54 protein-coding genes, 1 tRNA gene, 3 pseudogenes and 1 riboswitch are annotated in these 55,395 nt (G+C 59.6%); of the genes and pseudogenes, 24 read left to right on the top strand and 34 right to left on the bottom strand.

The window, feature by feature from the left end; translation table 11 throughout:
* Positions 1 to 322 precede the first annotated feature (322 nt).
* The 9 genes and pseudogenes from ACVOMF_RS02485 (at position 323) to ACVOMF_RS02445 (ending at position 9,370) form a co-directional block, all read left to right on the top strand.
* A complete protein-coding gene (locus tag ACVOMF_RS02485; protein WP_481507855.1) occupies positions 323 to 1,450 on the top strand; it encodes a hypothetical protein in 1,128 nt (375 codons plus the stop codon).
* A gap of 419 nt (positions 1,451 to 1,869) precedes the next feature.
* Positions 1,870 to 3,279, top strand: a complete 1,410-nt coding sequence (locus ACVOMF_RS02480) for a J domain-containing protein (protein WP_481507854.1) — start codon at positions 1,870 to 1,872, stop codon at positions 3,277 to 3,279.
* Positions 3,280 to 3,316: 37 nt separating this feature from the next.
* Positions 3,317 to 3,526: a hypothetical protein gene (locus ACVOMF_RS02475; protein WP_481507853.1), complete on the top strand. Its 210-nt coding sequence runs from the start codon at positions 3,317 to 3,319 to the stop codon at positions 3,524 to 3,526.
* Positions 3,527 to 3,531: 5 nt separating this feature from the next.
* On the top strand, positions 3,532 to 4,407 hold the full coding sequence (locus ACVOMF_RS02470; RefSeq protein WP_481507852.1) for a hypothetical protein: 876 nt from the start codon (positions 3,532 to 3,534) through the stop codon (positions 4,405 to 4,407).
* A 189-nt stretch (positions 4,408 to 4,596) separates the two neighbouring features.
* Positions 4,597 to 5,685, top strand: a pseudogene (locus tag ACVOMF_RS02465) (IS3 family transposase).
* A gap of 102 nt (positions 5,686 to 5,787) precedes the next feature.
* A complete protein-coding gene (locus ACVOMF_RS02460) occupies positions 5,788 to 6,765 on the top strand; it encodes a hypothetical protein (protein ID WP_481507851.1) in 978 nt (325 codons plus the stop codon).
* 318 nt (positions 6,766 to 7,083) lie between these two features.
* Complete coding sequence (locus ACVOMF_RS02455) at positions 7,084 to 7,470, top strand: helix-turn-helix transcriptional regulator (RefSeq protein WP_481507850.1); 387 nt, start codon at positions 7,084 to 7,086, stop codon at positions 7,468 to 7,470.
* Complete coding sequence (locus tag ACVOMF_RS02450; protein WP_481507849.1) at positions 7,467 to 7,832, top strand: hypothetical protein; 366 nt, start codon at positions 7,467 to 7,469, stop codon at positions 7,830 to 7,832. The genes ACVOMF_RS02455 and ACVOMF_RS02450 overlap by 4 nt, the downstream gene beginning before the upstream one ends.
* Positions 7,833 to 7,897: 65 nt before the next feature.
* Positions 7,898 to 9,370 carry a YfjI family protein gene (locus ACVOMF_RS02445; protein ID WP_481507848.1) on the top strand — a complete coding sequence of 491 codons (1,473 nt, stop codon included), beginning with the start codon at positions 7,898 to 7,900 and terminating at the stop codon, positions 9,368 to 9,370.
* Between the two features lie 51 nt (positions 9,371 to 9,421).
* Here the strand turns inward: ACVOMF_RS02445 and ACVOMF_RS02440 are convergent, their stop codons facing one another.
* From ACVOMF_RS02440 to ACVOMF_RS02415, 6 genes are all read right to left on the bottom strand, one after another.
* A complete protein-coding gene (locus ACVOMF_RS02440; protein WP_481507847.1) occupies positions 9,422 to 10,183 on the bottom strand; it encodes a MobA/MobL family protein in 762 nt (253 codons plus the stop codon).
* Positions 10,184 to 10,436: 253 nt separating this feature from the next.
* Entirely contained in the window at positions 10,437 to 11,060 is a 624-nt protein-coding gene (locus tag ACVOMF_RS02435) for a hypothetical protein (RefSeq protein WP_481507846.1), read from the bottom strand.
* 91 nt (positions 11,061 to 11,151) lie between these two features.
* Complete coding sequence (locus tag ACVOMF_RS02430) at positions 11,152 to 12,105, bottom strand: toxin-antitoxin system YwqK family antitoxin (RefSeq protein WP_481507845.1); 954 nt, start codon at positions 12,103 to 12,105, stop codon at positions 11,152 to 11,154.
* Positions 12,106 to 12,206: 101 nt separating this feature from the next.
* Positions 12,207 to 12,455, bottom strand: coding sequence for a hypothetical protein (locus ACVOMF_RS02425; RefSeq protein ID WP_481507844.1), 249 nt, complete (start codon positions 12,453 to 12,455; stop codon positions 12,207 to 12,209).
* Positions 12,456 to 12,478: 23 nt separating this feature from the next.
* Entirely contained in the window at positions 12,479 to 12,694 is a 216-nt protein-coding gene (locus tag ACVOMF_RS02420) for a hypothetical protein (protein ID WP_481507843.1), read from the bottom strand.
* Between the two features lie 22 nt (positions 12,695 to 12,716).
* Positions 12,717 to 13,403 (bottom strand): J domain-containing protein, encoded by a 687-nt coding sequence (locus ACVOMF_RS02415; RefSeq protein ID WP_481507842.1) that lies wholly within the window; start codon positions 13,401 to 13,403, stop codon positions 12,717 to 12,719.
* A gap of 243 nt (positions 13,404 to 13,646) precedes the next feature.
* Between ACVOMF_RS02415 and ACVOMF_RS02410 the strand changes: the two genes are divergently transcribed.
* On the top strand, positions 13,647 to 14,030 hold the full coding sequence (locus ACVOMF_RS02410) for a helix-turn-helix domain-containing protein (RefSeq protein WP_481507841.1): 384 nt from the start codon (positions 13,647 to 13,649) through the stop codon (positions 14,028 to 14,030).
* A 231-nt stretch (positions 14,031 to 14,261) separates the two neighbouring features.
* Here the strand turns inward: ACVOMF_RS02410 and ACVOMF_RS02405 are convergent, their stop codons facing one another.
* The 3 genes from ACVOMF_RS02405 to ACVOMF_RS02395 all read right to left on the bottom strand — a co-directional run bounded on the left by ACVOMF_RS02405 (position 14,262) and on the right by ACVOMF_RS02395 (position 17,112).
* Positions 14,262 to 14,756: a JAB domain-containing protein gene (locus tag ACVOMF_RS02405; RefSeq protein ID WP_481507840.1), complete on the bottom strand. Its 495-nt coding sequence runs from the start codon at positions 14,754 to 14,756 to the stop codon at positions 14,262 to 14,264.
* Positions 14,753 to 15,709: a DUF932 domain-containing protein gene (locus ACVOMF_RS02400; protein WP_481507839.1), complete on the bottom strand. Its 957-nt coding sequence runs from the start codon at positions 15,707 to 15,709 to the stop codon at positions 14,753 to 14,755. Before ACVOMF_RS02400 ends, ACVOMF_RS02405 begins: the two co-directional genes overlap by 4 nt.
* Before the next feature lie 620 nt (positions 15,710 to 16,329).
* On the bottom strand, positions 16,330 to 17,112 hold the full coding sequence (locus tag ACVOMF_RS02395) for a hypothetical protein (RefSeq protein ID WP_481507838.1): 783 nt from the start codon (positions 17,110 to 17,112) through the stop codon (positions 16,330 to 16,332).
* A 1,629-nt stretch (positions 17,113 to 18,741) separates the two neighbouring features.
* Here ACVOMF_RS02395 and ACVOMF_RS02390 point away from each other — a divergent pair.
* Genes ACVOMF_RS02390 through ACVOMF_RS02375 form a run of 4 tightly spaced genes read left to right on the top strand, consistent with a single transcriptional unit; the run spans position 18,742 to position 24,249 of the window.
* A complete protein-coding gene (locus tag ACVOMF_RS02390; protein WP_481507837.1) occupies positions 18,742 to 20,181 on the top strand; it encodes a class I SAM-dependent DNA methyltransferase in 1,440 nt (479 codons plus the stop codon).
* The gene (locus ACVOMF_RS02385; RefSeq protein ID WP_481507836.1) at positions 20,178 to 21,710 is read left to right on the top strand and encodes a restriction endonuclease subunit S; all 1,533 of its coding nucleotides are present in this window, start codon (positions 20,178 to 20,180) and stop codon (positions 21,708 to 21,710) included. Before ACVOMF_RS02390 ends, ACVOMF_RS02385 begins: the two co-directional genes overlap by 4 nt.
* A gap of 6 nt (positions 21,711 to 21,716) precedes the next feature.
* The gene (locus ACVOMF_RS02380; protein ID WP_481507835.1) at positions 21,717 to 23,414 is read left to right on the top strand and encodes an AAA family ATPase; all 1,698 of its coding nucleotides are present in this window, start codon (positions 21,717 to 21,719) and stop codon (positions 23,412 to 23,414) included.
* Positions 23,395 to 24,249 (top strand): hypothetical protein, encoded by an 855-nt coding sequence (locus tag ACVOMF_RS02375; RefSeq protein ID WP_481507834.1) that lies wholly within the window; start codon positions 23,395 to 23,397, stop codon positions 24,247 to 24,249. Before ACVOMF_RS02380 ends, ACVOMF_RS02375 begins: the two co-directional genes overlap by 20 nt.
* Positions 24,250 to 24,402: 153 nt before the next feature.
* Here the strand turns inward: ACVOMF_RS02375 and ACVOMF_RS02370 are convergent.
* From ACVOMF_RS02370 to birA, 6 genes and pseudogenes are all read right to left on the bottom strand, one after another.
* Positions 24,403 to 25,508: pseudogene (locus ACVOMF_RS02370) on the bottom strand (IS3 family transposase).
* Between the two features lie 157 nt (positions 25,509 to 25,665).
* A complete protein-coding gene (locus ACVOMF_RS02365) occupies positions 25,666 to 26,883 on the bottom strand; it encodes a tyrosine-type recombinase/integrase (protein ID WP_481507833.1) in 1,218 nt (405 codons plus the stop codon).
* Between the two features lie 172 nt (positions 26,884 to 27,055).
* Positions 27,056 to 27,131, bottom strand: a tRNA-Thr gene (locus ACVOMF_RS02360).
* A gap of 105 nt (positions 27,132 to 27,236) precedes the next feature.
* Positions 27,237 to 28,091: an SPOR domain-containing protein gene (locus ACVOMF_RS02355; protein WP_481507832.1), complete on the bottom strand. Its 855-nt coding sequence runs from the start codon at positions 28,089 to 28,091 to the stop codon at positions 27,237 to 27,239.
* A gap of 9 nt (positions 28,092 to 28,100) precedes the next feature.
* Positions 28,101 to 28,838, bottom strand: a complete 738-nt coding sequence (locus ACVOMF_RS02350) for a type III pantothenate kinase (RefSeq protein WP_481507831.1) — start codon at positions 28,836 to 28,838, stop codon at positions 28,101 to 28,103.
* Complete coding sequence (gene birA, locus ACVOMF_RS02345) at positions 28,835 to 29,800, bottom strand: bifunctional biotin--[acetyl-CoA-carboxylase] ligase/biotin operon repressor BirA (RefSeq protein WP_481507830.1); 966 nt, start codon at positions 29,798 to 29,800, stop codon at positions 28,835 to 28,837. Before birA ends, ACVOMF_RS02350 begins: the two co-directional genes overlap by 4 nt.
* Positions 29,801 to 29,925: 125 nt before the next feature.
* Here birA and ACVOMF_RS02340 point away from each other — a divergent pair, with 125 nt between their 5' ends.
* Together ACVOMF_RS02340 and ACVOMF_RS02335 are read left to right on the top strand one after the other, a co-directional pair.
* Positions 29,926 to 30,210 (top strand): hypothetical protein, encoded by a 285-nt coding sequence (locus ACVOMF_RS02340; RefSeq protein WP_481507829.1) that lies wholly within the window; start codon positions 29,926 to 29,928, stop codon positions 30,208 to 30,210.
* Positions 30,177 to 30,965, top strand: a complete 789-nt coding sequence (locus ACVOMF_RS02335; RefSeq protein WP_481507878.1) for a M90 family metallopeptidase — start codon at positions 30,177 to 30,179, stop codon at positions 30,963 to 30,965. Before ACVOMF_RS02340 ends, ACVOMF_RS02335 begins: the two co-directional genes overlap by 34 nt.
* 223 nt (positions 30,966 to 31,188) lie before the next feature.
* On the opposite strand, the gene ACVOMF_RS02330 is transcribed toward ACVOMF_RS02335, so the two are convergent.
* The 4 genes from ACVOMF_RS02330 to dusA all read right to left on the bottom strand — a co-directional run bounded on the left by ACVOMF_RS02330 (position 31,189) and on the right by dusA (position 34,990).
* Positions 31,189 to 32,616: an ATP-binding protein gene (locus ACVOMF_RS02330; RefSeq protein ID WP_481507828.1), complete on the bottom strand. Its 1,428-nt coding sequence runs from the start codon at positions 32,614 to 32,616 to the stop codon at positions 31,189 to 31,191.
* Positions 32,617 to 32,637: 21 nt separating this feature from the next.
* A complete protein-coding gene (locus ACVOMF_RS02325; protein WP_057627010.1) occupies positions 32,638 to 33,321 on the bottom strand; it encodes a response regulator transcription factor in 684 nt (227 codons plus the stop codon).
* Positions 33,322 to 33,394: 73 nt separating this feature from the next.
* Entirely contained in the window at positions 33,395 to 33,784 is a 390-nt protein-coding gene (locus ACVOMF_RS02320) for a PepSY domain-containing protein (protein ID WP_481507827.1), read from the bottom strand.
* A 198-nt stretch (positions 33,785 to 33,982) separates the two neighbouring features.
* Positions 33,983 to 34,990, bottom strand: a complete 1,008-nt coding sequence (gene dusA, locus ACVOMF_RS02315; RefSeq protein WP_481507826.1) for a tRNA dihydrouridine(20/20a) synthase DusA — start codon at positions 34,988 to 34,990, stop codon at positions 33,983 to 33,985.
* Between the two features lie 26 nt (positions 34,991 to 35,016).
* Between dusA and ACVOMF_RS02310 the strand changes: the two genes are divergently transcribed.
* A complete protein-coding gene (locus tag ACVOMF_RS02310) occupies positions 35,017 to 35,193 on the top strand; it encodes a hypothetical protein (RefSeq protein ID WP_481507825.1) in 177 nt (58 codons plus the stop codon).
* A 443-nt stretch (positions 35,194 to 35,636) separates the two neighbouring features.
* Positions 35,637 to 35,897, top strand: a complete 261-nt coding sequence (locus ACVOMF_RS02305; RefSeq protein WP_481507824.1) for a pyocin activator PrtN family protein — start codon at positions 35,637 to 35,639, stop codon at positions 35,895 to 35,897.
* 70 nt (positions 35,898 to 35,967) lie between these two features.
* On the opposite strand, the gene ACVOMF_RS02300 is transcribed toward ACVOMF_RS02305, so the two are convergent.
* The gene (locus ACVOMF_RS02300) at positions 35,968 to 36,864 is read right to left on the bottom strand and encodes a hypothetical protein (protein WP_481507823.1); all 897 of its coding nucleotides are present in this window, start codon (positions 36,862 to 36,864) and stop codon (positions 35,968 to 35,970) included.
* 41 nt (positions 36,865 to 36,905) lie between these two features.
* Between ACVOMF_RS02300 and ACVOMF_RS02295 the strand changes: the two genes are divergently transcribed.
* Positions 36,906 to 37,262, top strand: coding sequence for a pyocin activator PrtN family protein (locus ACVOMF_RS02295; RefSeq protein ID WP_481507822.1), 357 nt, complete (start codon positions 36,906 to 36,908; stop codon positions 37,260 to 37,262).
* Positions 37,263 to 37,279: 17 nt separating this feature from the next.
* Here the strand turns inward: ACVOMF_RS02295 and ACVOMF_RS02290 are convergent, their stop codons facing one another.
* Positions 37,280 to 37,498 carry a hypothetical protein gene (locus ACVOMF_RS02290; protein ID WP_481507821.1) on the bottom strand — a complete coding sequence of 73 codons (219 nt, stop codon included), beginning with the start codon at positions 37,496 to 37,498 and terminating at the stop codon, positions 37,280 to 37,282.
* Between the two features lie 185 nt (positions 37,499 to 37,683).
* Positions 37,684 to 38,136 (bottom strand): hypothetical protein, encoded by a 453-nt coding sequence (locus tag ACVOMF_RS02285; RefSeq protein ID WP_481507820.1) that lies wholly within the window; start codon positions 38,134 to 38,136, stop codon positions 37,684 to 37,686.
* Positions 38,137 to 38,351: 215 nt separating this feature from the next.
* On the opposite strand from ACVOMF_RS02285, the gene ACVOMF_RS02280 reads away from it, so the two are divergent.
* On the top strand, positions 38,352 to 38,600 hold the full coding sequence (locus tag ACVOMF_RS02280; RefSeq protein ID WP_481507819.1) for a pyocin activator PrtN family protein: 249 nt from the start codon (positions 38,352 to 38,354) through the stop codon (positions 38,598 to 38,600).
* A gap of 23 nt (positions 38,601 to 38,623) precedes the next feature.
* Here the strand turns inward: ACVOMF_RS02280 and ACVOMF_RS02275 are convergent, their stop codons facing one another.
* From ACVOMF_RS02275 to ACVOMF_RS02260, 4 genes and pseudogenes are all read right to left on the bottom strand, one after another.
* The gene (locus ACVOMF_RS02275; protein ID WP_481507879.1) at positions 38,624 to 39,649 is read right to left on the bottom strand and encodes a hypothetical protein; all 1,026 of its coding nucleotides are present in this window, start codon (positions 39,647 to 39,649) and stop codon (positions 38,624 to 38,626) included.
* Positions 39,650 to 39,785: 136 nt separating this feature from the next.
* Positions 39,786 to 40,157 (bottom strand): annotated as a pseudogene (locus ACVOMF_RS02270) (helix-turn-helix domain-containing protein); the annotation flags it as partial.
* 38 nt (positions 40,158 to 40,195) lie between these two features.
* Positions 40,196 to 41,041: a TIGR04255 family protein gene (locus ACVOMF_RS02265; protein ID WP_481507818.1), complete on the bottom strand. Its 846-nt coding sequence runs from the start codon at positions 41,039 to 41,041 to the stop codon at positions 40,196 to 40,198.
* A 495-nt stretch (positions 41,042 to 41,536) separates the two neighbouring features.
* Positions 41,537 to 41,884, bottom strand: a complete 348-nt coding sequence (locus ACVOMF_RS02260) for a DUF3307 domain-containing protein (RefSeq protein WP_481507817.1) — start codon at positions 41,882 to 41,884, stop codon at positions 41,537 to 41,539.
* A 295-nt stretch (positions 41,885 to 42,179) separates the two neighbouring features.
* Between ACVOMF_RS02260 and ACVOMF_RS02255 the strand changes: the two genes are divergently transcribed.
* Both ACVOMF_RS02255 and pncA read left to right on the top strand, forming a co-directional pair.
* Positions 42,180 to 42,512: an SMR family transporter gene (locus ACVOMF_RS02255; RefSeq protein WP_343229761.1), complete on the top strand. Its 333-nt coding sequence runs from the start codon at positions 42,180 to 42,182 to the stop codon at positions 42,510 to 42,512.
* A 250-nt stretch (positions 42,513 to 42,762) separates the two neighbouring features.
* Positions 42,763 to 43,383, top strand: a complete 621-nt coding sequence (gene pncA, locus ACVOMF_RS02250; protein ID WP_481507816.1) for a bifunctional nicotinamidase/pyrazinamidase — start codon at positions 42,763 to 42,765, stop codon at positions 43,381 to 43,383.
* 28 nt (positions 43,384 to 43,411) lie between these two features.
* Here pncA and purU read toward each other — a convergent pair whose 3' ends face one another.
* Positions 43,412 to 44,263, bottom strand: coding sequence for a formyltetrahydrofolate deformylase (gene purU / locus ACVOMF_RS02245; RefSeq protein ID WP_481507815.1), 852 nt, complete (start codon positions 44,261 to 44,263; stop codon positions 43,412 to 43,414).
* Between the two features lie 98 nt (positions 44,264 to 44,361).
* Positions 44,362 to 44,625 (bottom strand): DUF2798 domain-containing protein, encoded by a 264-nt coding sequence (locus ACVOMF_RS02240; protein WP_481507814.1) that lies wholly within the window; start codon positions 44,623 to 44,625, stop codon positions 44,362 to 44,364.
* A 139-nt stretch (positions 44,626 to 44,764) separates the two neighbouring features.
* Between ACVOMF_RS02240 and ACVOMF_RS02235 the strand changes: the two genes are divergently transcribed.
* Positions 44,765 to 45,703, top strand: a complete 939-nt coding sequence (locus ACVOMF_RS02235; RefSeq protein ID WP_481507813.1) for a LysR family transcriptional regulator — start codon at positions 44,765 to 44,767, stop codon at positions 45,701 to 45,703.
* Positions 45,704 to 45,742: 39 nt separating this feature from the next.
* On the opposite strand, the gene ACVOMF_RS02230 is transcribed toward ACVOMF_RS02235, so the two are convergent.
* The 5 genes from ACVOMF_RS02230 to ACVOMF_RS02210 form a co-directional block, all read right to left on the bottom strand.
* Positions 45,743 to 46,852, bottom strand: a complete 1,110-nt coding sequence (locus ACVOMF_RS02230) for an NADH:flavin oxidoreductase/NADH oxidase (RefSeq protein ID WP_481507812.1) — start codon at positions 46,850 to 46,852, stop codon at positions 45,743 to 45,745.
* Positions 46,853 to 46,926: 74 nt separating this feature from the next.
* Positions 46,927 to 47,787: an NAD-dependent protein deacetylase gene (locus tag ACVOMF_RS02225; protein WP_481507811.1), complete on the bottom strand. Its 861-nt coding sequence runs from the start codon at positions 47,785 to 47,787 to the stop codon at positions 46,927 to 46,929.
* Positions 47,788 to 47,798: 11 nt separating this feature from the next.
* Positions 47,799 to 48,203 (bottom strand): acyl-CoA thioesterase, encoded by a 405-nt coding sequence (locus ACVOMF_RS02220; protein WP_481507810.1) that lies wholly within the window; start codon positions 48,201 to 48,203, stop codon positions 47,799 to 47,801.
* Between the two features lie 218 nt (positions 48,204 to 48,421).
* Complete coding sequence (locus ACVOMF_RS02215; protein ID WP_303748362.1) at positions 48,422 to 49,441, bottom strand: ribonucleotide-diphosphate reductase subunit beta; 1,020 nt, start codon at positions 49,439 to 49,441, stop codon at positions 48,422 to 48,424.
* A 147-nt stretch (positions 49,442 to 49,588) separates the two neighbouring features.
* Positions 49,589 to 51,898, bottom strand: coding sequence for a ribonucleoside-diphosphate reductase subunit alpha (locus tag ACVOMF_RS02210; RefSeq protein ID WP_481507877.1), 2,310 nt, complete (start codon positions 51,896 to 51,898; stop codon positions 49,589 to 49,591).
* 271 nt (positions 51,899 to 52,169) lie between these two features.
* Positions 52,170 to 52,386, bottom strand: a riboswitch (cobalamin riboswitch).
* Positions 52,387 to 52,655: 269 nt separating this feature from the next.
* Here ACVOMF_RS02210 and ACVOMF_RS02205 point away from each other — a divergent pair.
* Positions 52,656 to 53,465: a DUF2884 family protein gene (locus tag ACVOMF_RS02205; protein WP_481507809.1), complete on the top strand. Its 810-nt coding sequence runs from the start codon at positions 52,656 to 52,658 to the stop codon at positions 53,463 to 53,465.
* Positions 53,466 to 53,642: 177 nt separating this feature from the next.
* On the opposite strand, the gene ACVOMF_RS02200 is transcribed toward ACVOMF_RS02205, so the two are convergent.
* A complete protein-coding gene (locus tag ACVOMF_RS02200; RefSeq protein ID WP_481507808.1) occupies positions 53,643 to 55,148 on the bottom strand; it encodes a VWA domain-containing protein in 1,506 nt (501 codons plus the stop codon).
* Positions 55,149 to 55,395: the final 247 nt, after the last annotated feature.

The following is a 55,395-nucleotide window of genomic DNA, read 5'->3' as shown; positions in this document are numbered from 1 at the left end:
CTCATGCCAGAGCAGAATGGCATGAGATACCATCTCCCCTGGTAGAACTTCTCGCTCTCCATCGTACTCGTAAAAAAGTGGGGGCTCGGAAAATCTGGATCGTAAACGGTACCTAGGTTTTCCAGGGAGAGTTTTTTCTCGGACGTCTTCGTATTTTTTTTCGTTCATTTTCCCGGAGTGGGTACGTTGAGGAGAATATGACGCGAAGTCTCCCCAAGAAAGTCGAAGCCGCCTGTCACCGCACTGATCCGCTGGAGCAGCGACGCCCCATGATGCAAGCATCGGCTGATTTCGCCCTTCCACTGGTAGCATGAGATAGGCAATGCTCTTCGCTCTCCATATCGAGGTTGCTCACAAGCTTGTGGGCATGGCCCCCGCTGCGTTCTTTGAGTACGCCACGGGCCTGAACCACATGAACTATCGTCGAGGACGTGGCTACGCAGCCTTCATGGCCAAGCGCGAGCAAGTCGAAGCACATTCGGACTCGCTACTGCTGCGCATGCTCCAGAAACGCGGCGTCCCAGACGCCGAATTTCGAGGATTCAAAGAGGAAATCCCCCAGGGACACTCGGCGATCATGCTCTACGGGCTAGGTTTGCTCAACGAGCATACGTCACCACCAACCCGAGAACTGGTCGCCATGTTCGATGCGTCCGACAAACGGCTATGTCAATTGTCGGACACAGACGTGTCCGGCTTTTTCGACGAGATAGGCCCGCAGTCCGAGCTTGGGCCTGCCTACTGCGCAACGTTGGCGGTGGCGGGTATCCGAGGTCCCACGCTGGAGCTGACCGCACCTGAGCGGGCCGCCTTCAATCTGGCCCTGAACCGGCGCGCCAACATGGCGCTGTCATTCCTGGCTGCAGTGGACCACGAAATCGGGCATTGGATTGGACGGACCGGGGTGCCAGACGCCTTGGCGGGTCTCCCCAGATTTGCAGTGCTGTTGGCACCGCCTGGACCAACTCATCGGCGTCGCCATACCCCAGCTGACCCTACCGCGCGCCTCGTAGATTTCATTGGCGCCGTCGGCTACTACTTGCGCGAGGGCCGCTGGCCTGAGCGCCCGCTCCCTATCGCGGACATGGGCATCCAGGCAGATCTATCAGGGACACGACTTGGCGAGGGCGATCGGTTCGTTCGCGGCTTCAGAAGTGGCAAGGCCCAGCTAACTCGAAAGTCATTCAGAACACTGGTCCACACCCAACTCTGGACCCCCAAGGCGAAGGCGTCTGATCTCGATGACCAAGCGGACCTGCTTGAAACCTACCTGGTGGCCGCACTCTTGTTGAGCCTACTCCTGCCAGACCACCCAACCACCGCGGGCCACATGGACCGCACGGGTTGGCGGGAGGCCTATCTGGGATGGTGGGAGCGGCATAGACACCGCTACCCACCCCCGGCCCCGTCGACAGGCCCACCGTCCCCAGCTCGGCTGATCGATCCGTAGTCAGCGCTTCGCAGGGGCGTTGCTGCGGTTGCCGCCAGACGGCATCCCAGGCTTGGTCGACGGCCACCCAGCGGGGCCTCGAGCGCCGCCGGCAGTCGAGCCGCCCTTCGAGCCACCACCGGCCTTCCCAGCCGATCCACCATTACCCTTTGCCATATTCGTCTCCTTGTTAGCCCCACACGGGGCAAGGAAAGCTTGAACGTTGGCGCACTCCGATTAAGCCCTGAAAGTTCACAGGGGGACGTTGCGCTGGTGAGGCTGGCGTAGGCCCCACCATGGGGCTTAACTGAAGTATCCGTGTTAGCAGAGGGGGGAACCCTCTCGAAAAAAAGAATACCCCCCCATTCATCATCGATGCTATTCTCTCAAATGCTTTTGACGAAGCGCCAAAAGTGAGAAAGGAAGCATCAGGGGGATGCATGTTGGAAAAGGATTATTATGAAGTGCTGGGAATCCGTCCCAGTGCGTCAATCGATGAAATCGACCTCGCGTACAAGGGGCGGCGGAGCCAGTATCACCCGGATCGTTACGCCAGTTCCGATTCCGAAACCCTCGCCTGGGCCACGGAAAAAATGAAGGAACTGAACGCGGCATACTCCATCCTGAAGGATAAGAGTGAGCGAGCACGGTTTGATCAACAGCGTGGGAAGCAATCTGCCAAGCCGGCAGCTTCACCACCGCCCATTCCCGAGCCGGACAAGCGCAGCCCGTTGCTGGATTTTCTTCAACGGTATGTACCGGACAATGAGTTCTTCCAGAAGATACATGTCGCTCCCAACATCCCGCAAAAAAAGCTGGGTGGCGCCCTGGAAAGCTATGGCCGTGGGCTAAACCCCCGTAATGTCATCGCGCTGATCGACGACACCGTCTTCGGGAGTGCTAAAGAGGGTGTGCTTATCACGGAGCAAGAGCTCAGGTTCAAGGCGGTCTTCGAATCCCCCTGCTCGGTCCAGGTGGAAAAAATCGGCAGCATCGAGGCTTATAAGAGCAGGATCACGGTCAACGGGCAGGAATTTGGCAAACTGAACGTGCCGGACTCAGATGAAGTCCATCAGTTCTTTGACTTCTTCAATGCCTTTTGTCAGCAGCGCCACGCCGATGCGCCGCGCGAGACCAAGCACAAGCGCCCGGCTTCTGCCGGAACAGAACACCAAGCCCTCACGCTACTGGAAAAGGGCTACTACAAGAGCTTTGAGCAAAACATAGACAGGAGGATCAAGACTACTCAAGGAGCGGAGCAAGCGGTCCTGCAGCTCGCCAGCCGGCTTCTTCCGATCTCCCTGTCGCTTGCAGAATGGATCGAATCGGAGAGCGGTGTTCCTCGCGAACTGCGCTCACTCTGGACGAGCGACGCCATTCGCTTTGAGCTCCTTATCTACTCGACCGCTGCCGCTGAGCACTTGATCAGAGCAAATATCCCTGATGGGCGTGAGTATGCGGATGAGATTGCAGCAGCTACCGCGACCACCCTGCTGATCGAATGCATCATCGAGGTCAGTGGTTTCAGTGAGATCCGAGGTCTCCACAAGATGGAAACCATCCAGCAAGAGCTGAGGAAGTCGGGATTCTTCAACGAGTTCATGCGCAGATGGGGCCGATACAAGCTCCTGATATCAGAAAGGGATGCCTCCGGCCTGATTGATGAGTTCGAGCATTCCATCCGCTCGCCCGCACTAATGGAGCTCTACCCAGTGACCGCTTTCGGCAACGAATTCCTGAGTTTCATGCACGAGGCAACAGATAGATATCTGCCCACGAATGCCATTCCCGGGTTTCTGGATGACATCGATGACGATATCGAGAGCGCGCTTCTTGAGTGGATCGCCTAGTGCCAATAAATGACTGCTTCGAATTCAAGGAATGACCGTGAAGAAACTGGCCGCACTTTATTTCATCATTGCAATCATCTTCGCTTTCTACGGGAACTGGTGGGGCGACGACGCTTACAAGGGCTTTGCATACAACGTGGGCAAGTCAATCATCTGGCCTGCAATTATCTTCCCGTCGCTGGGGAAGATACTCGGCGGCATTGTACTGCTTGGCGTACTCGGCCTGGTCCTGGCATCGAAGAAGTGAACCACATGGCGAAGAACGCAACAATCATCCTCATGGCGATGATCGTCTCGATGCTGCTTGTGGCATGCGACGGAAAGTCGCGAAGCAGATATGTGGCCAGTTGTACCGCTCAGGGCATCCCGAAGGAACTGTGCTCGTGCACGTACAAGGAGCTGAAAGGCAAGTTCAGCAGCAGCCAGATCGACGACTATGTCCGAGTCGAGAAGCTCCCGGACCGGGAATGGAATGGGGCAATGGTCGACGCACTTGAGAGCTGCGGAGTCGGTAAAGAAGCCGCCTTCATAATGAGGCGCGCATTTGGGCTTGACCAGCCGGCAGGCCTTCCCGATCCGGCGCTTGCTAAGCCCCCTGCAACGCCTCAGCAGGATTCTCAGCTTCCCCTGCAAGAACCGGCTTTTTCGCAATGCGGAAAGGACGCTGACTGCAAGGGTGACCGGATATGTGAGTCTGGCCAGTGCATGGCACCTTCCAATACTGGTTCCATTCAGTCACCTGCGGAGCCTGTGCACTCGTCGCTATCAACTGACGCGACGACATGCACAAATGCTGAGCGACGGATCTTCAGCTGCACCACAACAAACCAGAAGGAGGTAACGCTGTGCGATTCCGGCTCGGCACTGCGTTACATCTTCGCGCGGCGTACGGAGAAGTCCGAGATGAACCTCTCTGTCCCCCACAGCATGGTGTCAGTGGCGCGAACCTCGTCGATGGACACGGTCAGAATTCCTACGGGAAATACGGCCTACAGCATCTTCGACCGGATCGGTGAGAGTGGCGCCCGGGAAGCGGGCGTCGAAGTCGAGATCAATGGCCGTCACGCCGCAACAGTTCAGTGCACGCCATCGTCCGTCGAAAACCTGTTCGACAACTTTCGCCCATAGGTGAGCGCGGGCGGGAGTTCTTGTGTAAATATTATTTTCCCCCTAAGGAGTCACCCTTCAAGCTGGATGGGATATCGGCTCAAGTCCGCCTTTCGATTACTAACGGGTGAGGTGCATCGTGGTAATCCCCCCGCAGATTAGCTGACGCCAAAAGTGGAATTTTCTCGTACCCTTTTCCGAGGAGGTTCCATGAAGACATCCCGTTTCACCGACAGCCAGATCATCGCGGTACTCAAGCAGGCCGAGACCGGCACGCCCGTACCGGAACTGTGTCGCGAGCACGGAATCAGTTCGGCAACTTTTTACAAGTGGCGCAGCAAGTTTGGCGGCATGGACGCATCACTGATGTCCCAGCTCAAAGAGCTGCAGGAGGAGAACCGGCGCCTGAAGAAGATGTATGCCGAATCGCAGATGACCGCCGAAGTACTCCGCGAGGCGATGGCAAAAAAGATGGTGAGGCCATCTCAACACCGGGAGATGGCCAAGTGGGCAGTGGCGAACAGGGCGCTGAGCGTCCCGCACGCCTGCCAGGCGTTCGAAGTCAGCCAGACCTGCTACCGCTATCAAGCCAAAGCGAGCGAAGAAAACGAGCGGATAGCTGATTGGCTTGTCCGGCTGACCACGGCCTATCGCGATTGGGGATTTGGCCTGTTCTTCCTGCACCTGCGCAACGTGAAGAGCTTTGGCTGGAACCACAAGCGGGTGTATCGCATCTATCGGTAGCTGGAGTTGAACCTACGGATCAAGCCGAAGAAGCGGTTGGTGCGCGAGCGGCCGGAGCCTTTGAAGGTGCCGGAGACGATCAACCAGGTCTGGTCGATGGACTTCATGCACGATCAGCTGGCTGATGGCCGCAGCTTCCGGTTATTCAACGTGCTCGATGACTTCAACCGCGAGGGACTCGGGATTGAGATCGATCTGTGGCTGCCATCGGGCCGAGTCATACGATCGCTGGAGCAGATCATCCAATGGCGCGGCAAGCCAAAGGTCATTCGCTGCGACAACGGCCCCGAATACCTCAGTGGTGCGCTACTGACCTGGGCCGAACGCGAAGGCATCCTGATCGAGCAAATCCAGCCAGGTAAGCCACAGCAGAATGCTTACGTCGAACGCTACAACCGCACCGTCCGCTATGCCTGGCTGGCCACGACCTTGTTCGACACCATCGAGCAGGTGCAGGACAAGGTCACGCGCTGGCTATGCACGTACAACCACGAGCCCCCCAAAATGGCGCTCGGCGGCATCACGCCAGCAATGAAACTGGCGATGGCCGCATAGCTCCACTTTTGGCAGCCGCTAAAAGCGGGGGATTACCGTTACAGGTGCCAACTATGAACTTCGCACTCATCTAGCTCTTTGATGACTCACACCGAGAACAGAATGAACGTAACAAAGACAAAGAAGCGGGAGAAGAAACTGTCTGCGGAAGACCTGGGTAGTGTTTACGACCCGGACTTCCCAAGCACCCACTTCTTCTACGAATACGATGGCGAGCGAGAAGTTCTACCAGGGAGGATGGTGTCTCATGCCATTCTTCTATGGCACGAGCAGATGTTTGCGAATCCACTTGACGATACGAGCGATCTTTGGGAGTTCGCCGCCTCACTGTTGGAGCAGGATGAATTACCGGGGATGGGCTCCAAGCTTGAATGGTTGCGCTTCCAAGTCGTGATTGGAGCATTGTCTCCCAAATCCTGGAATAGCCTAGACCCTTACCCATACAAAGGAATGCTTATCGCGGCCATCTACATCCAAGAAGCACGGAGGCTTTGTGAAGAAGAAGATCCCAGTGACCGACTGTGGCATGTCATCACGATGGCCTACTACAACCTCGGCCTGAACTCGCGCCTGAGTGCAAAGAAGACCTTTGCGTACTACTCCGCAAAGGACAAAGCAGAAGACTCGGAGGACCGTCGAGTCTATGTACTCGAGGTTCTAAAAAGACTGCAGGGCAACCCAAAGATCACCAGCATCGAGAAAGCCAAGGATGCGGTTATCGACTTCATATGCACCCACAAGAACAAAGACGGTGAACTCGCACTCCTTGCTGCGTTTGAGAAGCTTGATCACTATGTCCCAGAGGGCAACAAGCACAACAAAGACAACAACGCAATGGACCGCCTGAGGAATACGCTCGACGACTGGGCACGCCCGAATGGGCCTTATCCACAGATGGCAGAGGCCTTCGCTGCCTTCCGACGCAAGACATCCAAGACAGCCTCATCTCCGCCCTCAGCTCCACGAAGTACTCAAGAAAACATCGAGATCTCTACCAAAGAGTTCCATACAAGAATCGTGCTCACTGGATCCACCGAATTTGAACGCGTGCTTCACTTTTCTCACGATACCGATAAGTGATCAGGGCCACCTAAGCCCAATGCACTTCACGGCTCCGTTAGGAACAGAGCGCCCCCCCGCCTTCACTAGGGGGAACCGTCGCAGGCACCTCAGCTGAGAATCTCGCGTCCAGAATGAGGCCAACACTTTGGGCCGAATCCATTCCAGCACGCGGCACCTTATCTCTCATGAAGCCCAAGGGCGACCTCAAGCATCAATTTCACGCAAATGTCAACCCCGTCAAGGGTTGACCCGGCAAGTTTTCAACTCGGCCCGCATCAGACTTTCTCATACCGGGAAGCACATCGCTTCCCGGACTAACACAGAGGAAATTCTGAAATGCAGCTCAAGTCCACTTCTCCGTCCAACGCTTCGCCCGCGACTTTCCGTGAAGCGCGCCGCGCGACCGCATTGCCGCCCGACGAAAACCCTCAGGAACTCCTCGAGCGCCTCAAGGCGTTCCTGCACACTTCGCCGCTCGGCTTGTATGAGAACAACCGTGCTATTCGATTGCCCGAGGTCCTGCACTTGCTGGGCATTGGCAAGAGCACTTGGTACGAACGCCTGAATAGCAATTCCCCCAACTACGACCCGACCGCTCCGAAGCCGTTCAAGCTGGGCACCAGCGTCCGTTCGCCGTCCGTCTGGTGGCACTCGGAGATCCAGGCCTACCTTTCCATGCGTGCTTCCATCACTCGCAACGCTGCGAATGAGGTCCGCGCATGAGCACTTCTAATAACAATGCACTGCTGGGTAACAAGTCCTCTCTGGAGAAGCTGAAGTTTTTCCTCGAGGAGGAGGTCAAGAACAGCAAGAACCAGAAGGTCATCGACTTCGCTGAGGCCTATCCCGTTATCGAGCAGCATCTTATCGCCAGCATCCCGCAAAAGCTGATGTTGGAGAAGTTCAACGCGGCGTACGGCCATAAGGTGCATGCCCCTCAGTTCCGCAAGATGCTGGAAGCGGAGCGCGCGCGGCGCGATGAGAACGGCGAAGTGATCGCGTGCTCGCTGTGCGGCGCGTCGTCTCGGTGGATCAAGGAAGAAGCTACCACCGCAGACGCTGCCCCTTCCGTCACCAACGGCTAACTACGTCTACTCAACCTCCTCGGCCCCGGCTTAGAGCCGGGCGCCACCTTCTGGATCAATAGAAAATGAGCACCACGATCGATTTCCCGTTCCACAAGCTGCCGAACCTACGTGAACTGCCACTTCCGATCTTTCAGTCGGCAACAGAGGAGGCCACTCGACTCCTCATGACCCCGCCCAAGATGGCCATCTACAGTGCGCTCGCAGTTTGCGCTGGAGCAGTTCAGATGCTGATTGATGTTGAGAAGCCTGCCGGCGGTGTGGTCGGAACGAATCTTTACGTTCTTCAGGAAGGTAAATCCGGTGAGCGTAAGACGACTGTTGACAACTGCTTCACTCGCTCCATCCGCACTTTCGAAAAGTCCAGGAAGGGTGCGCACGACGCCGCTTATGCGCTTCACTCAGCCAAGTCGAGTGTTTGGAGGGCAAAGAATCGCGCACTTCTGAAACTGTTGGATAAGGCCGAGGAACTCGGCGATGACACGACCACGATCGAGGAGAGACTAGTTACGCACTCGCTTGCAGCACCAGTGAAGCCGCCAAAGATCAAACTGATCTTTGACGATACCAGCATGCAAGCGCTGAAGAATGGTTTGGATCAGTTCCGTAGCGCCATGATCCTGAGCAGTGACAGCAAGAAGCTGCTCAACAACCTGCTGATCGCCAATGATGCGGACTTCAACAAGTTCTGGAGCTGTGAGGACGTTGCAGTAGATCGCGTATCCGGACCGAGCTACACCATCGACGATGCACGCCTGAGTGCTTCGTTGATGATACAGACCGAAGCGCTGGCCCGAATCATGCGCGGCAAGGGAGCAGAGGCGATGGAGTCAGGACTGTTTGCCCGCTTCATCTTCAGTCACGACCGAAGCACCCAGGGTGAGCGAATCATTGACATCACCGAGGACCGCACGCCAGCTATCGATGCTTTCAACGCGAGGGCTGCGGAATTCCTTGTTCAGGTTGAGGCCGCCGTTCTGAACGACGGGTTCAAGCGCAGCACGTTGAAGTTCTCCAAGGAGGCTGCTCTGGCATGGACCTTGTACTTCAATGAGGTGGAGACGAACATCAAGGCCGGGGGACGCTACGAGAACGCGGGTGATCACGCCTCGAAACTCGCTGATAACGTGGCCCGCGTCGCGAGTGTGCTGCACGCCTTCGAGGGCTACGCAGGTGACATCGGAATGGCTGCAACGCTGAGTGCGATCACCATCTGCCACGAAGCGTCCAAGGACTACCAGGAGCACGTTCTTCCGAAGGACCAGAAGGAACTGGATGCCCTGAAATTGTATGACTGGCTTAACAGTAATGTGCGTAGCCCCCGAGGCCAAAGGATCAAACGCTACGTGGACTTGAAGGTGATCAGCAACCTCATGAACTATTGCCCGCTTAAGTTCCGAGGAAAGCATCTGCATGAGCTTCTCGGGGTCCTCGAAGCGAAAGGCTATCTGACCATCCATCACGGGACGCACGGCCGCGGCGGCACGGCGGCAACCATCGAGTTCCGGACCACCGACCATACGTGCCATCGCCCCTAGTTAGCGGCATTCCTCCCACAACCCGCTAAACCTGCTAAACCTTTAGCAGGTTTAGCGGCTTTTATCGCCCCCACCATCTAAAAGTGACATCCGGCCGGCGACGGGGCGCATCCCTGCTCGCTGTCCGATGTACCTCCCCTTCTGACCATCCGTCATTCGACGGATGGCGGCCGGTCCCAAATGACGCTCTGGTAGCTTATCGACGCCCCGGTCGTAGTTGCTCCGATGATCAACTCGTGCAGCCTGCCCGGCTGCCGCCAGCGCCTGATTCTGGGAGTCTGCGATCCGTTCTCTGAGCAGACGAAGATCCTCCCCCATTTCCTGTGGTGTTCGACCGCCGCGCTCCTTACGACACCCTCCCCGTTCCGGGTTCTTACTGTTGTACCGGCGGAAGAACTGCTCCGGTGGACGCGGAACACCATCAGGCTTTCGAGCCGAGAACATCAGGTGCATATGGGGATTTCGCACCCCTGCCAAGGTGGACAGCGGGTCATGGATTGCAAGCTGTCGAGGTAGCCCTGGCGCAATGATCTCCGCCAACTCTCTTGCCAATCGTCTATTTTGCTCGTTGGTCAGCTCCTGGGGCAGTGCAATGATCGCCTCGATGTACGCGGCTCCGTTCTCACGCTCGTAACTGTCCGCCGCCTTCCATAGCCGGATTGGTTCACTCTCGGCCCAATCTGGCATGTTGTCGTAATCCACAGATACCAGGTCGTTCCTGCTCTGCCATTTCCCTTGTCGCGCGTCGTACCGCGAATGCTCTGCAGCCGTTCCTTTCTTTCCCGTGCTGAACTTTGCAAAGTAGGTCGCCATCTCCCCTCCTGTTGTTGTGGAGAAAAAAGGGCCGAGGACATATGTCCTCGACCCTGAATTGGTTTCCCTTGGTGGCGAATCTTCACCTACCACTGAGAAACGTTATATGCGCTTACTCATTCCCCCCTCCCTTCTATTGCATCTAGTGCATGTCGTTGGCTGAGGGGTGTGTAGGTACTGGTAGCCGGCTTCTCTCATACCTTATGCACCTAGGAGTAAGAAACTACTCATCATGCTCCGAGCATCAGTTGAATCAATAGGCTGCACTGACAGGCTTAGCTTCAGTCAACTTCCCGTTTTGAAGAACGTAGCTCACATTCTTCTCCACCGATGGACAGCAGGTGGCATCGTCAGGTCCCTGTACCAGGGTCTTGATCGCAACCGCTCCTTCTTGGACCGTGAAACCCTGAACGCCCTCACCGTACCCAGACACCGGCAGTGAGTCGGCATATGCCAATGCAGCGCCCTCTCTTACAAAGACAGCCAGATGCGTGGCGTAGGCGTTACCACCATTGGTCGCCTCCAGTACGAACAACACGGCCTTATCGCTGACACCGTCACCATTGAGGTCACCTTCAGCGAACTTCCTCGCTTCAAGGTTCTCATCCGCCTGATCGAAGATGAAAGCCTGCCGAGCCAGTGCTTCATTGATAACGCTCTCATCCGAGGCAGCTACTGAGGGCTCTGCTGCGATCTGGGGCTCTGCCTGCGCAGGTGCGCAGCTGACCGCCTCCGCCTGTGCCGCCGTCAAACCCGCCGGCACTTCGCATCCGGCTAGGTTGATATCACCGGCCTGGGTGAGAGCCGCTTCCTTCTTGCAACCTACAAGCGCCAGTACGGCCAACATGGCTCCCACCAACATACCTACCTTCTTCATACCCTCTCCTGGAGTCGTTTTGGGAAAAAACCAACCACGCGCATGGAGCGGGCGTGCTTGTGCACGCCCGCTATCTTCCTTCACTACCGCATCAGTTCCTCTTGTCTGATCCGTCACAGACCCAACAGTCCGGATCCAGACCGCGAGCGATCTTGTCAGCCCGAATGCTCTCCTGCTCCGCCTGATATCTCGCTTCGCGCTGGGCCGGCGTCAGCAGGCGTACTGCGTTGTATCGCTTCTCCGCCTCTGTAAGCAGAACTTCCTGCTTGGGCGTCAGAGTGAAATCATCACTTCCCGAAATCGAACGATGGAGCGCCCACATTTCCGGCTCCGTCAGGTATTCCGTGCCGTCTTGCAGATAGTGGGTCTGTGAGACCAGCTTTCCGCCCTCGTACAGGCCTCGCTCTGAGATTGCTCCGTTCTCTTCCCAGTAGGCCTCCCACAGCCCTACAGGCACGCTGCCTTTGAAGTTGGCCTTTACCTTGACCTGGCCGTTGAGGTAGTAGCTGACCGCCTCTCCTTCCAGACCATTGTTCACAGCCGTCGCCTGGTAGGAGAGTTGCCCAGGCTTTTCGGCGAAGTAGATCTTGATCGGCCCTTCCACGCGGCCGTTCTGCATTGTCAGGATGACGCCGGGACTGCCCGTCTTCGTATGGAACACTGTCTCCCCATCCAGACCACCGTCGGTCCGCTTGCCTTCGTAGGCGACGACCTGTGACTGCGGATAGCGGCAGGTGTACTGGCCACCTACCAACCCTTCTTCCACCTCCACATCGCAGACATAGTTCAAGTTGCCCAGCAGTGCGGTCATGCTGGTGGACTGATTGGTGTTCAGGTTCTGAAGGATGGTCCTCAGAGAGCCCAGGAGCGGTTCGAGCTGCTTGTGCGGTACACCGGTGATTTGCCCGTCGAATGGCTCGTTGGAGCCAGATTCGTAGATCTTGCCGTTACTCAGCTCTGCATTGCGCCAGTCCAGGACTGGCTTGCTGCATCCACCAAGAAGAAGGGCAGCCAGCATGGCTGCAACGTAGTTGATACTTTTCATGGAATTCCTTGTCTGTATGTTTGGGCGGCCGGCATTCGGTCGTCAGAGGCAACGAGCGATACTGTCGGCGGCCTACTTCGTGGGCAGGACGTCAGGCGCTATCAGGGGTTCCGACACTGGCCCGCTGCCACGAACAGCTGCTCGGCGAAGTCGGACGGTGGGTAGCCCTGTCTGTTGATAGCCAGCAGCCCCTGTTCCCCGTAGTGTTCCTGCAGCTTGTCGATGGCGCATTTGCAGTTGGACTTCGGTGCGCCGCTGCTCATGCAGTTGTCTATGAACTGGCCACGGACCTTGTCCAGCTCGCTGGTACAAGCGCACAGCGCCAGCGGAATGAGAGCAACGGTGAGCATCTTTCGGACTGTTGATCCCATGCTTATCGCCTCTTTACCAGGACGAGCAGGGCAAAGATCACCACGATCCAGACCACACCGCCGATCAGCTTTCCGAATGACGGGAAGACCACTACGGGCCAGACCAGGCCCTGCCCGAGGTTGTAGAAGAACCCCTTGTAGGCATAGCGCCCCCAGATATCGAAACATATGGCCGCGATCAGCACGGTCACGCCGTATAGGCCTAGCAGGTACTTCATGTCATTCCCCTGTTGGTTGAGATCAGTTGGTTTCTTGCAAGTAGTGGCTGACGGCTCTGAACAGCCGTCGCAGGTCATCGGCGTTGGGAACACTCAATGTGATGAAGGGCTCGCCATGGATCCGGATGTGCGCACCGTGAGCGGTGATCTCCGTTAGGCAGCCCAGTAACCGGATCTCGGCCTGCTCGAACTTGGCCTTGCACCGAATCTGGGTTTCGGTGATCAGTACGCCCTCCCTGGCACCGCCGAACACGGTGTCGTCGATGAGCACGACAACGTCTTGGGCACGCAGCCTCTCCCCGTAGCTGTCCAGAGCGCCCAGGAGCTTCTTCCTGGGGATGTGCGGAGCCACGAACACGCGTTCGAAGGGCTCATTGCTGAACTCGAGCCCTTGCAGTGCTTCTCGGAGTGAGCGGAGCGGTGGAGGCTCTGCGGCCTTGGCTCGCTCCGTCCGCGGGCCTGGGTCAGGAGACCCGGCGGACGCTTGGCTACGGTCGAAGCGTTCGCGCTGGTCTGGATCTTTGAGGACCGCATAGGCCTTGTTAACGGCCTGCATCTTGGCGGTCGCCCATGCCACGGACGCCTCGTCTCCCGCGGCGTAGCGGTCAGGGTGGTACTGGCTTCGCCGGCCCTTGTAGGCCAGTTCTATTTCCCAGAGGGGCGCCTCGGGGCGTACCCCGAGGACTTCGTAGTGGTTTTCATCCGCCATCAGGCCCTCTCCTGAGGATGAGCCATCGATGTGCCTCCATTCGTTGTGCCAGCTATATCCATGGCCATAGCTCTCCCACTTCTTCCTTCCTCAACATGACCGCTCGATTCCCCCACAACGCAGTAGCGAACACAGAGCTAAGAGTTCAAGGCTTGCAATAAACTTACGTGATACGTAGAGTCTACCCGGGGCGTAGATCATCCGTCATCCTGTTGGTATGACTACATCGGTCACCTCCTGCTAATGGCCGGCCCTGCCCTCAAACCCCGAGGCGTAGTGGCTGCGCGCCTGCGCCAAGCCCGACTGCTTCGAGGGCTTAGCCAACGCGAAGTCGGAGTTCGAATGGGACTTGATAAGGACACTGCCTCGGCACGCATAAGCCGCTACGAGAGCGAGTCCATGGCCATAAGCTTGGAATCACTATTTTCGTTGGCTGACGCTCTTCAAGTGCCGGCCGCGTATTTGCTGGCGTCATCGGCAGCTATGGCAGACGCGATCCTTTTGATAGGTGATGAAAGCGAAGTACAGCAGGCTCGTCTCGCTCAGGCCTTAGCCGCTCTTGCTAGCCTTCCAGCACCACGCCGGAAGGCACTACTCGAAGAGATCTTGAGTAAGCCGGGCATCTAGCCCTTCTTCTAGTTTCAGGGCCTTCACCAAGTATCGGCCTGCCATTCGCCGTAGACGTTCCGCAGCCTCTCTAGCCCGCGCCTTCATGCGCCAGTTTCCGTCGGTAGCTGAGCGCTCTACCTCCCGGGCCTGTCGGTCTAAATCAGCTGCTTTGGCACGAGCCATTGCCGCCCTGGTCGATGACCAGGACGTCTCCGTTTCCTTCATGCTGTTCTCCTAAGTATCCGGGCCTTAGATCTGCCCGAGCTGAGCCATCGAGGTCCCTTGGCTTGCCGACACCACAAGGTGGTCGACGACCCTCACCTCCACCATCGCCAATACTTCCTCCAACCGCTTGGTGATGGCTCGATCCGCCGCTGACGGCTCGCAATGCCCGCTAGGGTGGTTGTGAGCCAGTAGGACCGCTGCTGCGTTCAGGGCCAAGGCACGTTGGACGACAATCCGCGGATGGATCTCAGCACCATCTATGGAACCCGAGAACAGCCGTTCTACGGCGATCAGGCGGTTACGGGCATCGAGGAACGCCACCTCGAAGTGCTCGCGGATTTCATTGCCTAGACGCAGACGGAAGAACCTGCCGGCAACATCGGGATCTCCCAATAGCAGACCACTGACCATTGCTCTGCTCTCTAGGATTTCCAATGCCTGAGAGAGGACGAAGCTGTCACGTTCGTTCAAACCGTCAGGTAGCTTTTCCAGGCGCTGCTTCTGCGGAGAGATGTTCATGCGGCCTCCCCTAACAGTTCCTTCCAAGCCTTCTGCTTTAGCAATGCCCCCTGGCCGAACCAAGCAGCATCCAAGCGGTTCTCCGCACTCTGCGCCCGCCGATGATGGTCCACGAACTCGGTGATACTGTTGAGGAGACCGAAGGCGGTGCCCTTGCTGGTCTTCAAGCTAGCTCCTCTCCCCTGCCCGTCGTACAGCGCCCGCACCTTGGCTACAGCCTGCTCATTCACGACTGCCTTCCCATTCTGAGCAGCCGGATACGTGAGCAAATTCCGTAGCACCCCATCGACCGAATCAGGGTTCACAGGTGTCTCACAGAGGATTCGGATCCGCTCCACGAAGCCATGCCAGCCCTCAACAGCAATACCCAACTGGCTTTTGACCCTGTCAGCATCGAAGGTACTGCGATGCGGGACCTTGATGGCTCCGGTTCGATCCCCAACAGCGATCTGCAGGGTGTTGTTGCAAACCACACGAACTGAGGTGAACTGGGCGGTGGTAGCCAGCGTTCCGTCACAGGCTGTAGCCAGAAGAAGATAGCCGTTGACCTGATCTTGGCCCTTCAGGGCCACACCCTGTCCAGTGCGTGCCAATGCCCAGAACTTCCGCCCTCCACGAAGCACGCCTGCCGTCTCCAGCTCAAAGCCGCTGTACCGCGTCAGGTCGCGGTAGAATTCAAGGATCTCCCTCGGCTGAACTACTTGATAACGCTTGGACACGACGGCTAGCGGTCGCTTGGTGTCAGAGCGATAGAGCACCTTCTGCCCGGGGAACGCCCGAACGGGATACTGATCCTCAGCCTCGGCGACAAATCGAACCTCGGCTTCCTCCAAGGACCAGTTCATGCCGGCACGCTCGCGCCATACTTCAATGGACTGGCCAGGAGCCAACTGGCTTCCGATGCCATGCCATGGGACTTGGCCTGCATAGGCCATGGTTTCAACTTGATGCATCTGGGTCTCCTTTCATAGACGGCATAACGCACAAGGCCCGGGCAATGCCGGGCCTTGTGGGTCTATCTGGGTTGTTGGCTTAGTCGTAGGAATCCCGGCCGAACTGGTCGGGGCGTGTGAACGAACAACGGGCTACGGCCGACAAGATGGCCGCAGCCACGATGAAGACGCAGTAGAGGAACTCGGATTTATCCTTCATGCCTAGTACTCGAAGCGATACGCCGATGCGCGGCGCAAACGCAAAGCAGGAGGATCCTGCTTCACCGTAGTACTAAGGGTCTGAAATTAGTTCCAATCAAAAGGTGTACCGCGATACGACCCGACAGCTATGCTGACATGTAATGACCCACCGATTCCTGTGCAGGTCGTGCGGCTAATGTATCGGCATTGTCCGCATCCGGGTGCCATGCTCAACACCTGCTAGGAGCGCTGCTGGTTGTAGAGGGCGATCCACCCGCAATCACCCACAGGCCGTGAGTCTGGTTTCGAAGCGGAGCGGGAGGATGCCATTGACTCCGTTCGTCGCACCTTCTGAATACCTGCAGGCTCCTGGACGGCAAATATCCACTTTGCGCTCCATCCCGCCTTACGGCCCTCCACGACCGGCCTGGGCATCCTCTTCAAGAAATCGAATTCATCACCGAGGAGAGCACGCGCCAACCTGACGAGTCGTAACGCAGGACGGCAGTGTGTCGCGACGCGCATGCGCTGCCACACCAGAATCCAAACGTCACCTCGTAATCCCCATCCGGACGTCGGGTCGGGATGCCCACGGACAGGTTCATCGTCGCCCCTACACGCACACCCTCCAACTGCGGCTCCCACGCCGAGCCGGGATGGAGCTCGATGCCCAGTGAAGCCAGTGCTTGTATCGATTCCGAAGACAATTCGATCGGGCCGGCCTCGTTGGGTGCACTGATCTGCACGTACAACGGCATTGGATTGCCTGCCGCGTAACGGCCTGAACGCATTTGGTCGCGTATGACCGCGCGCATGACCCCCTGCAGGTCGGGCGGCGGATTTCGTGCGGCGTCTATCAGTCCCTGTTGCTTGTCGCGCACCGCCTGCAGCGCAGGCGTCGCATCCCCCTTTGCCGTGCAATCAAGGGCGGGAAGCTCCCGTACGCAGACCTCACCTGAGGATTCGCTGACGGTAACCACGTAGCGGTGCAGATCGGTCGACGCGCCTCGTTCGATCACTATCTTCCACTCATTGGTCGACGGATCGAAATCCGGCCCATCGATGGCCGAATCAGCGCGCCCATACTTCGCGTCCAGCACGACACCCGCCTCCTGCATCGCCTGCGTTACGTCCAGCAATGGAGGCCTGACCTGCCCATCGGCACCCCACGTGCAGATTGCGGCTAGCGCCAATGATCCTGCAAGCACCGACTTCTTCATCATCTGGCCTCTACCTGGAATGGAACCGCGATACTCCCCTGCACGTGGACTCCTGTCCAGCCGCCTCCTTGCGGCGGCATCGCGCGTCCCTCCCAGACCGTTTCGTGAACCGGAAGCGCGAAGACGCCCCCGGTAGGAATGATCGGCACCATCAGGACAACACTGCAGCGAGGCGGCCAATCACACCGATGCCACAGACGCCCTGGCAGCGATGTTCAACCCCGGGATGCGACCACGCCGACGTGTCACCAACCCGCCATGTTAATTCGGAGCAAGCAGCGCAATGGCTATGGTGCTCTACTGGAGCCGTGCGGGACTTGGTTGACAGGGGGCATTTGCGCGAGGCTGATCACGGTCATCGTCGAGAGATCGAAGTCTCATCGTGCAAGCGATTTCAGCGCGAATACATTTCGATTCGAGAGTTGGGTGACTTGCTCGGTTGGTCACATAGTCGTATGGTTTATGCGCTAGAAGCTTTGCTGCTTCAGCCGCAACTCTTGCGGCTGAAGCAGCGCGCAGGGTGGTTTGTTCGACGCTCTGGCTTGCCTGCTATGGGGTGCTGATGGAACTATTGCCCACTGGGGCTTAGGCGTTGGTTCAACTCGAGGTGCGCGGGATCTGGTCGAAGAGAGAGGTCTCATAGGACGTGCCCCTCGTAGGTGCTCCAATCTACACGGTGCGTTTGCTGCGCTGATGGTGCACCCGCAACCATGTCCCGCGGCAATCTATCTCTCTAGACTTGTAAGTCCACTACCAGCGACACCTCGGTACACTAGGTAGATCAAGAGGGCTCCTGGCGGGGCGAGAGTCAACTGATCGTGCCCGGGTAACTTCACTTAACGCGATGCTTGGCCAGCGAAGCAGCATTGAGCAACGAGCACGTCGACTACATGTTGTACGAACTGGCTCGCGCAGCCATCCTCAAACGAGTTGCTGAGGTTTGCCGCGACCTGCGCAAAGCGGAAGAGCAAAGCGAAGTTGCGAGGGGGGCTGAACTAAGGACGGAGAGGGTCGCTCTGTGGCAAGAGCTTTATGAACTACCGGCTCACAAACCAAGGACTTGCGCGTCAGTTGTCCGGAAGTACTCCGCCAGCATGGTAGCGGCTCAGGGCGTCTTGCGCGATCTCAACAAACTACGTACCTCGTAGCAGCCATTAACGATAGGTCATCGATCGCCCGGCAGTAGCGCGCCCTCTAGGCGCCTGTCGGCTTCTGCACCTGGAGTGAAGTTGTCCAGGTCGTGCGACTGCCGGCTTGCCGCTCCTGCCTCCAAATTATGATATCGTGTTAACATGAAAACATCCCCTCGGCCGGGCCCTATGAGCGCAAGACCAAGACAGCGTGCTACGACCACGGGCACCCTTGTCGGAACGCGCTTTCAAGCGACTTTGTTGGAGGCTATCGACAGCTGGCGTAAGGAGCAGGAGGACCTACCAACCAGGCCAGAAGCTGTAAGGCGATTGGTTGAGCTAGGGATGACTCATGACATTGCTCCCACTGCAGTTGGATCGGGGCGCCGCGTCAAGCAGAACTCGGATGAGAATAAATGAAAGGTACGGTGCCGTAGTCGCTATCAAGTCGGCAACGACGACTGAGGCGCCGGACAATCCTTAGGCGGCGCAAATACAGAACATGTTGGAGATTTCGGTGGCATCTAAGGCAGCGAATCATGGCGGCGATCTTGTAAAGAGAATATGGAGCCTTTGTCACACCCTTCGTGGCGATGGTGTCAGCTATCACGAATATATATCTGAGCTAACCTACCTGCTCTTTCTAAAGATCGCTGAGGAGACAGGCAGAGAATCCGCGTTGCCCGAGGGGTATCGATGGCGGAATCTTGCAGAGTACGCCGGCGGCGATATCCTTACCTTTTATCGCGACATGCTGACATTCCTAGGGGGGCATGCGTCCAGTAAAGTTGTGCGCGAGATATATGCCTTTCCGACGACCGTGTTCTCACATGCAGAGAACCTTGCCGCGGTTGTGAAAGGTATCAACAAGCTCGACTGGCATACCGTAACTGCAGACGGCATGGGTGACATCTATGAGGGGCTACTTTCCCGCAATTCGCAGGATGCTCGCTCAGGCGCGGGACAATACTTTACTCCACGAGCCTTGGTCGATTGCATGGTACGCTTGGTTCGGCCCAAGGCCTCCGATGTAATTCAAGATCCTTCGTGTGGGAGCGGCGGGTTCCTGATTGCCGCAAGTCAGTACATTGCGCAGGTAAAACGTAAGGCTACGTCCAAGGGTTCGCCAATCTTCGAAGGGGTGGAGATTGAGAAGTCGACCTATCGAATCTGTCAGATGAACTCATTCCTCCATGGGCTGAACGCAACGATTCTTCTGGGGGATGCACTCACAACTGATGCGTCGGAACTTTTGCCTGCGGATGTGGTTTTGGCGAATCCGCCGTTCGGAAATAAGGTTGGCAGTGCGAGGAAGATGCGAGACGATCTGCCTTTCAAGACTGCAAACAAGCAACTGGCCTTCCTTCAGCACATCTGGCTAGGGCTCAAAGACGGTGGGCGTGCAGCTGTGGTGGTTCCCGATAATGTGCTGTTTGAGGATGGCGTCGCACGTCAGATCCGAACTCAACTTATGGAAGTTTGCGATCTACACACAATCTTGCGATTACCAAATGGGATCTTCTACAGTCAAGGCGTAAATACGAATGTGCTCTTCTTTACGCGTCGAGACGACAGTGCCGAGAACTCACAGTCGATCTGGTTCTACGATATGAGGAGTTCGATGCCGCGATTCGGGAAAACGCGGCCGCTATTACAAGAGCACTTCGTCGAGTTTGAAGAGCTTTACGGAGAAGATGCGTACGGTAGAGCCCCGCGTCGCCAACAGGGTAAGGCAGGGAGGTGGCGTCGCTTCAGCCGGCGCGACATCCAAGACCGTGATGACGATCTGAATGTCTTCTGGCTTGGGCAATCCGCTGAGGTCTCAGATCTGATACAGGCGAGCCCGCAGGAGATCGCTTCGACGATCATGTTCCACCTTCAAGCAGCTATGGCAGAAATTGAGCTCCTATCCGACGAACTGGTGCCGGAGGAGGACCAGTGAAGAATGTGCCTAAGGGATGGGCAAGAACGACGATTGGCGAGATCGCTGAGCTTGTAAACGGGCGTGCGTTCAAAACTAGTGAGTGGACCTCTGATGGACTTCCGATAGTTCGCATTCAGAACCTCAACCGCCAGGATGCTCCGTTCAATCGGTACTCGGGCCCGGTGGCTGAGAAGCACATGGTGCGTGCTGGGGATCTCCTCTTCGCGTGGTCGGGCACTCCAGGTACATCATTCGGTGCTCACGTATGGCGTGGTCCAGACGCAGTCCTAAACCAGCACATCTTCAATGTTCGAATAGACAACAATCTCGCAGATCGGGAGTTTCTTCGCTTCCTCATCAACCACTCGCTGGATGAGCAGATCGAAAAGGCACATGGCGGCGCAGGGCTGCAGCATGTTACTAAGTCGGCATTCGAGGCGACAGAGATTTCACTTCCGCCCCTTCAGCATCAGAGACGCATAGTTCGCCGCCTCAAGACGAACGAAGAGAAACTTGAGCGAGCGATCTCGCATCTGGAGGCCGTAGTGGAGGCTGCAGACGCTGGTCGAATGCAATTGCTTGAATCTGCGTACGATCTTTCGATGCGGCCGCAGTTTGCGAAAGATGCTGTCGATGTCGCGGTCGGCGATATTGCGTCAGATATCTCGTATGGCTCGTCCGCAAAATCTAAGAAGATCGGAGATGTGCCGGTGCTTCGGATGGGAAACATTCAAGACGGAGAGCTCGATTGGACGGACTTAGTCTATACGTCTGATCAAGCTGAAATTGCTAAGTACGCACTAAGCGAGGGAGACCTCCTTTTCAATCGTACGAACAGTCCGCAGCTTGTGGGAAAGACCGCTGTCTTCCATGGGCAACGATCGGCTATATACGCAGGTTACTTGATACGTGTTCGTTGCTCGGAGGCGGTTGTCCCTGATTACCTTGCCCATTGTCTGAACAGCCCGTCGGGAAGAGACTACTGCCAACAGGTGAAAAGTGACGGCGTAAGTCAATCAAACATCAATGCGAAGAAGTTGGCCGCGTTTCGCTTCCGTTGTCCTAGCACGTCCGTGCAGGCCGAAGTAGTTCGCTTGGTAGCGACCTCACTACGAAGGCTCCGGAAGATTACTGAGCAAGCTAATGCTTCGATGGATCGCGTGCGAACTCTCCACCGCCGGCTCATAGACCAGGCTCTCGCCGGCGAGATGGTCGCAGTAGATGGATCGGATGAAATCGCTGAGCTACAAGTCGAGCAGCTCATTGCCGCCAAGAACAGTCGCAAGTCCGAAGAAGCAAATAGAATTGCAACGGGAACTATCGCTATGGATAAGTCTGTAGAGCAAATCCTTAAGCAAGCCAACGGGTGGATATCTTCGCAGGATGCCGCGCGACAGTATGGGATCGGCTTTGGCACAGAGACAGAGCAGATTGAGCCCTTCTACGCCGAACTACGCGATCTAGCCGCTGCGGGTAGGCTTCTTAGGGAGCCCATCAAGGATGGGAGTGGAATGAAGGTTGGTGATCGACTCTGCCTCAAGGATTAGGCCGCCATGCGCATCGACAAACTGAGAATAGGTTCAAGCGATCCAAGTCCTTCTCATCGTTTTAAGAACTTAAAGGATGTGACGATTGATTTTGATCAAGACGAATGGGTAACCGTCGTAATCGGTTGGAATGGTACGGGCAAGTCGAATGTGCTCGAAGCGCTTGCCATCATTTTCCGTGAGCTGATCGGTAGTGGAAAGCGCCGCCAGCCATCCATCGATTTCGCCTTCGGCCTGAGCTATCGGATTGGCCACGGAAAGGCTCAGAAGCGAATCGTTATCGAGCACGATCCCGACAAGAAGGAGTCATTCGACTTCTCGGTTGAGCAGCCAAAGGCGGCAAACCCCGATGCGCGGGCGGCCCATAAGGTTCGCCTAGCCGCATTTCTTAGGGATGAGTCCAATCTCCCCCGCTATGTTTTCAGCTACTACTCTGGCGAAAGCTCTCGGATGCGCGAGGTCTTCTCGCCTTACACTCAGTGGTACGACGAGCAACTTAGGAAAGGTAAGGACCCAGGATTAAAGCGGCTCTTCTACGCACTACCTGTCCATAGCCAGTTCGTTCTCCTGGCCTTCATGATTGGGAGAACGGACAAGGATGTCTCTGAACTCCTAAGGGATCACCTAGGCCTTAACCCTGACGAGGGTCTCGAATCTGTCCTCTTTGTTCTAAGAAGGCCGCCTTGGAAGCCTCATCCAGACGGTGATGCAAGGTTTTGGGGTGCGCGCGGAATCGTTAGCAATTTCTTGAGTCGCCTCTGGGATGTCGCTCTTGCGCCGATCGACGTAGAACGATGGGTTCCTACGTCGCTGTGGAACAAGGAGACGCTCGATTTCAAATACCTCTACATCAAGGATATCGACGCGCTTAGACAGCTCGTAGGAAAGCAGGCGCCAGCTCACTTCTTTCGGGATCTTGAGAGTACATATGTTTCTCAGCTCGTTGAAGAGGTCCGTATCAAGGTGCGGCTAAAGAAGAACGACGCAGCTGTTACTTTCAGGGAGTTGAGCGAAGGCGAGCAGCAGTTGCTCACGGTCCTGGGGCTTCTAAGATTCACAAGCGAGGAGGAGAGCCTCTTTCTGTTAGACGAGCCAGATACGCACCTCAATCCAAAGTGGAGTGTTGACTATTTAACTTTCCTGAGGGGGTTCGTAGGAAGCGCGAAAGCAAAATCAGAAAGTAGTCACGTGATCATGACTACTCACAATCCGCTCGCGATCGCAGAGCTAGAGCGGGGGCAGGTCCAGATTCTCCAATCGAAGCAGGGGGAAGTTGGAAGGAGGATTGTCTCCTGTCACCCGGAAATGGCGCCGAGGGGTATGGGCTATGCGGCAATCGTCACGAGTGAGATGTTCGGGATTGCCTCTACCTTAGATCGTCCTACGCAGGTCGATCTTGAGAAGCAGCGACTTTTATCTTCGAAAGAAAAGCTATCAAAACGAGAGCAGTCTGAACTTGATAGCGTGAACGGTAGACTCGATGCCCTAGGGTTCCGTTTCGTCCATCCTGATGATGAATACACAAGGTACCTGCGCCATCGTCGTGAGGCACTCCAGGAGATATACAGAATCCGGGATATGAACGCGCTCGCGGAACATGCGACCGACATGAGCCTGAAGGAGCGCGAAGAACTATCGAAGCGGATTATTGGTGTGCTGATGCAGAGCAAAGAGGGGGCGGGGGATGCGCTACGTCGACGTTAGTTCGCTGAGCCTACCTGACGGTTGGGATGAAAGCGCGCTGGCCGCGACCAAGGCCGTCTTGAGGGGTCAGGCAACGATCGCAGAATACGAGGACATTTGGCGCGATCTAAAGACGCGGCTCGCCAAGGTGCTGTTTGATAAGTGCTGGTTTTGCGAGACACCCATTACTCGCTCTGACAATGCTGTCGATCACTTTCGTCCCAAAGGCAAGGTTTCAGACGCAGCTCGTGCGCACGTGGGGTATCGCTGGCTGGCGTTTTCATACATCAACTTTCGATACGCGTGTACGTTCTGCAACAGCCGCCGCATAGATGTTGAAGGAGGAACTCAGGGCGGAAAAGCCGACAGGTTCCCGCTCGTCAATGAGCCTGCGCGCGTATACGAAGTCAATGTCGAAACGCTAAATTTCTCTCAGATTAGAAAGACCGTTCGGGGTGAGAAACCAGCGATTCTGGATCCATGCGACGTGCTTGACTGGTCTCTTCTCGGATGCAAGCGGGAGAACGGTCAGCCATGCGCAGCCATCGACGATGCTGGGGCGAAATCTCGCGTAGCAACATCTATAGATGTTTACCACCTCAATCACGAGCCTACCTGCAAGCAGCGGCATCGCACGGCGCTACAGCTTCTCCAACTCGTCGCTGACGCGAAAGACAAGTACGACGCCATTGCGCCGGGTGATGCAGTTCTAGAGGACGACTTTGCCGATGCCTTAGAGAGGGTTGTCAGGATGATCAAGCGCGACGCGCCATATAGCGGCGAGATGATCTACCTGCTAAAGGGGCAGCGCGACTCAGGTCAGCCATGGATACAACACATCATCGATGCTTGCTAGGATTGATCCCTCGCCCGCGCCATTACCGCCGGACTTGAAATCGGCGCGTGCGCACGCTGCACCCCAGTAGATGAACATGTCATCGATGGCACGCGCTTGGCGCCCAACTTATGTTGTCAAGCGACGTCCCCCCGGCCTGAGTAGAGGTCGGGTTTAGAGTCCGGTTTTGATCTTATCTGTCTTCGCCACCAGCTGCGCGGCGTACTGGGCAGGTGTCATCCCGCCGAGTGCTCTTTTTGGCCTTTCTTCGTTGTAGTCACGTCGCCAGCTTTCGATGCTGGTACGGGCATGGAGCAATGTTGGGAACTAGTGCTCGTTGAGGCATTCATCGCGTAGCCGGCCGTTGAACGACTCAACATAGGCGTTCTGATTCGGTTTCCCTGGCTCGATCAAGCGCAGGGCGATTTCCTTGTCGTGAGCCCAGGCAACCATGGCTTTTCCGCAAAATTCCTTTCCATTGTCCGTCCTGATAACTCGAGGTAGGCCGCGCTGAACTGCCAGCCTGTCCAGCACTCTGGATACTCCTTGGCCAGATATGGCTCGCGCCACTTCGATGGCAACTGCCTCATGGGTCGCATCGTCGACGATGGTCAGACACTTGATCACCCGACCCTCAGCAGTTCGATCAAATACGAAGTCCATCGACCACACTTCATTTGCAGCGGACGGCCGTATCAGCGGCTGGCGCTCACCTACTGGCACCTTCTTGCGCTTCCTACGACGCACCTGCAGGCCGGCTTCCTTGTACAGGCGCTCCACCCGCTTGTAGTTCACAACAAGCCCTTGCTGCCGCAGCTTCAGATGGATCATGCCCACACCGTAGCGTTTGTGCCGTTGCGCCAAAGCGGCGATCTGCTCACGAAGCTCGGCGTTGTTGTCGGGTCTGGGCACATATCGCAACGCGCTGGCGCTCATGTGCGCTACCGCCAGCGCTCGTCGTTCGCTCAACCCCTTCTCAACCATGCTCCGCACCAGCAGCCTGCGCACTGGTGCGGTCACCACTTTTTTCGCAAGGCGTCCTTGATCACGTCGTTCTCGAATACCTGCTCAGCCAGTAGCTTCTTCAGGCGCGTGTTCTCCGCTTCCAGGTCCTTCAGTCGCTTGGCATCTGGCACGCTCATACCGCCGAACTTGCTGCGCCACAGGTAGTACGAGGCCTCGCTGAAGCCGTGCCGGCGGCAAAGATCCTTGATGGGCATGCCTGCTTCAGCCTCACGCAGGAAGCCAATGATCTGTTCTTCGGTAAAGCGCTTCTTCACGTCCAATCTCCTTGTCATTGAGGATTGGACTCCAAGCCGTTGTGCTACTCAATCTTGGGGGGACGTCGACAGAGCCATACGTTTTGATCCCCGACTTCAGAAGGACACCCTGCGCGACAGCAGCCGCGCAGGGCAATCTAAGACACTAAGCGGTGAATCAACCAACCAACTTCAGAAGGGGCTGGCCTTTTCGCTTCAACTTATCTAGGTAGTCCGCCCACGCTTGCATCATCTTCCTGCGCTCAGGCAAGTGTTCCGCTCGATTGTAGGCCGCCTTGATGGGATTCCTTTCAGAGTGGGCAAGCTGCCTTTCGATCGCATCTGATGTCCATCCCATCTCATGAAGCAAGGTGGAAGCCATGCTTCGAAAGCCGTGTCCCGTCATATCGTCCGTCCCGTAGCCAAGGCGACGAAGGGCTGCATTGACGGTGTTCTCACTCATTGGATCCCTTGAACTTCGAACGGACGGAAACACGTAGCGTCCATTTCCCGTGACCGGTCGTAGTTCCTCAAGTACTGCAACTGCCTGCTTGGATAACGGAACAACGTGAGCTACCCCCATCTTCATTTTCGCTCCAGGGATGTTCCATTGCTTCGCAGCAAGATCGAACTCCTCCCATTCCGCCTTACGCAGCTCCCCCGGACGAGTGAAGACCAGGGGAGCAAAGCGGAGCGCACATTGCGTGACAAGTTGCCCCGTGTACCCATCAATGGCCCGCATCAGCTCACCGACCTTCGCTGGATCGGTTATTGAAGCGTAGTGCCTATTCTTCGCCGTCTTCAAAGCACCACGAAGAGCACTGGTCGGGTCGCGATCTAACCTTCCAGTGGCCACGGCGTAGCGAAATACCTGCCCACAGATTTGGCGAAGGCGCTGCGTGGACTCGATCTTCTCCTGAGCCTCCAACCTACGCAGGACCGCCAACACCTCAGCGGTAGTGATCTCATGGATCTGCCGCTTACCTAGCCAAGGGAAAGCGTAGGTTTCCAGCATCCAAGCTGCCTTCTCCCGCGTTGACTGCGCCAAGTCCCCACGGGACTCAAGCCATTCCACGGCTATCGTCTGGAAGCGGGTATCTACTGACAACTTTGACGTGAGCTTGCTCAATTGCTTGTGCTCGGAAGGATCGCGTCCAGCACGAAGCTTCGCCCTAGCCTCATCACGGGCCAAACCGGCCTCCTTCAATGACACTTCGGGATACACCCCGATCGACAGCAACTTCTCCTTGCCATCCCAGCGGTACTTCATTCGCCAGTATCTGGCTCCGTTGGGCATCACGTGCAGGTAAAGGCCTGCCCCTGCCGCCAGCTTGTAGGGCTTGTCCTTGGCCTTCGCATTTCGCGCGGCCATATCTGTCAATTGCTTAGCACCCATTGGGGGTACATCCTCCTTGCTGAACTCTATTTTTCGAAATGTACCCCCACTTGTACCCCCAAAGCTCTTGGATGTACGTGGACAAGCTCGGACCAAAGCGCACAAAAAAGCCCGCATTTCTGCGGGCTTAGTATGAATTCTGGACTTACTTGGACGCCACGGGATCAGGCGATGGTGCCGCTTATCCGAATCGAACGGATGACCTACTGTTTACAAGACAGTTGCTCTACCAACTGAGCTAAAGCGGCAAGGCGTGTTACGTGCTGCGGTTGCGCGATGGTAGCGCTGCAACCTGGGGAAAGCCCAGTCGAGACCGGCGCTTCCCGATCCCCGCCGTGGCGGGGCGCGCCATTCTACCGCAGACGCGCGCAATCCAACGACTGTTGTTGGGCGGCAGCTGCACGCTGCTTCAAACTGGCCGGGGTGGCTGCGCCGGCGGTGGCTGCGTCCACCCACCAGCTGGGGGCAATTTCAGTGCCGCTGGCGGCCAGTTTGGCCGGGAAGCCGGCTGCGGTCAGGGTGGCCAGGCGGCGCTCGGCGCCTTCTCGGTGGCGGTACTGCCCCAGGGCGACGGCGTTGGCCTCCTCGCCCTGGGAGACGATGAAGTAATCGCTGAAGCCGGCCTCGACGATGCGCTTGGCGGTGGCCTGGGCTTCCTCACGCGAGGCAGCCGGGGCAATCAGTACGCGGTAGCTGCTGGCGGCCTTGCCGGGCACTTCGCGCAAACGCGGGCGTGCGGCATCAGCACCCAGCGCGGCCATTGCCGCCTGCGCCTGCGCCTGCGTGGCAAAAGGACCAAGGCTGGCGCATTGCACGACGGCTGGCGGCCTGGTCTCGGCTGGCCTGGTCTCGGCTGGCCTGGTCTCGGCTGGCCTGATCTCGGACGGTTTGGCTTCGCCGGGTTTGGCTGCGCCCGCTGCAGTGCCAGCTGACGGCAGCGCTGCCGGCTTGGCTTCCGTAGCTGCAGCCACCGCAGGCGCCGCGTTGAGCGGTGCAGCATCCACTGCCGCTGCAACCGGGGTTTCAGCAGCAGCCGGGGCTGCTGGACCGACATTCCCGGGCGCCGGCGACGGAAGCACTTCCAGGCTGGCGACGCCGGGCTCGGCAGGCGCCGCGACGGCAACCGGCTCAGCACGCGGCACCATCCACCACAGCGCGACGCCAACATTGAGGATGGCCAGCAGGACGATAAGGAGACGGGTCAGCATGCGGTGATCCTACCGGGCACACGCGCCGTGGTGAACTGCCCAGCGCGCCAGACCATCCAGCACCAGTGCCGGCCGGTAGTCGGCGTCAGGCAGCAACGGCAGCAACGGCAATGCGCCGCCGCCATGCACTACAAGTGCCGGCTCGCTGCCAAGCAACAGCTGCGCCTGGCGCAGGCTGCGTTCGACCAGTGCCACCGCAGCGCCATCGCAGCCGGAGGCCAGCGCGTCGGCGGTGTCGTTGGCGAACTCGGCATAGTCGCCGCCAGTGGCGGGCAACTGCACAGCGCGCGCATGCAGGGCTTCGCGCATCACCGTTGGCGAGGCACCGATGCGGCCGCCACGATGTAGGCCATCAGCATCGATCAGGTCGATGGTAAGAGCGGTGCCGACGCCGACCACCAGCACCGATTTCTGCGCTGGTGCCACTGCCAGCAAGCCGAGGAAACGATCCACGCCGAACTTCTCCGGGCGTGCATAGGCCACGGTTACACCCGCACACTGCGGCAGGGTTTTTGCCACCTGCACCGTGGTGAAGCGGGCCTGCAGAATCTGCATGACTTCTTCGGTCAACGCTGCCGAGGCAACGCTGGCCACCCAGGCGGTGTCGCCTTGCGGCAGGGCTTCCAACGCACTGGCGGTGATCGCCTCGGCGCCATGCGCCCAGGCCTGCACGCTGCCGGCGCGATTGCCGTGCAGCGGCGCAAATTTGAAACGCGAATTGCCCAGATCAAACAACCAATCGCTCATGCCGCCCTCACGCTGACTTCGCCGGCATGGAAACAGGTTTCCCGCCCATCAATATTCACCCGCAATGCGCCGTCCTCGGCCAGCCCGCAGGCCACGCCATCGTGCAGCACGCCGGCTTCTTCTACTCGCACCGCGCGGCCCTGGAGTACATCCATGGTGGCGTAGCGTGGCAGGAACGGGGCCAGGCCGCGCTGCTCGAATTGTTCCAGGGCGGGCAGCAGGGACCCCAGCAAAGCCACGACCACGGCATTACGCGACACCTCGGCACCGGCCAGCGTATCCAGGTCGGTCCACGGCTGGCTGATGTCGGCAGCGCTGGCCTGCGGCATGCGTACGTTCAAACCCAGCCCGATCACCGCCCGTGCCGGCCCGGCAAATTCGCCGCCGCCCTCCACCAGCAGGCCGCCGAGCTTGTGCCCGTCCACGACCACGTCGTTGGGCCACTTCAAGCCGGCGTCGCGGAAGCCCAGCCCGTGCAGGGCTTCGACCACGGCCACGCCAACCGCCAGGCTCAGCCCGCCCATCCGCGACAGGCCGCCGCCAAAGCCGCGCGACAGTGACAGATAGACATGCGCGGCCAGCGGCGAGGCCCAATGGCGACCACGGCGACCGCGACCACCGGTCTGGCGCTCGGCCAGCAGCGCCGCCGTTCCGCGCTCAGGCGCGCTGCGTTGCAGCAATTCCGTGTTGGTTGAGCTCAATGTCCAGCCTATTTCCAGCTCGGACAATAGCGGCAATACCGCCGCCGGCAGGCCGGTGCGGATCTGTGCCGGGTCCAGCAACTCCACCGGCTGGGCCAGCCGATAACCGTCGCCAGCGCGACCCTCGATCATCACGCCAGCGGCGCGAAGCCCTTGAATACGCTTCCAGACGGCCGCCCGGGTCAGCCCAAGCTCACGCGCCAGCGTATCGCCGGACAACGCTCCGGCCCCCAGCTTGGCCAGCAATTGGCGGTCATCCACAGCAGCTTCCTCACAACAGACCGGGAAATTATGCGGCAAGCCCCGGAGGCCGCCCAGCGCCGCTCCACTTTCCCGGAGAAAAAGCAGGCTAGAATCGGGAATTAGCCCGCCTTTGGATGTTGACGATGCGCCACCTCGCTCATTGCCTGATCCTGTTGCTGGCGCCAGTTGCAGCGCAGGCTTCGGACGCGCTCGGCGGCGCTGGCCAAAGTGCGTGCAGCTACGCGCCGGCAGAAGTGGAGCGCGTGGCGGCCCCGGCCGCCGCCGTCAGCATCGCCAACGCCCCGCCGGCGACTCCGGTCCCGGCCAAGACCGCCACCCCGCGTGCCGGTGGTGGCAGCGACGATGATCTGCTGCCGCGCCTGCGTGCACCGCGCTGGCATCGCCTGCTGCCCGGGATGTTCCGCTGATCCAGTCGTTGTTGCGCTGGTGGCAGCGCACACCGCCTCCGCTTGATGACGCGCTTTGGCAGCGGACCTGCCAGCAATGCCTGTGGTTGTCCGGCTTGTCCGCTGAGCGCGAGCGCAAGCTGCGGGCGTTGGTAGAGCTGTTCCTGCAACGCAAAACCATCACCCCGGTTTCCGGGCTGGAACTGGACGACGGCCAGCGCACGTTGCTGGCCGCCCTGTGCTGCCTGCCGCTGATCGAGTTCGGCCGCGAGGGCCTGCATGGCTGGTCGGAGCTGGTGGTGTACCCGGATGCATTCCGCGTGCGCCAAAGCCATACCGATGCGGCCGGGGTATTGCATGAGTGGGATGACGAACTGATCGGCGAGGCCTGGGGCAGCGGCCCGCTGATCCTGTCATGGGCTGATGTGCGGGCTGACATCGCCGATCCGCAGGCCGGCTTCTGCGTGGCCGTGCATGAGATGGCGCACAAGATCGATGCGCTGGATGGCGCCATCGATGGCACGCCGCCGTTGCCGCGCGACTGGCAGCGGCAATGGGCGCGGGATTTCCAGCAGGCCTACGACGCGTTCTGCGCACAGGTGGATGCGGATGTTGAAACCGTGATTGATCCCTATGCGGCGGAAGCGCCGGAGGAGTTCTTCGCGGTGGTCAGCGAGTACCACTTCTCCGCGCCGGAACTGCTGGAGCAGACGATGCCGACGGTGGCGGAGCATCTGCGGCGGTTTTATGGGCCCGTTGAAGCTGGGCTGCGGTAGCGGTAGCGCAAGAGCAAGATCAAAAGCGAACCCCTCCCCAACCCTCCCCTTGGCTACGCCAAAGGGAGGGAGCCAAGCACGCGGTCTGCTCCCTCCCTTGCGCACGCAGTGCGTAGGGGAGGGTTGGGGAGGGGTCGGATTTTGACTTTGGCCTTGGCTTTGACTCCTCACGCACCCAGTGCAGAGGATAGGCGGCCTGCTGAAGCCATGATCCAGCGAGGAATCAGATACCCGGCGGCAAGGTCACTTCAAACCGGGCGCCGCCCAGTTCTTCCGAACGCTTGACCTGCAGTTCGCCACGATAGGCCTTGATCAGGTCCTGCACGATCGACAGACCGATGCCGTGGCCCTGCACGCGCTCATCGCCGCGCACGCCACGCTGCAGCACCTTGGCGATGTTGTCCTCGGCGATACCCGGACCATCGTCATCCACTGCCAGCACCAGACCAGCGCGCTTGCCGTTGCCTGCGGTGATCGGCTTGGCCGTCAACAACACCCGGCGATTGGCCCACTTGAAGGCGTTCTCCAGCAGGTTGCCCAGCAGTTCCTGCAGATCACCCGGCTCACCGTAGAAGTTCACCCCCGGCGTTACCTCGAACTCGCAGAACACACCCTTGGCGGCGTAGACCTTTTCCAGCCCACGCACGATTTCTTCCGCCGTGGTCTCGATGGGCACCGGTGCCGAGAACAACTTGTGACCTGACGATGCCGCACGCGCCAGCTGGTAGGACACCAGGTTGTTCATGCGCTGCAGCTGCACGCCAACTTCCTCGCGCAGATCAGCCTCGTTGCTGGTGCCGCTTTCCAACTGGGTACGCAGCACTGCCAACGGCGTCTTCAGGCTATGTGCCAGGTCGGCCAGGGTATTGCGCTGGCGTTCGAGGTTTTCGCGCTCGCTTTCGATGAAGGCATTGATGCTTTCAGTCAGCGGCTCCAGCTCACGCGGATGCAGCTCGCTCATGCGCTCGCGTTCACCGCGCTGCACGCGGGTCAACTCGTTGATCACGCGCTTGAGTGGACGCAGGCTCCACTGCAACACCAGCGTCTGCAGCAACAGCAGGATCAGGCCGGTAACGCCCAGCCAGAACCACACCGCCGCGCGGAAGCTGCGCAGCTGCATGCCCAGCGCGCGCGAATCCTCCAGCACATAGATGGTGTATGGAAATTCGGATTCGGGCGCGCCATCGCCACCCCATACCAGGCCCATGCCATAGCGATAGACCTCGCCGGGCGTGCCGTCGATCTGGGTGATGGGCAGGGGGCCTTCGAACACTTCCTCGCGCGGCTTGAGCGTACGCCCACTGACGTCCGGCAGCATCGGGCCTTCGGCCGACATCGAGTTCGCTACATGGCCGGGCATGACGACCTGCAGGTACAGGCCGCTGCCGGGGAAATCGAAACGCGGATCCGGTGGCTGTTCGCGGATGTACAGCGAGCCATCGCGGGTGAAATCGATGCCCCCGGCATAGGCGGTGGCGTAGTTCTTCAGGCGTTCGCTGAGGTTGTCACGCGCGGTCTGGCCGAAGGCCGCATCCAGCGCGTAACCGGCCAAGGCCAGGAAGGCCACCAGGCCCACCGAGGCAGCCAGCAGCTGGCGGGCCTGCAAAGAGCGGGGCCGCCAACGCTTCAATAGCCACTGACGGCCCGTCATGACGCTATGCCCCTACGGGGCTCAGCCCTCGTTGCGCGGGATCGCGAAACGGTAACCGCGGCCGCGCACGGTTTCGATCGGCTTCAATTCGCCATCGGGATCGAGCTTCTTGCGCAGGCGGCCGATGAACACTTCCAGCACGTTGGAGTCGCGGTCGAAGTCCTGCTGGTAGATGTGCTCGGTCAGGTCGGCCTTGGAGACCAACTCACCGGCATGCATCATCAGGTACTCCAGCACCTTGTACTCGTAGCTGGTCAGGTCGACATTGCTACCAGCCACGCTCACCGTCTGTGCGGCCAGATCCAACGCCACCGGGCCACATTCCAGGGTCGGCTTGGACCAGCCAGCGGCGCGGCGCAGCAGCGCGTTGACGCGAGCCAGCAGCTCTTCGACATGGAACGGCTTGACCAGATAGTCGTCGGCGCCCTGCTTCAGGCCCTCGACCTTGTCCTGCCAGCTGGAACGTGCCGTCAGGATCAGCACCGGGAATTTCTTGCCCTCGTCACGCAGCGCGCGGATCAGCTCCATGCCCGACATCTTGGGCAGGCCCAGATCGATGATGCCCACGTCGAACGGCACTTCGCGGCCCATATACAGGCCTTCTTCGCCATCCTGAGCGGCATCCACGGCGAAACCTTCGCGCTTGAGGCGTGCCGCAAGGGTTTCCCGCAGCGGGGCTTCGTCTTCAACCAGAAGGATACGCATGAACTCTCCCTAGTACTTTGGGCCGGCCTGGCGGCCAGCGTGTGTATTCAAAAACCACAACCACTATCGCTGTTCAGGAGTTATCGCCGCGTGGTGGCAGCTCCGCCCGCTGTTCGCGCGGGTGGTCTCGTGAAGGCGCAGGGTCGTCCATGTAGCGTACGCGCCCACGGTCATCCATGTATTTGACACGATTGATGTCGCGGCCGTCATACGGCACGCGCTCGGCACCAAGAATGCGCCCACCGGTCTCGCGTTGCACGCGCCGCACGGCGTCGGACAACGAGCGGTCTGTACCCGCCTGGCGGCCAGCACGGGCAACGCGCTCACCACCCTCAACACCACGGGCGTTGTCGCCCCGCGACTGCTGCGGCTGCTGCGCCGACGCTACGACCACGCCCGGACCAGCCACGATCAACGTGGCAATCAGGGCGACCAGCAGACGACGACGGGAAAGCGAATGCATGAGGCAGATCCTAGCGGACGGCGAGGCAACGTTCAAAATTCGTAAACCACGGACCGGGAAAATTTTCCGGAGAGCTTGCGAAATTGAGCCAAATTCTTGATTTTTAGGGGTGAATCCGATCTGAATCCGGCCCCTGTCCTGCGCACTCGTTCAGCAAGCTGACCGGACAAATGCCGAACAACCGCCCTAGTGGACGCTTCACGCCACCCGCTCTGCCTGACGACGGGTGACCTGCAACGCCTGTTCGACCAAGCCCCAGTCGGCGCCGGGCCGGTGTGCGCCCTCGCTGAGCACCTGACGGAAGCCACGCCCGCCCGGCTGCCCATGGAACAGGCCAAGCAGGTGCCGGGTGATGTGCTTCAGGGCCAGGCCGCCGGCCAGCTGTGCTTCAACATACGGACGCAGCGCGACCAGCAGCTCCTCACGCCCGCTCAGCGGCTGCCCTGTCTGGGCACAGTCCAGCGCATGCAGCACATAGGGATCGTGATAGGCCGCCCGGCCGAGCATGACCCCGTCCAGGTGCTGCATATGCTCCTGCGCGGCCTCTACCGTGGCGATGCCTCCATTGATCACCAACGGCAGGGTCGGGCGCTCGCGCTTGAGCTGGTAAGCCCATTCGTAGCGCAGCGGCGGAATTTCGCGGTTCTCCTTGGGCGACAGGCCCTTGAGCCAGGCATTGCGGGCGTGCACCACCACCATCGCCGCGCCCGCCTGTACCTGCCGGTCCACAAAACCGGCAAACACCTCGTAGTCCTTGTCCTCGTCCACGCCCAGGCGGCACTTCACCGTGATCGGGATATCCACCGCAGCGACCATCGCCGCGACGCATTCAGCAACCAATTCAGGTTCGCGCATCAAACAGGCACCAAAGCGTCCGGCCTGGACCCGGTCGGACGGGCAGCCACAGTTGAGGTTGACCTCGTCATAGCCCCAGTCGGCAGCAATACGCACGGCCTGTGCCAACGCATCGGGATCGCTGCCGCCCAACTGCAGCGCCAGCGGCTGCTCGACCGGATTGAATCCGATCAGCCGCTCGCGGTCGCCATGGATCACCGCATTGGCATGCACCATCTCGGTATACAGCCGCGCACCCGGCGCCAACAGCCGGTGGAACACCCGGCAATGCCGGTCGGTCCAATCCATCATCGGGGCGACAGACAAGCGCAGGGAGTCGGCGTAGCGGGAGTTTTGAGGCAGGGAAGGCATGCAGCGCGGGATCTTGTGATGCGTGGATGGCACTATTTTCGCCTAATTCGGCAACCGCCGCTGATCAGACAACTGCCGCCTTCAGCTTAGAGAGCATTGCCGACTTCCGCTCGCAAGCCTTTCCAAACCACTCAGTCCAGCTTTTTGGAAACAAAGCTGAGCAGGTTTTGAAGAAATTCAGCGGGCAAACTGCAGAAATCTGAGACCGAACAGCTGCCGAAGGCAGATGCGAGGCGGCAGCGCAGGTCGGCAGATATTTGACTGAAGCCATTACTGCAAAGTGCCCCGAGTAAGTGAACCTGCCCCCTTTCTTGCTATCAAGGCCCGCCCGCGGCAGATGCTCGGAGACGGCGCCTACCTGTAGTTTGTCTCACGCGGCCAAACCGATGAAGGCGCGTCGCAGCGCGAATGCAGCGACCCTGCCCGCACCGGGAGTGCTGCGCGAGCCTCCAGCTCAACTGGATCTGTTCGCATGAGGGGCAATCGCGGACAGCTGGACATTTTGACCATGACCGGCAGCGAAAGGTGGACGCCAATCACAAGACCTCCGAAGAAGCCCTAAACCTACAACTCCTCCTCGATCAGGCAAGAGCGCTTGAATCACTATCTCGTCGAGGCAACAAAGGTCGATGACAGGACACAACCAATGACCACCACTACCGTCTTCCTGCTGCTCGCTGAGTTCGGTACCGGACACATCCCCTTGGAGAAGTGCTGCCAGCACTTTGGGATGAAGCCGGAGGAAGCGAACAAGCGCGCTGCGCGCCAGTCGCTTCCGGTTCCAGTGTTCCGCCTTGGCAGCCAGAAGTCGCCATGGCTTGTTGCTGCGGATGTGCTTGCTACCTACATCGACAGCCAGAGAGCACAAGCAGCCAAGCAGTGGCGGAAATTGCAGCATGCAAACTGAAGATTACAAAGACAAAGGGCTCTCAGTTGAGAGCCCTTTGCTATAGGTAGAACCGAGCGAAAAATCCTCGTCAAACTGACTTGCAGCTAACGGTGACGATCGTTTCGCCACTGGTGCTGCGCGTTACCGTTGACGTGCATTGGATCTTTGTTGAGCTGATGGGGCCTGTGACAGGAACGCCCAACCCATTGACCCAATCGACAAAGTCAAATCTATCGGCAGGGTTCAAGGTGAAGTCGTAGATAATTGTCTGGCCATCGCCACCAGCAACGGCATCAGTCGATTCCGGCACAGAATTGCCAGAACGATCCTTCAGCGTCCCCTTCTGATACACGAATTTCTTTAGCGTGTTGTCCCATGCGGCGACAAACGTAGACCCATTGGGCAGCCTGCCGGTCACGGTAACGACAGGTTGGCTAGTGCTTAGGCCGAGAACCCCCGCGAGCATACTGGTTATCGTCGCGCGATCTTGGACCGAAACGGCTTGGGCATAGACATAGTTGACGGCCGCTTCTCGCATTTGCGGATAGCGGGCGAAATCGTAGGCATCATCGGGGTAGGTATTGAGTGAGCTCGGGACCGTAATGGACATCGCGCGGATGTTTCGCACAACGGAACCGAACTCCACCGCCAATGCCTCTACCGTCATTACATCCACAAGCGGGATGCCCTGACACTCAGGCTTTGGGTAGTTGGACGGTGGACATTGCTTCGGACTTCCAAACGATTCATTGATGACGCTGAACTTGCCAACCAAACCGTTTTGAGGGTTCACGTAGTAATGGATCGCGTCATATGGAGGCCTGGCGCGTTCCGCAGCAGAGTAGGCCTTTTGCTCCATATCTGCGTAGGTGCATCCGTTGCAAATCTCAACCTTCTTCTCTTGCGCAGCCGCATCCGACATTGCAAGCAATCCACCACAAGATGTAACGACGAGCAAAAGCGCCTTACTGACAATTCCCTTCATCACTGGTGACTCTCCTGGAGAGCACCCTCCATGGGTGCAGGGTGAATCTAACACCACGACCACACCCTATTCATCTTGCGATGCAGCGCTGTAATAGAATCCGCGCTCAACGTTTTGAAGTCACCCCGACGATCCGTTCCCATGCAAATACCACCTTCCAGCTGCTCGCTGAGTTCGGTACCGGACACATCCCCCTGGAGAAGTGCTGCCATCACTTCGGGATGAAACCCGAGGAAGCGAACAAGCGCGCTGCGCGCCAGTCGCTGCCGGTACCGGTGTTTCGCCTGGGCAGCCAAAAGTCGCCATGGCTGGTTGCGGCCGATGTGCTTGCCGCTTACATCGATGGGCAGCGGGACGAGGCACTCAAGCAGTGGCAAAAGCTACAGCGGGCCTCATGACTTCCCTTCCGCAAGTCTCAGTTGCCAGCCAACTGAGTTGCAAATCGCAGACCGCCTTGCAGGGCATCCTGAAGAGTGGGGTAGTTCGGAAGGTCAGGGGATTCAATCGCCGGCAATTCACCCACCTCAATCAAGTGCACGAATGCCTCGCCGCCTTCAGGTTGCCATGCTTCAACATAGATGTCTTGGCCATACCAAGAGGTAACGAGCTGATCACGACGAATAGTAGGGCCCATAGCTTTCTCCTTTGCTTGTCGCCAGATGCTGGGCGAGCCAGAGAGTAGTTGTCAATGCCAAGCAGGACGACAACAAAGGATCTGCAGAATGCACAACGCCGCCCTAGAACGCACAACGCTGAGAGCCCACGAAGCAGCGGTAGAGGCTCCAGAGGGCATCGTGAAGAAGCCGCGCGTTCGTGGAGCTAGGGACGAGAAACCTCGATTCTGTGACGCAAGTGATCATGGAACGGCGCCCTTCCAAGATGGATATAGAACTCGTCTAGGAAGGCAGTCGCAGACTCAATTGCCCAAGCCGCGCAATCTGGCGAAAGGAACCGAGGGATATAGCGCACCGTGTCGGGCAAGAACTTGAATGACCTTACAAGCCTTTCCTGCAGAGAGCTTCCGTACAAATAATCCGGCCCAACCATGCCATCGGTGCCGATATCGAGCCAGTCGTGCTTGTAGTGGATGAGCCGATTACGAAGATCTACAAGGGTTTGCGCATTACCCCATAGGACGTCCGCGTGACCGATGGGTGCAGCACCGCCGTCTTCCAGCAACTCATTCAGGCGCAATAGCGTAGTTGGTTGCCCTTTGACCGGCACCCTTGGCTTCTTGTCGTTCTCCGCAATCTCGTTGGCGGTGGCATCCATGAATGCTCCTGCGCTAATCACTGCGGCTGAAACGTGTGCAGATAGAGCAATGGCCATTTCCTCTGACTCATCAATCTCGAGCGCCTGAGCGCTCCTCGCATGATAGGCAGCCATCTGCGCGTGATGCAGAGAAAAGTGAGTTCGTATCAGCAAACCAGTAATCAAAGATTAACCCTCAACCCTTCTTCGGGCAGATTGATTCTCATATAGCGGGAGTGCTCGATCAACCCAATCTGACGGCGTGCGGTATCGCTCACCATGCCAGCATTCTGGAGGGGTGTTGCCACGCCGACGAAAGAAGAAAGAAGAAAGAAGCGAGCCGGCGAACTTCTCACCAGTCGCTGCCAGTGCCTGTATTCCGCCAAGGTAGCCAGAAGTCGCCTTGGCTCGTTGCTGCGGATGTGCTGGCTGCTTACATCGATGGGCAGCGCGATGAGGCTACGAGGCAGTGGCAGAAGCTCTAACGAGCATGCTAGCCAACGCACCACTAAGGTTGAACGTTCTCACTAATCGAAGAAAGGAAGTCCCACTGTGTGTACTTCACTGACTCGATCATGTTTTGCAACGACCAGCCGTCAGTCCCCAATGCTTGAAAGTTGACTGCAAGCCCACTTTTCTCCGCAAACTGAATTCTCGAGATTTTGCGGTCAGAGTTGCTCGGGTCGGGAACCGTAGGCTCATCGAATTTCTCTAGAGCCCCTTCAATAGCCGCCAAGTTATCAACATCGTGGACAACGACAGTAATTTCTAGGTCATACGGCGGCTTTAGGGTAGATATCGCTGTTGGGGAGAAGTACTTCTGCTTCGCCTCCTCGTCGTCGACGCTCTCAGCAATGGAGAAGTAGATTCCTTGAATCTCGTCGCCGAATTTATCAACCAGCCACTTTTTTATCTGCTTGAGCAGGCCTGTGCTCTGAAGCAACTCGTTGAACTCATCAGGTAGCTCCACACGCGTGTAACTGCGCGCAAGCCAACTACTGAAGATTTCCTTGTATTGCATTGCTGGATTGCTTTCATCATCCACAATTCGATAGCCACATGGCGGAATGGATGCAAGCAGTTCACGAGGAACCCACACTCGTTGCTCGATCGAAAGTTCGAGACCCAGAGAGCCATCGTTCTCGGAATGCGCAAAGGAGTGCAATGTTCGCGGATGAGCACCATCTCGAAAGGCTGCACCCAGGCCATCCGAGTCGAGAGGCCGTGCCGCGATTAGCTCTACAAGGGGAGCTTTGGATAAATCCGGATTTCGCAGATTACAGGTTTGACTCGCCACCACGAAGAAGGGATGACCAAATGAGTTGGCCATCCCGAATTTCTCACTTTCAACAACACTACCCTGCCACCAGTCCAGTTGACCGATGGCCGACGCGTCGAAACTCCCTTCTTCAGACGACGGGGAAGTCTGCTTCAAAGGCGCGCGATCTGATGCTGGAGTTTCCAGCACGTCTGGCCCTTTGTTGAATAGTCGGCGCAAGCTCTGTAAAGGCATCTCTAAGGCGAACCATAACATCCTGTTCACCCAAGGATAACGAAAGAATCGACCGAATTGTCGATCCATCCTTAAGAGGGCTATTCACCAATTTCAGAGCGAAGGTTCGCTCCTCTCGAGTTTCGAGCTCTGAAAGTACCTGACGAAACTGTGCAATTCGCTCAACTCTACCGGCTCGAGGCTCGGACTCGCCGCTCATCCAGGCATAGACTGCTTTCCGCGTAACCCCGAAAAGGTCGGCTAGCTTGGAAATGCTGACATCAGAGTTGAACCTTAGCCACTCCAAGTCCAAAGCCCATGCAGGAGCATCACCGCCTTCGCTCGCCAGCGACTTGCCAGCCTTGGACGCAGCGGAAGCAGAGGTTGTGATCAGGAACGACTTACCTTCCGCATTTATCGAGGCGCTTACTGGCCCATGAGATGCAGGAACTCCACATGCAATCGCGACGGCCAATGCACCAGCACAGCCAAGGCCCAATCCTGTAGCTGTCGGAGAACTCACTGCGCTATGCACAAATGTCTTACGCATAGCTCCAGCTTTAGAGTCGAAATTGTAAGTTCTCGTAGTCACGTCTTTACCTCCTTCCAGAAGATGAAGGCCTTATCACTGCAGATATTTCGGAAGTAGTCATTGCATAAGTCATGCAAAACACGAACTTCGGCAGCCACCTCAGTACTGCCCTCGATCTTCCAGTCCAATTCGGACTTGAACGCGTCGATATCCAGCACACCTTCGTTGAACTGCAGACGCGGAACAGGGCTCTCTTCACTCTCCGATGGCGTTACGGTTGCAATGTAGGCAGCCAAGAGGTCATCTGCGATCACATAGGCTGATGCTCCTGTCACCACTCGAACATGCAATCCTGCATCCCCAACTGAATAAACCTGCTTTGAGCTTCCTCCTTGCAATTCGCCAGGAAAACTACTCCACGCAGGCGTGTATGGCAGGAGCTCCTTACTTATGTACTGAGAAAGATCATCATCGGAGAACTCCGGCCGAATATGATCCACATACCTTATACCGAAGGTTTCAACGTCTAAGTGCTGAGCAGATGCCAGCAATGCATCAAGGACACACTGCAGATCGTCACAGAAATCGTTGAATTTTCCGTATGCTTTCGACTGCAGCACCACTCCGCCCTTCCACAGCTGGAAGCCGCGAGAGCGGTCCTCGCTCATGAATACGAAGCTGGAGCCTACTTGACTGTCATCAAACTCTGCCGGGTCCACCGAGATCTCGATGCCTCGAGGGCCGCTTCTCTGATGCACACGAGTCAACACCGGAAAGCGCTGGTACACACGCTCCTGTATCGCCCCTATCCACGCAGGCATGGACTCTCTGGAGCGGAAGGTAACACCACAAACTACGAACACCAGAGGTGCGTTACCCAGCACACCAGCCCTATCAACCATGGCACGCTCGACTAAACAATCGGTACGCGAAAGTATACACACGAAGTGTGTAGTAGCGGGAAAAAGTGTGTAGTTGTGGGAACTGGTCGTCACAATGTAGCGCCCCCATCGCTATCCGCAAGGCGTACATCGAAGCTACAAAAATGCGACGAACGCGCGAAAGCCACAAGCAACTAATTGATTTTAATAATATAAATAGTATTGTCCGTCCAATCCATCATCGGGGCGACAGACAGGCGCAGGGAGTCGGCGTAGCGGGAGTTTTGCGGCAGGGATGGCATGCAGCGCGGGGTCTTGTGATGCGTTGATCGGCTATTTTCGCCCAAGTCCCGCGTTCACGCTGGCATATCGGTACTGGCTTTCAGCTTGCGACCGGGTTTGTGTGCGGCCGTTTGGCTGCAAGCGGCGCCAAAAGCTGGCGGATCACGGCAGCAGGAACAGGCCGCAGCGATCCGCCTGGATCAGGACTGCCCAAGGCAAACACCGGGGCGTTGATCAAGGCAGACCCGGCATCAGCAACATCAACAGCAGCCACAGCACCTTGCATGCCACGTGCAGGGCCTGGTCCAGGTTGTAGCTGATGCGATGGCCACACTTGAGGTCATCTATCAGCATGTGGGTCAGGGTTTCCAGCACCGCAAGCACGATGCTGCCGGTGATCCAGCCCACCGCGCCGCCATGGATCACACCATGCGCGGCCAGTGCCTGGTACCACGGCACATCGGGCACCGGCGCATGCCGGTTCTTGGCCCGCGACAGAAACTCACCCTGCAAGGGGTAGTCGGCCACGACATGGGCAAAGACCAACAACCCAAACATCTGTAGCAGCGTGTAGTAGGTCATCTAGGGTGTGCGTTGGGGCGTGGATCGGAGTCTGGCATCACTTGGGGTACCGGCGCGATCTGTGCTGCACAAACTTCCGGGGATCCATATCCGGCGACACGCAAGCCCGGCACGCCCCCTGCGTGCGCCCTGCATGCCGACTCGGCAGCACCCGCGCTGCCTGGCCACTTACCCACCTGTGCTTGTTGTCTTGGCGCCTGCCATGCAGACCGTGGTCGTCATGGCAGGTCGAGTCTAGACCGGTGACGTAAGAACAGCGCCGCTAGAATTGGCGGCCCCCTATTCGAGCACCGTCATGAACGCCTATGCCCTGCTGGCCTGCGCCATCGCCCTGGAAGTGCTCGCCACCTCCCTGCTCAAGGCGTCTGATGGCATGAGCCGGCTATGGCCAACCGTTGGTGCCCTGGCCGGTTACAGCGTGTGCTTCTGGTTGCTGGCGCTGGTGATGAGGACGATACCCACCGGCATCGCCTATGCGATCTGGTCCGGTGTCGGCATCGTGCTGATCTCCTTGATCGGGTTGTTCGTGTTCAAACAGAAGCTTGATGCGGCCGCCATCGTCGGCATTGGCCTGATCTGCGCCGGGGTGCTGGTGATCAACCTGTTCTCGCGCTCGTCGGCGCATTGAGCTGGGATGGCTCCGTTGGGGATCGCCGGTAAGGCCCCTGCCGAGCGTGGCTCGGCACTACCGCTTCGCTCCCTCCCTCTTGCGTAGCAAAGGGGAGGATTGGGGAGGGGTGCATTGGCTCTTGCCTGCTTCGCGGCTTATGCCACTCCCACAGGTGATCTGGTAATGCCCCTGCCGAGCGTGGCTCGGCACTACGTGGCATTGATCGGCACTGCCTTAAACTGTGCGCCCCCGCGTCAGGAAGTTGTCGATGTACGGAACAGACGTTGCGCTGCTGGTTATCGATCTACAACCGGATTTCATGCCCGGCGGTGCCCTGCCCTGCCAGCACGGCGATGCCATCGTGCCCGCCATCGCTGCGCTGCTGGATGCGCGTGAATATCAGACCGTGGTTGCGACCCAGGACTGGCATCCGGCCGATCATGCCTCGTTCGCCAGCCAGCACGCGGGGCACAAACCCTTCGACTCCATCCAACTGCATGGCCAGCCACAAGCCCTATGGCCGGACCACTGCGTGCAGGGCAGCGCAGGTGCCAGCCTGGATGCACGCGTGGACTGGAAGCATGCCGACCTGATCCTGCGCAAAGGCACCCAGCGCGACGTGGACTCGTATAGCGCGTTCCGCGAGAACATCGGCCCACAGGCCACGCGCGCGCCCACCGGACTGGCTGGCTGGCTGCACGAACGCGGCATCCGCGAAGTCCATGTCTGCGGACTGGCACGTGACTACTGCGTGCTGTGGAGTGCGCAGGATGCTGCGATCAGCGGTTTTGCCGTGCGCTTCCTGTGGGAGCTGACCCGTCCGGTGTCGGCAGCCAACGATGCCGCCACCCGCATCGCCTTGAACGAATGCGGGATCCACATCGACTAAGCCCGATCTGCGGATCCGGCTCGACTGATCAGCGGAACACCACCGTGCGGTGGCCATTGAGCAGGATGCGATGCTCGACATGGCGGCGCACCGCGCGCGCAAGCACCTGCGACTCGGTGTCACTGCCCAGCTGCACCAGGTCACGCGGCGTCATCGCGTGATCCACCCGCGCAACGTCCTGCTCGATGATCGGGCCTTCGTCCAGGTCCGAGGTCACGTAATGCGCGGTCGCGCCGATGATCTTGACCCCGCGCGCATGCGCCTGGTGGTACGGCTGTGCGCCCTTGAAGCTGGGCAGGAAGCTGTGATGGATGTTGATCGCGCGGCCCGACAGCGCCTGGCATAGACGCGGCGACAGGATCTGCATGTAACGCGCCAGCACCACCAGATCGATGCGTTCACGCTCGACCAGGTCGATGATCTGTTGTTCCTGCTGCTCGCGGTTCTCGGTGCTCACTGGCAGGTGATGGAACGGCACATTGTAGGAACCGGCCAGCCCGGCAAAGTCGTTGTGGTTGGATGCCACCGCAGCGATATCCACCTTCAGCTGGCGGCTATGGGTGCGGAACAGCAGGTCATTGAGGCAATGGCCCTGCTTGCTGACCAGCACCAGCAGGCGCGCGCGGCGACGCGCATCATGCAGCTCCCATTGCATCGCGAATTCTTCGCCCAGGCCCTGCAGCCTGGCACGCACCACCGGCTCATCCCCGCTGGTACTCATGTCGAAATGCACACGCAGGAAGAAGCGGCCGCTTTCGTCATCACCAAACTGCTGGGCATCGAGGATGTTGCAGCCCGACTCGAACAGCAGGCCGGACACGCGATAGACGATGCCGGTGCGGTCCGGGCAGGAAAGGGTGAGGATGAAATCAGGACGCATGGCCAACAACATTTATCAGTGGGGTCGTGGAAAGTAACCGTTCCAGTCGATTCCCAGCAAAGACAGTTGCAGCTGACACAGTTTACCCCCCGGCCTGCTCAGTGCGGATGCACCGTCAACGCCACCAGCCGCATCACCAAGGGCCGCACCAGCAGCACGCAGCAGAAGGCGGTCGGCATCGCCAGGCAATAGGCGGACAGCACCCGCGCCGGGAACTGGCCATCGATGCCGGCATTGGCGGCGGTGATCACCAGGCACATCAGCATGGCCATGATCGAGGCCATGAAGAACGCGAAAACAACAGGCGTGGTGCGCGCATGCAATTTCCAGCGGGCAACGGCGACGGAACGGGGGTCTGGCATCCAGCGAGGTCCATGCATGCAGCAATCAGGCGCTGCGGGCCGGGCACGATAGTCGGCGAGCCGGGGGACGGCTAGATCGCGTCGGCTTGGGGCTTTATAAAGATTTACTTTGCAATCCTCCCGGAAAATGCCGACCGGCATGAACATTCTCCAATCCATCCGCAGTTTCATCCGCACCGCCGACGCCGGCAGCCTGGCCGCTGCCGCGCGCACCCTGGGCATCAGTGCGGCAGCGGTGGGCCAGAACATCGCCCGTCTGGAAGCCCATCTGGGCGTACGCCTGTTCAACCGCACCACCCGCCAATTGGCCCTGACCGAGCGTGGCGCGCTGTATCTGGCGCAGGTGCGGCATATCGAGCGCGACCTGCAGCGGGCCCAGGCAGCGGTGACCGATCCCGACGCGATACCGGCGGGCCGCCTGCGCATCGCCAGCAGCGCGGCGTTCGGCCGGCATGTGCTTGCGCCATTGCTGCCGGCCCTGCAACAGCGCTACCCGCGACTGGAAATGGAGCTGCTGCTGGCCGACCGCAGCGTCGATCACGCCCATGAGGACGTGGATGTCAGCATCCGCATCGAACCGCAGCTGGAAGAGGGATTGGTGGCACGGCCCATCGCGCAGGTGCCGTTCGTGTTCTGTGCCGCGCCGGCCTATCTGGCCATCGCCGGCATGCCGCGTTCGCCCGATGAGCTGCGCGAACATCGCTGCCTGTTGTTCCGCTACCCGCTGGATGGGCGCTACCTGCGTTGGGGTTTCGTCCGCGATGGCCTGCGCTTCGATGCCGAAGTGCAACCGGCATTGGTCAGCGACGACATCGATGCACTGGCGGCGATGGCGGCGCGCGGCGGCGGCATCACCCGGCTGGCAGCCTTTGTCGCCGCGCCCTACCTGGCCCGCGGCGAACTGCAGGCCTTGTTCCAGGATGAGGCCAGCAGCGATACGCGGGCCTCACCGGAGCCGATGCGCCTGTTCCTGTGCGTCAGCGACCGCCGCGACCTGACCCCGAAAGTGCGCTCGCTGCTGCAGCACATCCTCGATGCCCTGCCGCCGGCCTGGCGCATCGACATCGATCACGCCTGAGCGCCAGCGGCGGTATGCCGCTGGCGCCTCCGCCGAACGTCAGCCCTGCCTAGCAGGCTTGAACAGACCGCGCGCTTCATGTGGTTCGCAACGCAGGTACTGCGGCGACACCGTCAACTGTGCGCCCAAGGCCGCGGCCGCATGCCACGGCCAACGCGGGTCGTAGAGGATGCCGCGGGCGATGCCGATCGCATCGGCCTTGCCATCGACGAGGATTTCCTCGGCATGCGTCGGCTCAGTGATGAGGCCCACCGCGATCACCGGCGTGCCGATCTCGGCCTTGATCGCTGCCGCCTGCGGCAGCTGGTAGCCGGGGCCGACCGGAATCTGCTGGCGTGGGTCCAGCCCGCCACTGGAAACATGCAGGAAATCGTTGCCACGTGCTTCCAGCGCCTTGGCCAGCTCAATGCTCTGGGCGACATCCCAGCCGCCTTCCACCCAATCGGTGGCGGAGATGCGCACACCCAAGGCCACATTGGCCGGCACCACCGCGCGCACCGCATCGAATACACGCAACAGCAGGCGCATGCGGTTCTCCAGCGAACCGCCGTACGCGTCGTCACGCCGGTTGCTCAGCGGCGACAGGAACTGGTGTAGCAGGTAGCCGTGTGCGGCATGCAGCTCGATCAGCTCCAGACCCAGCCGCACCGCGCGCCTGGCGGCAGCGACAAAGTCTTCGACCACGGCTTCGATGCCGGCATCATCCAACGCTTCCGGGATCGGGTCACCGGCCTTGAACGGCAGCGCCGACGGCGCCAGCACCTGCCAGCCGTGTTCCTGACCCGGGGCGATCGCGCCACCACCGTCCCACGGGCGCGCAGTGGACGCCTTGCGCCCGGCATGCGCCAGCTGCACGCCGATCGGCATGTTCGACCAGCGTCGCGTCGATGCCAGCACCTTGCCCAATGCCGCCTCGGTAGCGTCGTCCCATAAGCCAAGATCGGCCCAGCTGATGCGCGCACGCGGCTCCACCGCCGTGGCTTCGATGATCAACAGGCCGGCGCCGGACTGCGCCAGCTGACCCAGGTGGATCGTGTGCCAATCAGTGGCCTGCCCATCCTGCGCCGAGTACTGGCACATCGGCGCGATGACGATACGGTTGGAGAGGGAAAGCGGGCCTAGCGACAACGGTGAGAAAAGCTGGCTCACGTGGGGAACGTCCATCAACAGTGGGGGCGCTCATTGCACGCCGCGCCGGCCGTTGATTCAACCGGCAAGATGGATCACTGCGTCTTGATGCCGTCCAACAGGAAGGCAAGTGCCTGGGCACAAGGCATTTCCACCTTCAACGACAGCAGGTGATCGGCGCGGGTGCGGCCAAGATTGACGGCAGCTATCGGCAAACCGGCCTTGGCGGCGGCATCGACGAAGCGGAAACCCGAGTACACCATCAGCGACGAACCCAGCACCAGCACCGCGTCGGAACGCTGCAGGTGCTCGTGCACCGCGGCCACACGTTCGCGCGGCACGTTCTCGCCAAAGAACACCACGTCCGGCTTCAACACGCCGCCACATGCTTCGCAGGCAGGCACATCGAACGAAGAGAAATCAGCCTCCAGATCGGCATCACCATCGGGCGCGATGCCCGCTTCCAGTACGTCCCAACCAGGGTTGGCGTGCAGCAGTCGTTGTTGCAGCAACTCGCGCGAGCTGCGTGCTTCGCAACCCATGCAGCGCACCTGGTCCAGGCGACCATGCAGGTCGATCACGGTCTGGCTGCCCGCCGCTTGATGCAGGCAATCCACGTTCTGGGTCAGCAACAGCTCGATGCGACCATCGGCTTCCAACGCCGCCAGCGCACGGTGCGTGCCATTGGGCAGGGCCTGGCCGAAGCGCGGCCAACCGAGCAGGCTGCGCGCCCAGTAACGCCTGCGCGTCGCCTCCTCTCCCATGAAGGCCTGGTAGGTCACCGGCGGCGTACGCTTCCATTGCCCATCGCTGTCGCGATAGTCGGGGATGCCGGAGTCGGTGCTGCAACCGGCACCGGTGACCACGAACAGGCGCCGATGGCCAGCAATGAACTGCGGCAGTTCGGTGATTACCGCTGGCGATAAACGCCCAGTCTGTGCCGACGAAGTGGTCATCACCGTGCGGCTCAGGCCTGCGCCGGCAGCGTCGGCACGGTGGTTGGATGACCTTCACCATCGAGCGCGATCATCACGAAGGTGCCCTTGGTGCAGAGCGCGCGTTCGCCGTTGTGCAGGTCTTCGGCGATCAGTTCGACTTCCACATGCATCGAACTGCGGCCGACCTTGACCACCCGGCCGATGGTTTCCACCATCTGCCCGATGCGGATCGGCAGCTTGAAATCGACCTGGTCCGAGCGTGCGGTGACCACGGTGCAACGCGAGTAACGGGCAGCGGCGAGAAAGGCCGCCTTGTCCATCCACGCCAGCGCCTGGCCGCCGAACAGCGTGCCCATATGGTTGGTGTGGTTGGGGAACACGATTTCCGCCATGCGGACTTCGACCGGCGGATTGGTTTCGACGATGGGGGTCATGGAGGCATCACCTGTAAGTTGGCGCAGATGATACGCCCGCGAAGCTGTGCAGCTTGTGTACGCAGCTGCAGGAATTTTTGTAGGAGCGGCGTGAGCCGCGAAGCTGATAAAGCCTCAGAAGCCTGCAAAGCCCCCCTCCCCAACCCTCCCCTGCGCTTCGCGCAAGGGAGGGAGACGAGCGCCCTCCCCTTCACTTTCGGTGAAAGGGAGGGAGCAAATCAAAACGCCATATCGAACGCCACTTCGCCCTGCACGCCCACCTGGTACGCAGAGGCGCGGCGCTCGAAGAAGTTGGTCAGTTCCTGCACGTCCTGCAGCTCCATGAACGGCAGCGGGTTGCGCACGTTGTACTTCTTGGCCATGCCCAGCTTCAGGAAATGGTTGTCGGCGCAATGTTGCAGGTATTCACGCATGTCGCGGGTGGAGATGCCGGCCACGCCACCGGACAGCACGTCCTCGGCGAACTGCACTTCACAGTCGATGGCCTCTTCCAGCATCTGGTAGACCTCCTGCTCCATCTTCGCGTCGAACAGATCGGGTTCTTCAGCGCGGATCTTGCGCACGCACTCGAACGCGAACTCCATGTGGCAGCTCTCATCGCGGAATACCCAGTTGGTGCCCGAAGCCAGGCCCGGCAGCAGGCCGCGCGAACGGAAGTAGTACACGTAGGCAAACGCGGCGAAGAAGAACAAGCCTTCGATGCAGGCAGCGAAACAGATCTGGTTGAGCAGGAACTGGCGGCGATCGTCGCGGGTTTCCAGACGCTTGGTTTCCTGCAGCGCATCGATCCACTTGAAGCAGAACGCCGCCTTCTTCTTGATCGAATCGATGTTCTCGACTGCAGCGAAGGCCTTGAAGCGCTCTTCCGGGTCCGGCAGGTAGTTGTCCAGCAGGGTCAAGTAGAACTGCACGTGCAGCGCTTCTTCGTACAGCTGGCGCGACAGGTACATGCGCGCTTCCGGCGCGTTGAGGTGCTGGTACAGGTTCAGCACCAGGTTGTTCGACACGATCGAGTCACCGGTGGCGAAGAAGGCAACCAGGCGGTGGATCAGGTGCTGGTCGGCCGGCGACATCTTCTGGTGCAGGTCGGTGATGTCGATCTGGAAATTGATCTCCTCCACCGTCCAGGTGTTCTTGATCGCATTGCGGTACATCTCGTAGAAGTCCGGGTAACGCATCGGACGCAGGGTCAGCTCGAAACCGGGATCGAGCAGCATTTGACGGGGGGAGTCGGACATTTTGGGTCTCCATTCCCTTCTCCCTGCGGGAGAAGGTGGCGCGTAGCGCCGGATGAGGGTTGGTTCCTTGGGGGGGTGGCGCTACGTGCTTTTAAGAGCGCCCTCACCCCAACCCCTCTCCCGCGGGCGGGAGAGGGGCTTTGAGCTTTACTGGCAGGCTTCGCAGGCTTCCGGGTTTTCCAGCGAGCAGGCCACGGCTTCCACCGGGGTGTAGCTGCTGACCGTGGTTTTGGCGATCTTGGTGGCCGGACGCGAGCGCAGGTAATACGTGGTCTTGATGCCTTGCTTCCAGGCGTACATGTACATGGACGACATCGCGCCGATGTTCGGGCTTTCCATGAACAGGTTGAGCGAGGCCGACTGGTCGATATAGGCACCGCGTGCGGCGGCCATGTCGATCAGCGAACGCATCGGCAGTTCCCATGCGGTGCGGTAGATGTGCCGCAGGGTTTCCGGGATCTGCTGCAGGCTCTGGATGGAACCGTCGGCGAGCTTGATCGCATCGCGCACTTCCGGCGTCCACAGGCCCAGCTGCTTCAGCTCGGCAACCAGGTGGCGGTTGATCTGCAGGAAGTCGCCGGACAGGGTTTCGCGCTTGAACAGGTTGGACACCTGCGGCTCGACGCACTCATAGCAACCGGCAATCGAGGCGATGGTCGCGGTCGGCGCGATCGCGATGATCAGCGAGTTGCGCAGGCCGTGCTGCTTGATGCGCTCGCGCAGTGCGTCCCAACGCTCGACGTCGTCCGGCACCACGTTCCACGCATCGAACTGCAGCTCGCCGTGGGCAGCGCGGGTGTCGTTGAACGAGGGGTGCTTGCCGCGTTCCTGGGCCAGTTCACAGGACACTTCCAGCGCGTGGAAATAGATGGCCTCGGCGATCTTGGTCGACAGCGTGCGTGCTTCGGCTGAGTCGAAGGCCAGGCGCTTGCGGAAGAACACGTCCTGCAGGCCCATGCAGCCCAGGCCGACCGGGCGCCAGCGCAGGTTGCCGCGGCGTGCGGTTTCGATCGGGTAGAAGTTCAGGTCGATGACGCGGTCGAGTTGACGCACGGCCAGGCGCACGGTCTCGGCCAGCTTCTCGAAATCGAAATCACCATGTGCGTCGAGGTGGTTGCCGAGGTTGATCGAGCCCAGGTTGCAGACCGCGGTCTCGTCGTTGGAGGTGATCTCCAGAATCTCGGTGCACAGGTTGGACAGGTGGATCACGTTGCCCGCGCGCAGGGTCTGGTTGCTGGCCAGGTTGCACTTGTCCTTGAACGTCATCCAGCCATTGCCGGTCTCAGCAAGGGTGCGCATCATCCGCGAATACAGCTTGCGTGCCGACACGGTCTTGCGCGCCTTGCCCTGGGTTTCCGCCTGCACATAGGCCTGCTCGAAGGCCGGGCCGAACAGGTCGGTCAACTCCGGCACCACGCGCGGATCGAACAGCGACCATTCCTGGTCAGCCTCGACGCGCTGCATGAACAGGTCCGGCACCCAGTTGGCCAGATTGAGGTTGTGGGTGCGGCGTGAATCATCACCGGCGTTGTCGCGCAGTTCGAGGAAGTCCTCGATGTCGGCGTGCCAGGTTTCCAGATAGACGCAGGCCGCGCCCTTGCGCTTGCCGCCCTGGTTGACCGCAGCCACCGAGGAATCCAGTGTCTTCAGCCACGGCACGATGCCGTTGGAGTGGCCGTTGGTGGACTTGATCAGCGAGCCACGCGAACGCACGCGGGTGTAGCTGACGCCGATGCCACCGCTGAACTTGGACAGCTGGGCGATGTCGGCATAGCGGTCGTAGATGGATTCCAGCGAATCCTGCGGCGAGTCCAGCAGGAAGCACGAGGACAGCTGCTCGTGGCTGGTGCCGGCGTTGAACAGGGTCGGGCTGGACGGCAGGTAATCCAGGCTGCCCAGGCGCTGGTACAGCGCCAATGCTTCTGGCACGTCCTCGCTCAGCGCGCTGGCGATGCGCAGGAAGAACTGCTGCGGGGTTTCGATGACCTTGCGCGAATGCGGATGCCGCAGCAGGTAGCGGTCATACATCGTGCGCAAGCCGAAGTAATCGAAGTTCAGGTCGTAGCCCGGATCGATCGCGTCGTTGAGCTTGCGTGCATTGACCTGCACGAAGTTGAGCAGGCGGTCGTTGATCAGGCCGACTTCGTGGCCACGGCCGACCGACTGCGAGAACGCATGGATTTCCTGGCCAGAGACTTCCTTCGCAATGAAGTTGGCCAGCAGGCGCGCGGCCAGGCGGCCGTACTCGGGCTCTTCACCGATCAGCAGGGCGGCGGTACGGATCGACAGCTCATCCAGTTCCTGGGTGCTGGCGCCGTTGTACAGGCCGGAGATGGTGCGCGTGGCCACCCGCATCGGGTCCACCGCGTGCAGGCCTTCGCAGCAACGCTGGATGGCGCGGACGATCTTGTTGAGGTCTACCGGCTCGGTGCTGCCATTGCGCTTGGTCACGCTCATGGCGGTGGCGGTCGGCGGCGGGGTCAGTTCAAAACCGGCTTCAGCCGGAGCGACGTCAGTATGAGTGGCAGTCACGACGATGGTGTCCTTGCAAACGTTATGCACGCAGCTCCTGCCCGCGCAGGAAGCAGAGCCGGTACGGAGCAGCGAGCATGGAAGGACGGCGTCGCAGCAGCCGCGACAGCGCACGACCCAGGGTCGGCAGCAGCCACGGCACCACGTCACCAGCCGTCTTCCCCTCGAAGACACCGCAGCCGGCACCACGCGGTGTGCATCGCGTGGCTGTCGGCAGGTCTTCGGACTCATGGGCAGGAAGGCGGGGGCCTTCTCCTACTCCGCCGCTTCCCAAGGCCTGTGCCTCAGTGCTGTTGGCGGGGTCGTTCCCAATTACCGCTGCGGGGCAGTGCCGGACTAGCCTTGAAGGCATCACCGGCTTCCCTATTAATCCGACGGAAAATTCCGCCAGAACCGACGGAGCACAAGATAGTGGGGGTGTATTACAGGGTCAACACCAAATCTAGTATTTCTTTGCCAAGCCTTGCGGCACAAGGCTTGGACTGTCTGCCGCCCCGGCCGGACACCGGAACCTGCTCGAACGGTGTGCGCAGTCAAGCCTTTTGCAGAGTTTTTTTGTAGGGAAACCACCTGTCTTGACTACGTAAATTTCTGATGAAGTTCCGGGCGTGACTTCCGGCCGACGCAGCCCTTGCCGCGAGCGGCCAAGCTGGCCGCATCCTCCTGCCACGAGCTCGCCGCCATGCGCCTGCTGCCCATCGCCACTTCGCTGGCCCTGCTGCTGCCGCTGGTCGCCCAGGCAGGCACGGTCAAGGCGCCGGAGCTGTCCGCTGACCAATGCGGCGTGTCCACCGACTACAACGTGCTGGTCGACGGCGGCGGTATCTGGCTGCGTCGCGATACGCTGCCGATGCGCGAGATCGTGTTCCACGACGGCCAGCTGAGCATAGACAACCGCATGCAGACGGTCTCAGCGGAAGATGCACAACGGCTGCGCGCCCTGGAGGATGGCGTGCGCCGGCTGATGCCGGCGGTGACCGGCATCGCCACCGAGTCCGTTGGCATCAGCTTCGATACGTTGGACTCGGTTTACGAAGGCCTCACCGGCAACGCCAACTCCCGCAAAGTGCGCAAGTTGCGCAAGGAGGCCGAGCGCTTTGTCGAACAGACCATCGGCCGCGGCCGCTGGGACCAGGACCTGTTCAATGAAGGTTTCGAAGCACGGGTGCAGGATGCCGCCGAGAGCCTGAGCGGCTCCATCGCCCGTAGCATGCTGTGGGCGGTATTCACCGGTGGCGAGGACAAGCTGGATGCGCGCGCGGACAAACTCGATGCCGAACTGGAGCAACGCCTGGAAGGGCGCGCTGCTGCCCTGGAGCAGCACGCGCGCTCACTGTGCACGCAGGTACAGGCGCTGGATAGGCTGCAATCGGCACTGGAATTCCGCTTCGATGGCCAACCACTGCAGATGATGCGCGTGAGCGGCGATGGCGCGACGATGGCGGCGCGCGAGCAAGGCCAGGACGACAGCATTCCGTTGCCAACGAGGTAAAAGCGTGCCATCGGTAGTGCCGAGCCATGCTCGGCAGAGACGTTACCGGGAAAGTCCCTGCCGAGCATGGCTCGGCACTACAGGGCATGGCCTTGGAAGCTGGCAATCTGCAAACGGCCCAAAAGCCTACCCCTCCCAAACCCTCCCCTTGGCTTCGCCAAAGGGAGGGAGCACAGCTCAGCCCTTCGGCAGCTGCGCCAGCTCCTCGCGCACCAGCTTCACCACCAGCTTGTCCAGGGTGTCGACCGAATAGTTCTCCACCTCATGCACGGTCTCGCTGCCCGGGCCGCTGGAGGGATCACTGGCGTCCTTGTAGGTGAGGAAGATGAAACGCCCGCCGGTGTACTGCGCGATCTGCCGCTGCGCGATCTCGCCGGTGGTGTCCTGGCCGGATGCCGCCACGCTCAACACTTTGATCCCCTTGCCCAGCGCGGCCAGCATGGTCTGCTCGTAACGCGGCTGCGGGTAATCCATGTGCGGCGGTGCATCGGCCAGTGACACCAGCAGGCGGGTGGTCGAGGCACCGCGCCAGTTCATCGCCTGTACCGCATGGTCGAAGGCCTCGTTCATTGCTTCCGGGTAATCGCCGCCACCATTTGCGCGCACACCATCTAGCACTTTCTGGAAGCCGGCAACGTTGTTGCTGAGGTCCCAGCCGCGCACGAAGTACTCGTCGCCACGATCACGGTAGGTCACCAGCCCCAGGCAGATGTCCGGGTTGGAGGGCAGTTGGGCGATATCGCGGACGATGCCCTGCAGCGAGTCACGCAGCTTGTCGATTTCATCGGCCATCGAGCCGGTGGCGTCGACCATGAACACCAGGTCGAGCTTGGCCCGCGTCGGCAGCGGCGCATCGGCCACCACCACCTGCAAGGCGTTCTTCTGTCCGCGTTGCAGGGCCGAGGTCACGGTCTTGCCGGCGCGCCGCACCTGCACCTGGTAGCTGGTCGAATCGCGGTCATCGAAGGCGTTCGGATGTACCCACACCTGTCCGCCGGCATCGGTACGCGCCCACATCCTTGCGCCGTTGCGGGCGGTAACCGCCACTTCCGCATCCGGCACCGGCCGGCCCTGTGCATCGACCACCTGCAGGCGCTGGCGCACGCTGACATCGCGGCCGAGATTGTTGGCTTCTTCATGACACTGCAGGAACTGCTGGAACGCAGTGAAGTCGGCGTTGTCGTCAACGACACCGGCGGTGACAGGCGCCTGCTGCTGACGCACGCTGCCAGTGGTGGGGATCGAGGCCATCGGCATTTCCGCGGCAGAGTAGCTGGCATCTGCTGCGGCCTCGGCGCGGACTGCCAACGACGGTGGAGGTGGCGGCGCCGCAGGTGCTGGCATGGGCGCCATCATCTTCGTGTCCGTCCTGTAGCTGTCCCCCTTGCGCATGCGCACCTCGCCCGCAGCGATGTCGTGCTGCTGCGGCCTCGGGCTGGGATCGGCGACCTCGCGCAGCACCGGCGCGTCACTGCAGACCGTAGCGCTGGGCGCACGGAAGTTGGGCTGGGTCTGGCGGGTGCGCTGTGTCATTGGCGCCTTGAGGTCGCCGGTGTTGTCCGTCACCGGGAACGGGGTATGCCGAACCGCCGCTGCTACCGGCAGGCCGACCAGCAACGTTACTGCCGCAGCCAATGCCATGTTGCGAACCGCCGGCCGGTTTGAACCCTTTGCGCTAGCCATGATTCCTGCTCCCATGCGTGCCGCGTCATGCGGCGTACGGGGATAGGAACGGATGGGGATGAGGAGTGGGGTTAAATCTGCCCCCTCCCTTGCGCTGACGCAAGGGCGTTCGATGGGCAGCGAACCGTTGGTTCGCAAGCTGCCCCTCTCACCCCGCAAGCAGGAGAGGGGCTCGAAGCGTAGTGGCCCGCCACGGGGGCGCGAGCACGGTCAGGAGGGGTGGGGGGGGGGCCCCGACGCGCGCCCG

This window comes from Stenotrophomonas sp. STEN022 (assembly GCF_056760155.1).
This window is presented reverse-complemented; position numbering and strand designations above follow the sequence as displayed.

Coding starts and splice junctions, on each gene's coding strand:
- ACVOMF_RS02485 (WP_481507855.1), top strand. CDS start 323: ATGCTCTTCGCTCTCCATATCGAGGTTGCTCACAAGCTTGTGGGCATG.
- ACVOMF_RS02480 (WP_481507854.1), top strand. CDS start 1,870: ATGTTGGAAAAGGATTATTATGAAGTGCTGGGAATCCGTCCCAGTGCG.
- ACVOMF_RS02470 (WP_481507852.1), top strand. CDS start 3,532: ATGGCGAAGAACGCAACAATCATCCTCATGGCGATGATCGTCTCGATG.
- ACVOMF_RS02460 (WP_481507851.1), top strand. CDS start 5,788: ATGAACGTAACAAAGACAAAGAAGCGGGAGAAGAAACTGTCTGCGGAA.
- ACVOMF_RS02455 (WP_481507850.1), top strand. CDS start 7,084: ATGCAGCTCAAGTCCACTTCTCCGTCCAACGCTTCGCCCGCGACTTTC.
- ACVOMF_RS02450 (WP_481507849.1), top strand. CDS start 7,467: ATGAGCACTTCTAATAACAATGCACTGCTGGGTAACAAGTCCTCTCTG.
- ACVOMF_RS02445 (WP_481507848.1), top strand. CDS start 7,898: ATGAGCACCACGATCGATTTCCCGTTCCACAAGCTGCCGAACCTACGT.
- ACVOMF_RS02440 (WP_481507847.1), bottom strand. CDS start 10,183: ATGGCGACCTACTTTGCAAAGTTCAGCACGGGAAAGAAAGGAACGGCT.
- ACVOMF_RS02435 (WP_481507846.1), bottom strand. CDS start 11,060: ATGAAGAAGGTAGGTATGTTGGTGGGAGCCATGTTGGCCGTACTGGCG.
- ACVOMF_RS02430 (WP_481507845.1), bottom strand. CDS start 12,105: ATGAAAAGTATCAACTACGTTGCAGCCATGCTGGCTGCCCTTCTTCTT.
- ACVOMF_RS02425 (WP_481507844.1), bottom strand. CDS start 12,455: ATGCTCACCGTTGCTCTCATTCCGCTGGCGCTGTGCGCTTGTACCAGC.
- ACVOMF_RS02420 (WP_481507843.1), bottom strand. CDS start 12,694: ATGAAGTACCTGCTAGGCCTATACGGCGTGACCGTGCTGATCGCGGCC.
- ACVOMF_RS02415 (WP_481507842.1), bottom strand. CDS start 13,403: ATGGCGGATGAAAACCACTACGAAGTCCTCGGGGTACGCCCCGAGGCG.
- ACVOMF_RS02410 (WP_481507841.1), top strand. CDS start 13,647: ATGGCCGGCCCTGCCCTCAAACCCCGAGGCGTAGTGGCTGCGCGCCTG.
- ACVOMF_RS02405 (WP_481507840.1), bottom strand. CDS start 14,756: ATGAACATCTCTCCGCAGAAGCAGCGCCTGGAAAAGCTACCTGACGGT.
- ACVOMF_RS02400 (WP_481507839.1), bottom strand. CDS start 15,709: ATGCATCAAGTTGAAACCATGGCCTATGCAGGCCAAGTCCCATGGCAT.
- ACVOMF_RS02395 (WP_481507838.1), bottom strand. CDS start 17,112: ATGATGAAGAAGTCGGTGCTTGCAGGATCATTGGCGCTAGCCGCAATC.
- ACVOMF_RS02390 (WP_481507837.1), top strand. CDS start 18,742: ATGTTGGAGATTTCGGTGGCATCTAAGGCAGCGAATCATGGCGGCGAT.
- ACVOMF_RS02380 (WP_481507835.1), top strand. CDS start 21,717: ATGCGCATCGACAAACTGAGAATAGGTTCAAGCGATCCAAGTCCTTCT.
- ACVOMF_RS02375 (WP_481507834.1), top strand. CDS start 23,395: ATGCGCTACGTCGACGTTAGTTCGCTGAGCCTACCTGACGGTTGGGAT.
- ACVOMF_RS02365 (WP_481507833.1), bottom strand. CDS start 26,883: ATGGGTGCTAAGCAATTGACAGATATGGCCGCGCGAAATGCGAAGGCC.
- ACVOMF_RS02355 (WP_481507832.1), bottom strand. CDS start 28,091: ATGCTGACCCGTCTCCTTATCGTCCTGCTGGCCATCCTCAATGTTGGC.
- ACVOMF_RS02350 (WP_481507831.1), bottom strand. CDS start 28,838: ATGAGCGATTGGTTGTTTGATCTGGGCAATTCGCGTTTCAAATTTGCG.
- ACVOMF_RS02340 (WP_481507829.1), top strand. CDS start 29,926: ATGCGCCACCTCGCTCATTGCCTGATCCTGTTGCTGGCGCCAGTTGCA.
- ACVOMF_RS02330 (WP_481507828.1), bottom strand. CDS start 32,616: ATGACGGGCCGTCAGTGGCTATTGAAGCGTTGGCGGCCCCGCTCTTTG.
- ACVOMF_RS02325 (WP_057627010.1), bottom strand. CDS start 33,321: ATGCGTATCCTTCTGGTTGAAGACGAAGCCCCGCTGCGGGAAACCCTT.
- ACVOMF_RS02320 (WP_481507827.1), bottom strand. CDS start 33,784: ATGCATTCGCTTTCCCGTCGTCGTCTGCTGGTCGCCCTGATTGCCACG.
- dusA (WP_481507826.1), bottom strand. CDS start 34,990: ATGCCTTCCCTGCCTCAAAACTCCCGCTACGCCGACTCCCTGCGCTTG.
- ACVOMF_RS02310 (WP_481507825.1), top strand. CDS start 35,017: ATGGCACTATTTTCGCCTAATTCGGCAACCGCCGCTGATCAGACAACT.
- ACVOMF_RS02305 (WP_481507824.1), top strand. CDS start 35,637: ATGACCACCACTACCGTCTTCCTGCTGCTCGCTGAGTTCGGTACCGGA.
- ACVOMF_RS02300 (WP_481507823.1), bottom strand. CDS start 36,864: ATGAAGGGAATTGTCAGTAAGGCGCTTTTGCTCGTCGTTACATCTTGT.
- ACVOMF_RS02290 (WP_481507821.1), bottom strand. CDS start 37,498: ATGGGCCCTACTATTCGTCGTGATCAGCTCGTTACCTCTTGGTATGGC.
- ACVOMF_RS02285 (WP_481507820.1), bottom strand. CDS start 38,136: ATGGATGCCACCGCCAACGAGATTGCGGAGAACGACAAGAAGCCAAGG.
- ACVOMF_RS02275 (WP_481507879.1), bottom strand. CDS start 39,649: ATGTTATGGTTCGCCTTAGAGATGCCTTTACAGAGCTTGCGCCGACTA.
- ACVOMF_RS02265 (WP_481507818.1), bottom strand. CDS start 41,041: ATGGTTGATAGGGCTGGTGTGCTGGGTAACGCACCTCTGGTGTTCGTA.
- ACVOMF_RS02260 (WP_481507817.1), bottom strand. CDS start 41,884: ATGACCTACTACACGCTGCTACAGATGTTTGGGTTGTTGGTCTTTGCC.
- ACVOMF_RS02255 (WP_343229761.1), top strand. CDS start 42,180: ATGAACGCCTATGCCCTGCTGGCCTGCGCCATCGCCCTGGAAGTGCTC.
- pncA (WP_481507816.1), top strand. CDS start 42,763: ATGTACGGAACAGACGTTGCGCTGCTGGTTATCGATCTACAACCGGAT.
- purU (WP_481507815.1), bottom strand. CDS start 44,263: ATGCGTCCTGATTTCATCCTCACCCTTTCCTGCCCGGACCGCACCGGC.
- ACVOMF_RS02240 (WP_481507814.1), bottom strand. CDS start 44,625: ATGCCAGACCCCCGTTCCGTCGCCGTTGCCCGCTGGAAATTGCATGCG.
- ACVOMF_RS02235 (WP_481507813.1), top strand. CDS start 44,765: ATGAACATTCTCCAATCCATCCGCAGTTTCATCCGCACCGCCGACGCC.
- ACVOMF_RS02225 (WP_481507811.1), bottom strand. CDS start 47,787: ATGACCACTTCGTCGGCACAGACTGGGCGTTTATCGCCAGCGGTAATC.
- ACVOMF_RS02220 (WP_481507810.1), bottom strand. CDS start 48,203: ATGACCCCCATCGTCGAAACCAATCCGCCGGTCGAAGTCCGCATGGCG.
- ACVOMF_RS02215 (WP_303748362.1), bottom strand. CDS start 49,441: ATGTCCGACTCCCCCCGTCAAATGCTGCTCGATCCCGGTTTCGAGCTG.
- ACVOMF_RS02210 (WP_481507877.1), bottom strand. CDS start 51,898: ATGAGCGTGACCAAGCGCAATGGCAGCACCGAGCCGGTAGACCTCAAC.
- ACVOMF_RS02205 (WP_481507809.1), top strand. CDS start 52,656: ATGCGCCTGCTGCCCATCGCCACTTCGCTGGCCCTGCTGCTGCCGCTG.
- ACVOMF_RS02200 (WP_481507808.1), bottom strand. CDS start 55,148: ATGGCTAGCGCAAAGGGTTCAAACCGGCCGGCGGTTCGCAACATGGCA.